The organism is Bacillus sp. N13C7 (genome assembly GCF_026790065.1).
GTDB lineage: Bacteria > Bacillota > Bacilli > Bacillales > Bacillaceae > Bacillus.
Genome location: NZ_JALAMO010000013.1, coordinates 1 through 57,219, shown reverse-complemented (window position 1 = coordinate 57,219; position 57,219 = coordinate 1). Strand labels below are relative to the sequence as shown.

Here is a 57,219-nt window from a genome sequence, read left to right as displayed (position 1 = left end):
TTTCTTATCAGCAATTCTGAGCATTGTCAGCACGATGACCGAACAATACAAAGTAACGCAGCTGGCCAACCTGCTCAGAAATATCGCCATCGGGGCACTGGCCGTCTTTCTTACCATCTTTCTCGGCGTTATTTCTGTTCAGGGAGCCTCAGCTGCAGTGACAGACGGCATTACGCTCAGGACGGCTAAATTTATAACCGGTAACTTTATTCCTGTGCTTGGCCGAATGTTTACTGATGCGACAGACACAGTGATCAGCGCTTCCTTATTGCTGAAAAATACCGTAGGGATTCTCGGTGTTGCTATTTTAATCTGTATTGCGGCATTTCCGGCAATCAAGGTGCTTTCCCTCGCTTTTATTTACAAGCTGGCAGCCGCTATTCTTCAGCCGCTTGGAGGCGGCCCTGTCATTACCTGCCTCGACGTCATCAGCAAAAGCGTCATTTATATATTTGCAGCTCTCGCCATTGTGTCTCTCATGTTTTTTTTAAGCCTTACTGTCATTATCACAGCCGGAAACCTCACGATGATGATGAAATAAAGGAGGCTGACGGATGAGTTTTCTAACTGAATGGCTTACCACCATCGTGTTGTTTATCCTATTTGCAATTGTCATTGATATGCTGCTGCCAAGCTCCAGCATGCAAAAGTACGCAAAAATGGTAGTCAGCCTGCTCTTAATTGTCGTCATGCTCACGCCGATTTTTAAGCTTTTTAACACAGACCCTGCAGTCATCTTTGAATACCTCACAAAAAACGGGCAGTCAGAGTCTGCCGACATAAAAAATCAAATCAATTCAAAAAAAATAGAAATACAAGCTTCCCAGCGCGCATATATTTTAGAAGAAATGGCTGTCCAACTAAAAAAGAAAGCGGAGGAGAGATTCAGTCATGATGAATACAAAGTAGGGCGCATCAAACTCACGGCAGGAGAAAAGGTAGATTCAGAAGAGGATATTAAAACAATCAGCGTGTATATGGCCCCGTCTTCTGAAAAAACGGTCCAAACGGTCGCGCCGGTCCACATTGATACAGATCATGCATACGTAACGAAAGAAGCAGCCGAACAAAAAGAAGCCAAACAGATCCAAACGCAGCTTGCGGACATTTGGGAAATCGGAAGTGAGAAAATTACGGTTCATATGGAAGGCGGGGAGAGTGTCGGCAATGAATAAAAACGGATTATGGAATGTATTGAAAAAGCAGTTTCTTCCGGGGCAAACGAAGGACGGTGAAAAGCCGAAGCTGACCAAATATCATTACTTTCTGTTCGTTTTTGTTCTCGGAGTTTCCTTTATGCTTGTCAGCCAGCTGTTTTCTTCTCCTGAGAAAACAGAAAACGCCAAACCGATAACGGCGGTATCCTCACAAGATACCAAAGACAGCAAAGAGAAAACAGCTGAAGTGTTTAAAGCCTCAAAATCTGATGAACCTAAGAACTCGATCGATGATTATGAAAAAGAATACGAGAACCAGTTGAAAGAAATTCTTGAAACAATCATAGGTGTGGACGATGTCTCTGTTGTCGTAAATGTTGATGCGACGTCGCTGAAAGTATACGAAAAAAACAAATCAAACAAAAATACAACCACTGAAGAAACAGATAAAGAAGGCGGAACTAGAAGCGTTACAGATCAGACATCCGAAGAAGAAATCGTCATGATCAAAAACGGCGATAAAGAAACACCGGTCGTCGTCCAAACGAAAAAGCCTGATATACGCGGTGTACTCGTTGTTGCTCAAGGAGTGGACAACGTTCAAATAAAACAAACCATTATTGAAGCGGTGACACGGGTCCTGGATGTTCCAAGCCACCGGGTTGCGGTTGCCCCTAAAAAAATAAAGGAGGATTCATAAATGCTCAAAAAACAAACTGTTTGGCTATTAACAATGCTCAGTCTTGTCGTGGTGTTAAGCGTCTACTATATCATGTCTCCGGAAAGCAAAAATGCCGTGCAAATGCAAAGTGAAAAAAGCGCGTCTGACAGCGGAGAGGTAGCAACTGAAAAAGCGCCTGCCAAGGAAGACACGAAGGAAAAAAACGGTACAGAAACTGAAAAAGAAGATGGAACAAAGGGCACGAAAGATTCATCAGCAGACAAGGAAACATCCGCTGAAGCCAGTGAAAAAGGGACTGTTGTCACAGAAACAGCCGATGATGATCTGTTCACGACGTACCGTCTTGATTTAGAAGATGCCAGAAGCAAAGAAAGAGAAGAGCTGAATGCCATTGTGTCAAGCGATGATGCAACAGCAAAAGAGAAAAGCGAAGCATACGATAAAATGACGGCTCTCAGTGAAGTGGAAGGGACAGAAAAACAGCTGGAAACGCTTATTAAAACACAAGGTTACGAAGATGCGCTCGTTAATGCTGAAGGAGATAAAATCAATATTACAGTCAAATCAGACAAACACTCCAAATCGAAGGCCACAGCGATCATAGACCTTGTGGCAAAAGAAATCAAAACAATGAAAGACGTCGCTGTCACATTTGAACCATCCAAATAAAGAAAGAGGAAAACACGCCCGCTTAAACAGCGGGCTTTTTGCGTTGCAATCATATTAGAGTTGAATTCAAAAGTCCGCTCCTGTAAGATAAACATAGTATGTACTTTTAGTAGTAACCTATAAAAAAGAAATTTCATACATAGGAGTGCGATTGAATGTTAAATATGAAAGAAATCCACGAGCTGATTAAAGCAATTGACGAGTCTACAATTGACGAATTCGTATATGAAAATGAAGGTGTATCCTTAAAACTGAAAAAACATGAAGCAGGCACTGTTCAAGTCATGCAGCAGGCGCCGGCAGCATCTGTACAGGCTCAGGCTCCGCAGGCAGTTCAGCCGCAAGCGCAGCAAGCAGCTCCCGCACCTGCCCAAGAAGCACCGAAGCAAGATGAAAATCTGCATAAAATTACTTCACCAATGGTAGGAACGTTTTATGCATCTTCATCACCGGAAGCTGGCCCTTATGTAACGGCTGGTTCAAAAGTAAATGAAAATACAGTTGTCTGCATTGTAGAAGCGATGAAGCTATTCAACGAGATCGAAGCAGAAGTAAAAGGCGAAATCGTTGAAGTATTAGTAGAAAACGGCCAGCTGGTCGAATACGGACAACCTCTATTTCTTGTGAAAGCAGAGTAAGGAGACTTAACATGATTAAAAAGCTATTGATCGCCAACAGAGGAGAAATTGCTGTCAGAATCATCAGAGCCTGTAAGGAGCTCGGAATTGAGACTGTCGCTGTTTATTCAGAAGCCGATAAAGATGCCCTTCATGTTCAAATGGCCGATGAAGCTTTTTGTATCGGACCGAAAGCATCAAAAGACAGCTACTTAAATGTTACAAATATTGTGAGTGTTGCGAAGCTGACAGGCACGGACGCTATTCATCCGGGATATGGGTTCTTAGCTGAAAATGCTGATTTCGCGGAATTATGTGAAGAAGTCAACGTCACTTTTGTCGGCCCGAGTGCTGACGCCATTTCAAAAATGGGAACAAAAGACGTTGCGCGGGAAACGATGAAACAGGCAGGCGTCCCGATCGTACCGGGATCACAAGGAATTATAGAAAATGTGGAAGAAGCGGTTTCGCTTGCTAATGAAATTGGGTATCCTGTAATTATAAAAGCCACCGCAGGCGGAGGCGGAAAAGGGATCAGGGTTGCCCGCACCGAAGAGGAACTGATCAAAGGCATTAAGATTACACAGCAGGAAGCTGCAACAGCATTTGGAAATCCAGGTGTTTACATCGAAAAATACATAGAAGATTTTCGTCATGTTGAGATCCAAGTGCTTGCCGATAACTACGGAAATACGATCCATTTGGGTGAACGCGACTGCTCGATTCAAAGACGCCTGCAAAAGCTTTTGGAAGAAACGCCGTCTCCGGCGCTTGATTCAGAAATCAGGGAGCAGATGGGAGATGCAGCGGTTAAGGCTGCAAAAGCAGTCGGCTATACAGGCGCGGGAACTGTTGAATTTATTTACGACTACAAAGAACAGCGCTACTATTTCATGGAAATGAACACGAGAATCCAGGTAGAACATCCAGTAACAGAAATGGTAACAGGAACTGACCTGATTAAGGAACAGATCAAAGTTGCATCAGGAATGGAACTCAGCCTCAAACAAGAGGATGTCGAATTCCAAGGCTGGGCTATCGAATGCCGAATCAACGCAGAAAATCCAAGTAAAAATTTTATGCCGTCACCTGGTGAAATTAAAATGTACCTGCCTCCCGGCGGCCTTGGTGTCCGTGTCGATTCTGCTGCGTACCCGGGCTATGCCATCCCTCCGTACTATGACAGTATGATTGCAAAAGTAATCACATACGGAAAAACGAGAGATGAAGCCATTGCCCGCATGAAGCGCGCATTGAGCGAATTCGTGATCGAAGGCATTGAGACAACAATCCCGTTCCACTTAAAACTGCTTGAACACGAAACATTTGTAAGCGGAGAGTTTAATACAAAATTTTTAGAAACATATGATGTAATGGGCTCATAATTTTTACGGAGGTGAATTGAATGAAAGACAACAGCTTGCTTAAAATGGATCAAGAAGATACGCATTTAGGTAAGGTTGAGATTGCACCGGAAGTCATTGAGGTCATTGCCGGCATAGCAGCTTCAGAAGTTGACGGGGTTGCCGAAATGCGCGGAAACTTTGCGACAGGTGTCGTTGAGCGCTTCGGTAAAGTGAATCATGGCAAAGGTGTCAAAGTAGATCTGGCGGATGACGGAATTACAATCGATGTATACTGTGTCGTTACATTCGGTGTTTCAATTCCGAAAGTTGCAGCGTCTGTTCAGGAAAACATTCGTCAAACCTTATTAAATATGACGTCTCTTTCGATTAATGAGATCAATATTCACATCGTCGGCATTCAATTTGACACAAAAGCCCAGGAAGTCCAAATCGACGAAGAAATGTAAATGGCTTAACAAAAAACCAAGGGGAGGGCGGCCCTTTGGTTTTTTTACACGTTACCCTTTATTTCAAAGCATGAAGAAAACCGGCTCAAGGCAGCCGAGTTTCTTCATGAACGTGAAATCCGAATAATCATATTAAGGTGTGTGAAAATATTCGGCAATAGGGTAAAAAACCTTGATTTCAATATGCGGATACGAAAAAAATATGTTATGATCTCTTTGTGGCTTAACGACAAGCGGATAAAGAGGATCAAAGGAGAAAGAAAATGAAAAGAAGAACAGCAAGAGAAAAAGCTTTGCAGGCACTATTTCAAATTGATGTCAGCGATATTGCAGTGAATGAAGCCATAGAACATGCATTGGATGAAGAAAAAACAGATCCTTTCTTTGAACAGCTTGTGCACGGGGTATTGGAACACCAAGTTCAGCTGGATGAAATGATCTCCAAGCATCTGGTGAATTGGAAGCTCGATCGGATTGCCAATGTTGACCGCGCGATTTTGCGTCTGGCAGCATACGAAATGGCATATGCCGAAGACATTCCGGTGAATGTCTCTATGAACGAAGCGATTGAGCTGGCAAAACGGTTTGGTGATGACAAAGCGACAAAGTTTGTAAACGGGGTTCTTTCTAACATTAAATCAGATATTGAACAATCATAGGAGGAAAGAAAATGACTGCAACAATCATCGACGGAAAAGAAACGGCTAGAGAAAAACGCGAACAATTGGCAAAAGAGGTAGAAGAGCTTAAAAAGCAAGGCGTCACTCCTGGACTGGCGGTTATTTTGATTGGAGATGATCCTGCTTCTCACTCTTACGTGCGAGGAAAGAAAAAAGCGGCTGAAACAATGGGAATGAATTTCAAGCTCGATCAATTTGACAGCAGCCTTACCGAAGCTGAACTGCTTTCCATTATCGATCAATACAATCAAGATCCTGAGTTTCACGGCATTCTCGTTCAGCTTCCGCTTCCAGACCATATTTCTGAAAAAGCGGTAATCGAACGTATCTCTCCTGATAAAGATGTAGACGGTTTTCACCCGTTAAACGTAGGGAAAATGCTTCTTGGCGAAGATACGTTTCTTCCTTGTACGCCTCACGGAATTGTTGAGCTTTTGAAGAAAACGAATATTGACCTTTCCGGTAAAGAAGTTGTTGTAGTCGGCCGAAGCAATATTGTCGGCAAACCTGTCGGCCAGCTTTTATTAAATGAAAACGCGACGGTTACCTACTGTCATTCAAGAACAGAAAACATTACAGAACATACGAAAAAAGCGGACATCCTGGTGGTGGCAGTCGGCAGAGCCAATTTCATCAATGCAGACCAGATCAAAGAGGGTGCTGTTGTCATTGACGTCGGCGTTAACCGTCTGGAAAGCGGAAAGCTTTGCGGTGATGTTGAATTTGAAGGGGCAAAGGAAAAGGCATCCTTCATCACGCCGGTTCCGGGCGGAGTAGGTCCAATGACCATCACGATGCTTGCGCATAATACTGTTAAATCTGCGAAACGTACGTTATCATAGATAATTGGAGATATTCACAGGCGGGACGTTGGCCTGCTGTGAATATGAGCACGATACCCGCTTCTTCAGGCTCCTAAAGCCAGGGCGGGTTTTCTTTAGTTATGGTGCAGGAATGCTTATGAGAGGAGTTTGAGACATGGGTGAAACAGCGTATGTTACCGTCTCAGCGCTAACAAAGTATATAAAACGAAAATTCGATGTAGATCCTCACCTTGAAAATATTTGGATTAAAGGCGAATTATCGAATGTAAAAATACACACAAGAGGCCACATTTATTTCACATTGAAGGACGAAAACGCCAGAATGCAGTCGGTGATGTTCGCGAGACAGAGCGAGCGTCTGCCTTTTAAACCTGAAAACGGGATGAAGGTGCTCGTCAGAGGCGGAATTTCCGTATACGAACCGAGCGGAAACTACCAATTATATGCCAAAGAAATGCAGCCTGACGGGGTCGGAGCGCTTTATTTAGCGTACGAAGAGCTAAAAAAGAAGCTTGCCGGAGAAGGTTTATTTGACGATCGCTACAAAAAACAAATCCCCGCATTTCCAGCCACAATCGGGGTTGTGACATCTCCAACGGGTGCTGCTGTCAGAGACGTCATTACAACTCTAAAAAGAAGATATCCCCTTGTAAAAGTCATTGTTCTTCCAGCGCTCGTACAGGGCGAAAATGCGAGCAGATCCATCGTTACGCGCATTGAAGAGGCAAATGAAAAAGAGATTTGCGACGTATTAATTGTCGGAAGAGGCGGCGGCTCGATTGAAGAACTATGGGCATTTAATGAAGAAATTGTAGCACGCGCCATCTTTGCTTCTCACATACCGATTATATCGGCAGTCGGGCACGAAACGGACTTTACGATCAGTGATTTTGTCGCTGATGTCAGAGCCGCGACGCCGACAGGAGCAGCTGAGATTGCCGTACCGCATACCACTGATTTAATTGAACGGACAAAAACAGCGGAAGTCAGAATGACAAGAGCGATGCAGCAGCATCTAAGCCAGAAAAAAGAACGGATTCAAACACTGCAATCCTCGTATGCCTTTCGTTTTCCAAAGCGTTTGTATGCTCAAAAAGAGCAGCAGTTTGACCTTGCCTATCAGCAGTTTCAAGCGCAGCTTACCGCTCTTTTAGATCGAAAAAGCAGGCAGCTTGAGCGTGAAACATACAGATTAGAGGCGCTGCATCCTCATGAACAGCTGAAGCAAGCAAGAAAACGATACGAGGAACAAACAAATCAGCTGACAAAAAATATGAATATCCAAATGAAGCATCTGCATTCCCAATTTCAAACTGTTCTTGGCAAGCTGAATGCGTTAAGTCCTCTTCAAGTGATGGAAAGAGGATACAGCTTGGCATATAAAGAGGACGAACTCATTAAAAGTGTCAGTCAGATAGAAGAGAAGGACCAGGTTGAGGTCAAGCTGAAGGATGGCGTGCTGACCTGTGAAGTATTAGAAAAGAGAGGGGAAGAAAAATGACAGACGTGAAAAAAAATGAAAACATGACATTTGAAGAAGCGATGAAAGGGCTAGAGAGCATTGTATCAAAGCTTGAAGAGGGCGATGTGCCTTTAGAGCAAGCGATTAACTATTTCCAAGAAGGCATGGCTCTTTCAAAAATGTGTCACGAAAAGCTGCAAAAAGTTGAAAAACAAATGGACTTCATTTTAAAAGAAGACGGCGAACTGGCACCTTTCAGTGTTCAGGAGGAAGACGAAGGTGACAAATAAATTAACGAGCTTTCTGGCGGAGCGGAAAAAAACGATTGAAAAACAGCTTTCTGTCTATACAGAAATGCTAGATATGCCTGACTCATTAAAGAAATCTATGCTGTATTCCCTTGAGGCTGGCGGAAAGCGACTGCGGCCCCTCATTGTACTGGCAGTTTTAAACGCATATGGGAAAAATGAAAAGGACGGCATTCCAGTCGGCTGTGCTGTCGAAATGATTCACACGTATTCGTTAATTCATGATGACCTTCCTTGTATGGATGATGACGATTTGCGCCGCGGGAAGCCGACAAACCATAAAGTATTCGGTGAAGCAACAGCGGTATTAGCAGGTGACGGGCTACTTACGGAAAGCTTTAAGCTGATTACATCCCACGTATCGGACGAGGTGTCAGCAGAAAAGCGCCTTCGTCTTGTGAATGAACTGATTTCAGCGGCAGGCACTGAAGGCATGGTCGGGGGACAAGTAGCTGACATGGAAGCGGAAAACCGCCAAGTCACGCTGGAGGAGCTCGAATCCATTCATGAACGGAAAACTGCAAAGCTTCTCGGCTTTTGCGTAATCGCCGGTGCCATTTTGGCGGATGCGCCTGAGGAAGATATTGAAACGCTGCGTTCCTTCAGCAGCCACATTGGAATCGGCTTTCAAATCAGAGACGATATTTTAGATTTAGAAGGCAGTGAAGAGAAAATCGGCAAACGGGTCGGCTCAGATACAACAAACGACAAATCGACTTACCCGTCACTTCTTTCACTGGATGGGGCTAAACATAAATTGGATGTTCATATCAATGAAGCGAAGCGTTTAATCAGCGGACTGTCTCTTCAAAAAGACCTTTTATATGAACTTTGTGATTTAATTGCGGCAAGAGATCACTAAAACGATCCTAATTTGAAGCGGCTGCACGAGATATGGTAAAATGTAAGCAGTTTATATGAAAAATGAAAAGGAAAAGCGCGTTTGTCTTTTTTTATGCCTGAGAACCGGCCATTGTCCAGCTCGGCATTCGGAAGACATGTATCATTGCAGAAATTCATGCTGAAAGTGAGTTGATCCGCTTTGGATCTTTTATCAATACAGGACCCGTCGTTTTTAAAAAACATGTCCATTGATGAATTAGAGAAATTAAGTGATGAAATCCGTCAATTTTTAATTACAACCTTATCCGCTTCTGGCGGCCACATCGGCCCAAACTTAGGTGTCGTAGAGCTTACTGTTGCGCTGCATAAGGAATTTAACAGCCCGAAGGACAAGTTTTTGTGGGATGTAGGCCACCAGTCGTATGTCCACAAGCTGTTGACAGGGCGCGGAAAAGAATTTGCGACGCTTCGCCAGTATAAAGGGCTTTGCGGATTCCCAAAGCGGAGTGAAAGCGAACATGATGTGTGGGAAACCGGGCACAGCTCAACTTCTCTGTCAGGCGCGATGGGGATGGCAGCTGCGCGTGATATTAAAGGAACGGATGAATTTATTATTCCGATCATTGGTGACGGAGCGTTGACCGGCGGAATGGCGCTTGAAGCGCTGAACCACATTGGCGACGAGAAAAAAGACATGATTGTCATCCTCAATGATAATGAGATGAGTATTGCACCAAATGTCGGCGCCATTCATTCTATGCTCGGACGGCTGCGCACTGCCGGGAAATACCAGTGGGTAAAAGATGAGCTCGAATACTTGTTTAAAAAGATTCCGGCAGTCGGTGGCAAACTTGCTGCCACAGCGGAACGAGTCAAAGACAGCCTGAAATACATGCTTGTTTCGGGAATGTTTTTTGAAGAGCTTGGTTTTACGTATTTAGGCCCGGTGGACGGACATTCTTATCATGAGCTGATTGAGAATCTTCAATACGCCAAAAAAACGAAAGGCCCGGTTCTCCTGCATGTCATCACGAAAAAAGGGAAGGGATACAAACCGGCTGAGACCGATACGGTCGGAACATGGCACGGTACCGGACCATATAAAATTAATACCGGTGACTTTGTAAAACCAAAAGCAGCAGCTCCTTCATGGAGCGGCCTAGTCAGCGGAACTGTGCAGCGCATGGCGCGCGAGGACGGACGCATTGTAGCCATTACACCGGCTATGCCTGTTGGATCCAAGCTTGAAGGCTTTGCGAAGGAATTCCCTGACCGCATGTTCGATGTAGGAATCGCAGAACAGCATGCCGCAACAATGGCGGCAGCTATGGCAATGCAGGGGATGAAGCCGTTTTTGGCGATTTATTCAACCTTCCTGCAAAGGGCATATGACCAAGTTGTTCATGACATTTGCCGCCAAAACGCCAATGTATTTATTGGCATTGACCGTGCAGGGCTTGTCGGCGCTGACGGAGAGACACATCAAGGCGTGTTTGATATTGCGTTTATGCGCCATATCCCAAATATCGTCTTAATGATGCCGAAAGATGAAAATGAAGGACAGCATATGGTTCATACAGCACTCAGCTATGACGAAGGCCCGATTGCGATGCGTTTTCCGCGCGGAAACGGACTCGGTGTAAAAATGGATGAACAGTTGAAAACGATTCCGATCGGCACGTGGGAGGTGCTGCGTCCGGGAAATGACGCTGTCATCTTAACATTTGGAACAACTATCGAAATGGCGCTTGAAGCAGCTGAAGAGCTGCAAAAAGAAGGCCTTTCCGTGCGTGTTGTGAATGCGCGCTATATCAAGCCGATCGATGAAAAGATGATGAAGGATATCCTAAAAGAAGGCTTGCCGATTTTAACGATTGAAGAAGCGGTCTTAGAAGGCGGATTCGGAAGTTCGATTTTAGAGTTCGCTCATGATCAAGGTGAATATCTTACACCAATTGACAGAATGGGAATCCCGGATCGGTTTATTGAACACGGAAGCGTAACTGCGCTTCTTGAAGAAATTGGACTAACTAAACAGCAGGTGGCAAACCGTATTCGATTACTGATGCCGCCGAAGACACATAAAGGAATTGGATCATGACCTCAAAGAAAGAACGATTAGATGTATTACTAGTGGAAAGAGGGCTGGCGGAAACGCGGGAAAAAGCCAAGAGAGCCATTATGGCGGGGATTGTCTATTCAAACGAAAACCGAATGGACAAGCCTGGAGAAAAAATTGACCGCGATCTTCCGTTAACCGTCAAAGGAAACCCGCTGAAATATGTGAGCAGGGGCGGCTTAAAGCTTGAAAAAGCGCTGAAAGAGTTTCCCGTCTCTGTTCAGGATAAAATTATGATTGATATTGGCTCCTCCACCGGAGGTTTCACGGACTGCGCTCTGCAAAACGGAGCTAAACAGTCATACGCGGTGGATGTAGGCTACAATCAGCTTGCTTGGAAGCTTAGGCAGGATGAGCGGGTCGTTGTGATGGAACGGACGAACTTTCGTTACGCAACACCGGCGGACTTTACAAAGGGCATGCCGGAGTTTGCCACAATTGATGTGTCCTTTATTTCACTTCGGCTCATCCTGCCTGTCCTCAAAACATTGCTTGTACCTGGCAGTGACTGCATAGCTCTTGTTAAGCCGCAGTTTGAAGCGGGACGGGAATCCGTCGGCAAAAAAGGGATTGTCAGAGATCCTAAAGTGCATGCTGATGTGCTCAAGCGAATGATCAGCTTTTCTGCAGCTGAAGGCTATATCTGCAAAGGCCTGTCATTTTCTCCAATCACGGGAGGGGACGGAAATATTGAATTTCTCCTTCATTTGCATTGGGCTGGAGAGGGGCAGGTAGGGCAGGAGCTGCCGGAAGAAGAGATCAATCGTATTGTGGAAGAGGCGCATAAGACGTTAAAAGAAAAAAAAGCAGATGTACCGGAATAATAGGGCGCTATTATTCCTTTTTTCTGCATTCATGTACAATTTGCAGAGAATCATATAACATAAAAGAACAGATAAGCTGGAAATAGAGGTGCTTACATGAACAAAGGCCAGAGGCATATTAAAATCAGAGAGATCATTACAAGCAATGAAATCGAAACGCAGGATGAATTGGTCGACATGCTGAAGCAGGATGGATACAAAGTGACTCAAGCCACGGTTTCACGGGATATTAAAGAACTTCACCTTGTAAAAGTGCCTACGAATAACGGTTCTTACAAATACAGCCTTCCGGCAGACCAGCGTTTCAATCCGCTATCCAAGCTGAAGCGGGCGCTGATGGACGCTTTTGTAAAAGTAGACTCAGCAAGCCATATGATTGTGCTGAAAACGATGCCGGGCAACGCTCAGGCAATCGGGGCGCTGATGGACAATTTGGACTGGGATGAAATTATGGGGACCATTTGCGGAGATGACACGATCTTAATTATTTGCCGGACTCCTGAAGATACAGACGGCGTAAAAAACAGGCTGCTTGAGCTGCTGTAAATAGAAATCTAACAAAGATAAGAGGTGTAATGCTGTTTGTTAGCTGAACTATCGATTAAAAACTTTGCCATTATTGAGGAACTGACGGTTTCTTTTGAACGCGGGCTCACGGTTTTAACAGGAGAAACCGGAGCCGGCAAATCCATCATCATAGATGCCATTTCTCTTTTAGTCGGGGGCCGCGGCTCATCTGAATTTGTCAGGTATGGAGAGGCCAAAGCCGAACTTGAGGGGCTGTTTCTGTTAGAGAGCGGGCATCCCGTTTTTGACGTGTGCGCTGAACAGGGAATCGACGTTTCAGACGAAATGATCGTGATGAGAAGGGATATCAGCACGAGCGGGAAAAGCGTTTGCCGGGTTAATGGCAAGCTTGTCACGATTGCCTCGCTAAGAGAGATCGGCAGGCTTTTATTAGATATTCACGGGCAGCACGATAACCAGCTGTTAATGGAGGACGAAAATCATCTCCAGCTTTTGGACAAGTTTGCCGGAGCAGAAGTGGAAAGCGCGCTCCAGGCGTATCAGGAAGGGTACCAGCGATATATGAAGCTGCTTAAAAAACTAAAACAGCTTTCCGAAAGCGAGCAGGAAATGGCCCACCGCCTTGATCTCATTCAATTTCAGCTCGAAGAAATCGAATCGGCAAAGCTTGAGCTTAATGAAGATGAACAGCTCCAAGAAGAACGCCAGCAAATTTCAAATTTTGAGAAGATATATGAATCGCTGCAAAATGCATATAACGCACTTCGCAGTGAGCAGGGCGGACTGGACTGGGTCGGAATGGCATCAGCGCAGCTTGAAGATATATCTGACATTAACGAACCGTTGAAAAAACTGTCTGAAAGTGTTTCGAACTCCTACTATCTGCTGGAGGACGCTACATTTCAGATGAGAAATATGCTGGATGAGCTAGAATATGATCCAGAACGCCTGAACTATATTGAGACGCGCCTTAATGAAATCAAACAGCTGAAACGAAAATATGGTGCAACTGTTGAAGACATTTTGGAATACGCTTCTAAAATTGAAGAAGAGATAGACCAAATTGAAAACAGGGACAGCCATCTTCAAAGCTTGAAGAAGGAACTTGACTCTGTCGGCAAGGATGTTGCAGTGGAAGCGGCAAATGTTTCACAAATCCGGAAAGCATGGGCGAAAAAGCTGGCCGATGAAATTCATCGGGAATTAAAAAGCCTATACATGGAAAAATCAACTTTTGATACGGAATTTAAGGTCAGAACAGCGTCACGCAATGAGGAGGCGCCAATTGTAAACGGTCAGCCTGTTCAGCTGTCTGAACAAGGGATTGATCTGGTGAAGTTTTTAATTTCAACCAACACTGGCGAGCCGCTTAAATCCCTGTCAAAAGTCGCTTCCGGAGGAGAGCTGTCCCGGGTGATGCTTGCAATAAAAAGCATTTTCTCCTCTCAGCAGGATGTAACATCGATTATTTTCGATGAGGTTGATACGGGTGTAAGCGGCAGAGTTGCGCAGGCAATTGCTGAGAAAATTCATAAAGTCTCAATAGGATCACAAGTGCTGTGTATTACACACCTGCCTCAGGTGGCTGCTATGGCCGATACGCATCTTTATATTGCGAAGGAATTAAAAGACGGCAGAACGACGACACGTGTCAAGCCGCTGTCCAAGCAGGAAAAGGTAGTGGAAATCGGGCGCATGATTGCTGGAGTCGAGGTAACGGACTTAACGAAACGCCATGCGAAGGAACTTTTAAAACAAGCGGATCAAGTCAAAACAACTGGGTAAGCTGCGTGAGAAGCGCAGCTTATTTTTTTCGCACACATCCATTCGTTCATCAGTATATCCAATGTTTTTCTTTATATGACAGTTATAAATAAGGCGACAGAAGGCAAAATTAATGATGTAGCAGCAAGACATAAAGAAGGTGTGGGATAGGAGCGAGGAGAGTGAAGTAGTGAATGCCCGATAACATCAGAAAAGCAGTAGGTTTAATTCTCCTTGTTTCGTTATTAAGTGTAGGTTTATGCAAACCGCTAAAAGAGTATTTACTGATTCCAACGCAAATGAGAGTATTTGAAACCCAAACACAAGCGATTGAAACGAGTTTATCGGTAAACGCTCATGCACAAGAATCATCGGAAGCGTTTACAGTAAAGAAAGACCCGCATGAAATCAAGGTGACAGGCAAAAAATCGGGCGAGTCAGAGTTAGTATACGATCTTGCCGGATTTCCAATCAAAAAAACAAAAGTGCAAGTTCTTCCTGATTTAAAAGTCATACCCGGCGGACAATCAATCGGTGTTAAACTTCATTCCGTAGGTGTTCTTGTCGTCGGATTTCATCAAATCAACACAAGTGAAGGCAAAAAATCTCCGGGAGAAACGGCTGGCATTGAAGCGGGTGACATCATTATTGAGATGAATGGACAGAAAATTGAAAAAATGAATGATGTAGCCCCATTTATCCAGAAGGCCGGTAAAACCGGAGAATCTTTGGATTTGCTGATTAAACGTGATAAGCAAAAAATCAAAACAAAGCTTATTCCCGAAAAGGATGAAGCAGAAGGCAAGTACAGAATCGGATTATATATCAGAGATTCGGCTGCCGGCATCGGCACCATGACTTTTTTTGACCCGAAAACAAAAAAATACGGAGCACTTGGCCACGTGATTTCCGATATGGACACAAAGAAACCAATTGTAGTGGAGAACGGAGAAATCGTTAAATCCACTGTAACATCAATTGAAAAAGGGACAGGCGGAAATCCGGGAGAAAAACTGGCGCGATTTTCCTCAGAACGCAAAACGATCGGGGATATTAACAGAAACAGCCCATTTGGGATATTCGGAACATTGCATCAGCCCATTCAAAACAATATTTCAGATGAAGCGCTGCCGGTTGCATTTTCTGATGAAGTCAAAAAAGGGCCGGCTGAAATTTTAACGGTTATTGATGATGACAAGGTAGAAAAATTTGATATTGAAATCGTCAGCACGACGCCGCAAAAATTTCCGGCGACAAAAGGAATGGTCTTAAAAATAACTGATCCGAGGCTGTTGAAAGAAACAGGAGGCATCGTACAGGGGATGAGCGGAAGCCCGATCATTCAAAATGGAAAAGTGATCGGCGCTGTCACTCATGTGTTTGTAAATGACCCGACAAGCGGCTACGGTGTTCATATTGAATGGATGCTGTCCGAAGCGGGAATTGATATTTACGGAAAAGAAAAAGCAAGCTGACTGCCGGAGTTTCCGGCAGTTTTTTTATTTTGATCCCTCTTCACTTCTCAGAATACATACGGTAAAATATACAAAAGAAGATTTTTCGACAAATTCACGTTTCCTTATTTGTCAAATTTCATTTTTAGTCGAAAAACGGAGAAAAACATAGAATAACAAAGATATGCCACTAATATTGGTGATTATGATTTTTTTAGAGGGTATATAGCGGTTTTGTCGAATGTAAACATGTAGCAAGGGTGAATCCTGTTAACTACATTTGGGGAGGAAGAAACGTGGAGAAAATTAAAGTTTGTGTTGCTGACGATAATCGAGAGCTGGTAAGCCTGTTGAGTGAATATATAGAAGGACAGGAAGACATGGAAGTGATCGGTGTTGCTTATAACGGACAGGAGTGCCTGTCGTTGTTTAAAGAAAAAGATCCCGATGTCCTCGTATTGGATATTATTATGCCGCATTTAGACGGACTAGCGGTTTTAGAGCGGCTGAGGGAATCAGATCTGAAAAAACAACCGAATGTGATTATGCTGACAGCCTTTGGACAGGAAGATGTCACGAAAAAGGCCGTCGATTTAGGCGCGTCCTACTTTATTCTCAAACCGTTTGATATGGAAAACCTTGTCGGCCATATCCGCCAGGTCAGCGGAAATGCCAGCAGCGTGACGCATCGTGCACCATCATCGCAAAGCAGCATTATACGCAGCAGCCAGCCTGAACCAAAAAAGAAAAATCTCGACGCGAGCATCACAAGCATTATCCATGAAATCGGCGTCCCGGCACATATAAAAGGCTATCTCTATTTGCGCGAAGCAATCTCAATGGTATACAATGACATCGAATTGCTAGGCAGCATTACAAAAGTCCTCTATCCGGACATCGCCAAAAAATTCAACACAACCGCAAGCCGTGTAGAAAGAGCGATCCGCCATGCAATTGAAGTGGCATGGAGCAGAGGAAACATTGATTCCATTTCCTCGTTGTTCGGCTATACCGTCAGCATGACAAAAGCTAAACCTACCAACAGCGAATTCATTGCAATGGTTGCGGATAAGCTTAGATTAGAACATAAGGCTTCTTAAACATGTGCATATTATGTGATGATTAAATCAAACGTCTTTTATTTATTGGTTCACACTGATAAATAGGAGGCGTTTTTTTGGCGACATTTGTTATCATAGGTGATGGATATGAAAATTTATTTTCCGCAAGGAGTGAGGTATGTGTTTGAAAAATATGGTCTGCTGATTGCCTTATTTATTCTTGCGCTTTGCGTCAATTCGAACATCATCACAGATTCACGCTTACTAGGCACCCTGATTGACTTTATCTCATTTATGGTCATGGTTTCATGTGTTCTCGCTGCTTGGAGAATCAAAACCAAACAATCAGAATCAAATTGAAACCTTTCCCCTGCAAAATCGTAAGTAAGGTGTATTTTATTCAAAGGAGACGTACGAATGAGCAAGAAAAAAGCAAGAAAGCGTGACGGACTTTTGTTAGATTTGCTTTCTGAAGTGGCAGGCCATTTGCTGTTCCTGCCGTTTAGGGTTTTGCACAAACTGATTGACTAGAGAAAAAGATCCCTTATATAAGGGATCTTTTTTTATAATAAACTTCGGTAGTCTTTGCACATTAATCTTTATAAGGCACCCAGCCAGGCGTGTTCACAATGGCTTGCCATAGCGGTTCAGGCAAGTGATATTTTTCTTTATCTGTCCCTTTGATCACTGTTTCGATTTGTTTTTCCCGGCCTTCTTTTACTTTCACAGTCCAGTCAGGGTCAACTAAAATTTCGCGTCCCATAGCGACTAGCGGAATACCGTTTTCGATGACGGCCAGCGCGTCATCTGCAGAATGAATGGAACCGACGGCGATCAGCGGCACTTTGTTTCCGACTCGTTCATTCAACAAGTCCATACGTGTGCGAGTCGGGTCTGCACCGCGGCGCGCTTTTGAATTCACATCCATCAGTGAGATATGAAGATAGTCCAATTCTTTATCCCCTAAAGCATCAACAAGCGTAAAGGTTTCAGTCATGGTCAATCCTGGTGTCTCAGGTTCTTCCGGAGACAGACGGTAGCCGACTAAGAACGCACCCTTCGCATGTTCTGAAGCGGCTTTTTTCACTTCATCGACAATAGCGAGCGGGAAGGATAATCGTTTTTCATCGCTTCCTCCCCAGCGGTCTGTGCGCTGATTGGTTTTCGGAGAATAAAACTGCTGAATCAAGTAGCCGTTTGCACCGTGAATTTCGACACCGTCAAAGCCGGCTTCAATGGCGCGTCTTGTTGCTTCTCCAAATGCCTTCACGATGTTTTCCACTTCTTCATTTGTTAATGCGCGGGCAATTTGTTTGCCGTTATCAAACACGTCACTTGGTCCTACAACATCTTGTTGAGGAACGAGCTCAGACGGGCATTCAATTCCGCCGTGATGAATTTGCACAACGGCTTTAGCGCCTTGTGCCTGAATGGCTTGTGCTAATTTTTTCAAACCTGGAATGTTGGAGTCTTCATGGATGGCCGGCTGCCCGGGAAATGCCTTTCCGTCCGGAGTGACATTTGCGCAGGCTGTAATCACCATTCCCATTTCTTTTGAACGGGGGATGATGTAATCAAGCTCTGCATCAGATATCGTGCCGTCATCGTTAGAAGCGTAATGAGTCATTGGTGCTACTGCGATCCGGTTGTCAATTGTAACGCCGCTTTTAAACGTAAATGGTTCAAACAGCGGTTTATACTTTGGGTTCATTTGATCATCTTCTTTCGTTTGGATTCGGACATATTCTAGCCTATATGTAAAAATTAATGCAATTGATCTGCTTTACCGGCTGAATATCTTGAGTACAGAGTGATGTTTTCTCCGCTCTTTTTCGGGAGCTTTGTAGCCGCCGCTGATTTGATGGCCGATAGAGCAAGTGATGACCGTTGCAGCGAGCAGCAGGACGAACTTTTTCATGGCTGTAACTTCTTTCTGTAAAGGAAATATTCTTTAAAAGGTTACGCCTGTCTGATCCAGCCGTCAAACCATTTGCTCACCTCGTTCCTCATATTTTTCAAAATGAATAAAAAGTTGCTTCTTTCCGTTAATTTTTTCTAATATGCGTCTCATTTAGAGCCATCCTCATAGACAAATATGATTGTTTTCTTACTAACAACAGGAAATGATCAGGTCGGATAGCCCTTTTGAAAATCATGGAACTTCATCGCCTGTATACACAGCGTCTTTACAAATCCGCTATTCTGGTCAAAGATAAAAGCCAAACATCAGGAAGAGGTGATCATGTGAAACAAACGGTTCTTTTGCTGTGTACTGTGCTCCTTCTCTCAGGGTGCAGTATTGCGAGTGCGGATGACTCAGCTCCAAGGTTTACCGAAGAGGGAAAATACATTGGCTCGGCTGATCCGCATACAATCGCGGTTTCTCTAAATGGAGAAGAAGCCATGATACAAGTTCCGAAGGATAAACGTGATGAATGTGAATCGCTGCCAGATCACACAGATGTCCAGGTGAAATATATAAAAAAGGATAATGGAACCTTACAGCTGGAAGACATTCAGCTGCAGAAGAATTCGTGATAAAAGACCGGAGGGAGAAAGTTGAGAAAGTTATGGAGGAGCTTGGCGCTATGCGGATTGGCTTTGACGCTCGCGCCTTGCGCTCAGGCGGCAGAGCCGATAGAAGGGAAAACAGTATACATTGATGCCGGACACGGCGGTGAAGACAGCGGAGCAGTCGGGAATGGGCTCTTTGAAAAGGATATTAATTTGGCAGTTTCCAAGCAAGTGACGGACAAGCTCAAAGCGGAGGGGGCCCATCCTGTTGCATCCAGATCAGACGATCATTTTCTGACCTTGGAGGACAGAGTCGCAAAGGCAAGTGCCAATCACGCCGATCTTTTTGTCAGCATTCATGTAAATTCCGGGGTTGCTTCAGCTTCAGGAACAGAAACGTATTTTCAGTCTGATTATGAAGGGGAAAACAGCCGGCGTCTGGCAGCTGATATTCAGTCAAAGCTCGTCTCATCCTTACAGACGAGAGACAGAGGCGTGAAAGAATCAGACTTTTACGTCATTACATATTCACAAATGCCGAGTGTGCTGGCGGAGCTTGGATTTATTACAAACAGCTCTGATGCGGACAAGCTTGGAAGCGAACAATACCAGCAAAAGGCCGCGGATGCGATTGTCGACGGCATTGATTTTTATTATGATCAGTGATTGCTTCAGCCTTAATCCTAGAGTGAAAACGCCAAAATCAGTATAATGGAGAAAACATTAGGGCTTGAGGTGGAACGATGACAAAGATTTTTGCCCATCGGGGGGCATCGGGTCAATATCCCGAAAATACCATGCTTGCATTTGAAAAAGGAATTGAAGCCGGAGCGGACGGAATAGAGCTTGATGTACAGCTGACAAAAGACGGACGCATTGTTGTGATCCATGATGAAAGACTTGACCGGACGACATCGCTCAAAGGATTCGTGAAGGATACAGCGTACGATGTGATCATGACTGCGAATGCTGCTGCTGGCCACGATCAAACGTACAGCGATATCAAAGTGCCGCTGCTTGAAGACGTGCTCTCGTGGGCAGTAAAAAAGAATTTTCTCATCAACATTGAATTAAAAAACAGCGTGATCCGTTATGAAGGAATGGAAGAAAAAGTGCTGGAGGCAGTGAAACGATTCAATATAGAGGAAAGAGTCATCCTGTCCACGTTTAATCATGAAAGCCTGGCGCTATGCGCCCGGCTTGCTCCCCATATCGAACGGGCGGCATTGACTTCAGATGTGCTATATCAGGCTGATCGGTATATCGCATCAATTCCGGCTTCTGGCTATCACCCGAAGCTAAACAGCCCGGGGACCACGGATGAAGTACTGAAGAGAATGAGGAACAATTCGATTAAGGTAAGGCCTTATACGGTCAATCGGCCGGAGGATATGAAGCGCCTCATTGAAGCGGGGGCAGACGGAATGTTTACCGATTTTCCTGCAGAGGCTATGGCCACGTTAAAAAATGAATAGTTGTTTTTAGAAGGAGGCTGTTGAAAGCAGCCTTCTTTTTTCATTCATTCATGCCCGTTTCAGAGCATACATTCATAGAAGACAACTAGAAATTGTAAGCGCTGTCTATCTTCTGAATGAGGTGAAACCATGAGGAAAACAGTCATTGTAAGTGCCGCAAGAACTCCATTTGGCAAATTCGGCGGGGCATTGAAAGAGGTTAAGGCTGCTGAGCTTGGGGGCATTGCGATGAAAGAGGCGTTACGTCGGGCTGGAGTCTCTGGAGACGAGGCGGAAGGAACTGTCATGGGCATGGTTGTCCAAGCCGGCTCAGGGCAGATCCCTTCCCGACAAGCTGCCCGGCTCGCTGGAATGCCTTGGAGTGTGCCATCTGAAACACTGAATAAAGTCTGTGCATCCGGACTTCGAGCTGTCACCTTATGTGATCAAATGATCCGGGCGCAAGATGCAGACCTCCTTGTTGCCGGGGGAATGGAAAGCATGAGCAATATTCCGTATGCCATTCCCGCCGGGCGCTGGGGAGCACGAATGGGAGACGGGGAGCTTAGGGATTTAATGGTTTATGACGGGTTAACGTGCGCGTTTGACGCGGTGCATATGGCTGTTCACGGAAATACAGCAGCCAAAGAATATGGAATCTCTCGCGGGGAGCAGGATGAATGGGCGCTAAGAAGCCATGCGCGGGCAGCTCAGGCAGAAGATGAAGGAAAGTTTCAGGATGAAATAGTTCCCGTCAGCTGGATAGGACGAAAAGGAAAAACAAACATTGTTGACAAAGATGAAGCGATTCGCCGTGACACAAGTCTGGATCAGCTTGCAAAACTTTCACCGATTTATACAAGTGACGGTTCCATCACAGCCGGCAATGCGCCTGGGGTCAATGACGGAGCCGGTGCGTTCGTGCTGATGTCTGAGGACAAAGCTGCTGCGCTTGGCAAACAGCCTTTGGCTACAATTCTTGGTTTTTCAACGATGGGAATGAAAGCGCACGAGCTAGCGGCAGCACCGGGGTTTGCAATCAACAAACTGTTGAAAAAGAACGCTTTAACCGTCCAGGATATTGATTTGTTTGAAATAAATGAAGCGTTTGCTTCTGTGGTTTTGACATGCGAAAAAATTGTCGGTTTCGATCTTGAAAAAGTAAATGTAAACGGCGGTGCGATTGCACTCGGCCACCCGATCGGAGCAAGCGGGGCGAGAATTCTCATGACACTTGTTTACGAATTAAAGCGACGGGGAGGGGGACTGGGTGTTGCCGCCATTTGCAGCGGTGCAGCTCAGGGTGACGCCGTCTTAGTGGAGGTTCATTAAAACAGACGAAAAAGGGGATTTGAATGGAAATGAAACAAATCATGGTAGCTGGCGCAGGACAGATGGGCAGCGGAATTGCTCAAACAGCTGCTGGCGCAGGCTTTTATGTGAGGATGTATGATGTGAACCCGGAGGCTGCGGAGGCGGGATTGAGGCGGTTGAAGAAACGGCTGACCCGTGATGCTGAGAAAGGAAGCAAGACCGAGGCGGAAGTGAAGAGTGTGATCAGCCGCATTTCGATTTCTCAAACGCTGGAGGAGGCAAAGCATGCGGACATTGTGATTGAGGCTATCGCAGAAAACATGACGGCGAAAACCGAGATGTTTAACAAACTTGATCACATTTGCCCGTCTCATACGATTTTGGCCAGCAATACGTCGTCTTTGCCTATTACAGAAATCGCTGCGGTGACAAACCGGCCTGACCGAGTCATTGGCATGCATTTTATGAATCCTGTTCCTGTGATGAAGCTGGTTGAAGTGATTCGCGGCTTGGCTACGTCAGAAGAAACGGCCTTAGAGGTTAAGGGATTAGCGGAAAAGATGGGAAAAACGCCAGTCGAAGTCAATGATTTTCCGGGGTTTGTTTCCAACCGTGTGCTTCTTCCGATGATTAATGAAGCCATCTATTGCGTGTATGAGGGGGTGGCGAAGCCGGAAGCGATAGACGAGGTGATGAAGCTGGGCATGAACCATCCGATGGGCCCGCTAACATTGGCAGATTTTATTGGACTGGATACATGTTTATCGATTATGGAAGTTCTTCATTCCGGCCTTGGCGATTCCAAATATCGTCCGTGCCCGCTGCTTCGCAAATACGTCAAAGCGGGCTGGCTTGGCAAAAAGACCGGACGCGGCTTTTATCAATATGAAGGGAAGACTTCCTGAAGTCAATTCCATCCGGGGGTGGCCTAGTTGCATGTAACCCAAGAGCAAGTCATGATGCGAAAAATGGTGCGTGATTTTGCCAGAAAAGAAATTGCTCCCGCTGCAAAAATCATGGAGGAAACGGACGAATTTCCTCTTCAGCTGATCAAAAAAATGGGTAAGCACGGCTTAATGGGAATACCGGTGCCGGAACGATACGGCGGTGCTGGTGCGGATGCAGTTTCTTATATTTTGGCGATTCATGAGATTTCAAAAATCAGTGCGGCTGTCGGTGTCATTCTTTCCGTTCATACCTCAGTCGGCACAAATCCGATTCTGTACTTCGGCAACGAAGAACAGAAAATGAAATATATACCGAAGCTCGCTTCAGGAGACCATTTGGGTGCATTTGCGCTGACTGAGCCTCATTCAGGGTCGGATGCCGGAAGTCTCCGTACAACAGCAATCAAAAAGAACGGCAAATACGTATTAAACGGGTCGAAGATATTCATTACAAATGGCGGAGCCGCCGATATCTATATCACGTTTGCTTTAACAGCTCCAGATCAAGGCAGGCACGGGATTTCAGCTTTTATCGTTGAAAAAAACACACCCGGTTTTGCTGTTGGAAAAAAAGAAAAAAAGCTGGGGCTCTATGGCTCCAATACAACGGAGCTGATTTTTGACAATGCAGAAGTGCCTGAAGAAAATTTGCTTGGCAAAGAGGGTGATGGCTTCAACATTGCCATGGCGAATTTAAATGTCGGCCGCATCGGCATTGCGGCACAGGCGCTCGGTATTGCAGAGGCGGCTCTTGAGCATGCCGTTGCTTATGCGAAGCAGCGGATGCAATTTGGAAGGCCTATCGCAGCGAATCAAGGCATATCGTTTAAGCTGGCTGACATGGCGACTAGGGCAGAAGCAGCAAGGCATCTTGTGTATCACGCAGCAGATCTTCATAACCGCGGCTTAGCTTGTGGAAAAGAAGCGTCTATGGCTAAACAATTTGCTTCTGATTCTGCGGTAAGGGCGGCATTAGACGCCGTCCAGATTTATGGGGGATACGGCTATATGAAGGATTATCCGGTCGAGCGGCTGCTTCGTGATGCAAAGGTGACGCAAATCTATGAAGGGACGAACGAGATTCAAAGATTGATTATTTCCAAGCATTTGCTTGGCGCAATTTGATAGACAAAAACGCAAAAACGGAGGTTGAGGATATGGAGGAGAAACAGCATTATTCTCCGGGTTTGGACGGTGTCATCGCGGCAGAAACCCATATTTCTTATCTTGACACGCAGTACAGCCAGATTTTAATAAGAGGCTATGACTTAATTGATCTTTCTAAAACAAAAAGCTACTTGGAGCTTGTCCATTTATTGCTGGAGGGCCGGCTGCCGGTAGAAAGTGAAACGAAAACGCTGGAAAGAAACATAAACAGCGCATCAAATCTGCCAACTGATATTCTCCGTCTGCTAGAACTGCTCCCTAAGCATACACATCCGATGGATGGCCTGCGGACCGGACTGTCTGCACTTGCCGGTTATGATCCGCAAATTGATGATCGGTCTCCTTCTGCAAACAAGGAGCGCGCCTATGAGCTTCTGGGAAAAATGCCTGCGCTTACTGCTGCCAGCTACAGGATCATCAATAAGAAAGAGCCGATTCTTCCGCTTCAAACCCTATCGTACAGTGCGAATTTTCTCTACATGATGACAGGAAAAATCCCGTCCTCACTGGAAGCACGGATTTTTGACCGGTCCCTCGTCCTGTACAGTGAGCATGAGATGCCGAATTCAACCTTTGCGGCCAGGGTCATCGCTTCTACACATTCAGATCTTTATGGCGCTCTGACAGGAGCTGTCGCCTCCCTGAAAGGGAATCTTCATGGAGGAGCAAACGAAGCTGTGATGTATATGCTTTTGGAGGCGAAAACAACATCCGATTTTGAGCAGCTTCTGCAAACAAAACTGAATAGAAAAGAAAAAATTATGGGATTCGGCCACCGTGTCTATATGAAAAAAATGGACCCCAGAGCGCTTATGATGAAAGAGGCGCTGCAGCAATTATGCGATAAAGCCGGTGACCATCGTTTATACGAGATGTGTGAAGCAGGCGAGCGGCTGATGGAGAAGGAAAAAGGCCTTTATCCGAATTTAGATTACTATGCTGCCCCGGTGTATTGGATGCTTGGCATACCGATTCCATTGTATACGCCCGTCTTTTTCAGCGCGAGAACGGCCGGTTTATGCGCCCATGTCATTGAACAGCATGCCAATAACCGTCTCTTCCGCCCTCGTGTCAGCTATATGGGCCCGCGTCACAGGTCCGAATCATAAACCATGAAAGGAACTGGTAGCATGCTGAAAATGGATCATGTCATTGAAGAGATCACAGACTATGTGCTTGAGAAAGAGATTACAAGCTCTGAGGCCTATACAACAGCGGGGCATGTGTTGCTGGATACGCTGGGCTGCGGGATTTTGGCGCTCCGGTATCCCGAATGCACAAAGCTGCTTGGCCCGATTGTGCCCGGAACGATTGTGCCGAATGGAAGCAAAGTACCGGGAACGTCATATGTTCTCGATCCGGTGAGAGCGGCGTTTAATATCGGGTGCATGATCCGCTGGCTCGATTACAACGACACGTGGCTGGCTGCAGAGTGGGGGCATCCGTCTGATAATCTGGGAGGAATCCTTGCCACTGCTGATTATGTATCGAGAGTGAGGCTGTCTGAAGGAAAAGAGCCTTTAACGGTACGTGACGTACTTGAAATGATGATCAAAGCACACGAGATTCAAGGTGTGCTGGCGTTAGAAAACAGCTTAAACCGAGTGGGCCTTGATCATGTGCTGTTTGTAAAAGTTGCGACAACCGCTGTTGCAGCCAAACTTTTGGGCGGCGGGAGAGAAGAAATCAAAAATGCGCTTACGAATGCATGGATTGACAATGCAGCCTTGAGGACATACCGGCATTCACCGAATACAGGCTCTCGCAAATCATGGGCGGCAGGAGATGCAACGAGCAGAGGTGTTCATTTGGCGCTGATGGCGTTAAAAGGGGAAATGGGTTATCCGACAGCGTTGAGCGCTCCGGGATGGGGCTTCCAAGACGTTCTATTCAATAAGAAAGAGATCAAACTTGCGCGTCCGCTTGATGCTTATGTCATGGAAAATGTGTTATTTAAAGTGTCTTACCCTGCGGAATTTCACGCCCAGACAGCAGCGGAGTGCGCTGTCATTCTTCACCCGCAGGTAAAGGGCCGGATTGATGAGATTGACCGTGTTGTCATCAGAACGCATGAGTCCGCTATCCGAATCATTGATAAAACAGGCCCGCTCCACAATCCGGCAGACCGCGATCACTGCCTCCAATACATTACAGCCATCGGTTTGCTGTTTGGTGATATCACTGCACAGCATTATGAGGCTGAAACAGCGAGTGATCCGAGAATAGATAAACTTCGTGATAAAATGGAAGTGACTGAAAATAAAACGTATACCGAGGATTATTTGAAACCCGACAAGCGTTCCATTTCAAATGCTGTTCAGGTTTATTTTAAAGACGGAACGAGCACGGAAATGGTGGAATGTGAATTTCCGCTCGGCCATCGTTTTCGAAGAGACGAGGCAGTGCCGAAACTGCTTGAGAAGTTTTCTGCCAATCTTAAAACCCATTATGGTGATAAACAGCACAAACATATTTATGAGCGCTGTACCAGCTATGAGACATTACAAACGATGCGCGTAAATGAATTCGTAGATATGTTCTGTTTGTAAAAAGGAGGACTTGGTCATGTCGTGGATCGTTAATAAGCAATCGCCGCAAGAAGAGCTTGCCGGGCGTTTTCGCGAGCTGATGTCAGCGCCGGACATCCTGCAAATTCCCGGCGCCCATGACGGGATGGCCGCCCTGCTTGCGAAAGAAGCTGGTTTTTCTGCTATTTATTTGTCGGGTGCTGCATACACAGCCAGCAGGGGGCTGCCTGATTTAGGGATTGTTACATCGGCAGAGATGGCTGAACGGGCCAAAGATCTTGTGCGTGCAGCTGATCTGCCTCTGCTTGTGGATATCGATACGGGATTTGGCGGTGTGTTAAATGCCGCCCGAACCGCTCGTGAGATGCTTGAAGCCAGGGTAGCTGCCGTTCAAATAGAAGACCAGGAGCTTCCGAAAAAATGCGGGCATTTAAATGGCAAACAGCTTGTACCGATCAAGGAAATGGCGCAAAAAATAAAAGCAATCAAACAAGCGGCGCCCACCCTTATCGTTGTTGCCCGCACTGATGCCAGAGCGCAGGAAGGGCTTGATGCCGCAATCAAACGGGCAGCGGCTTACATTGAGGCTGGAGCGGACGCAATATTCCCGGAAGCGCTTCAGGAGGAGGACGAATTCCGCCAGTTTGCTGAGCGTATTTCCGTTCCGCTCCTTGCGAATATGACTGAATTTGGGAAAACGCCGTATTATCGTGCTGATGAATTCAAAAATATGGGGTTTCACATGGTGATATATCCTGTTACATCGCTTCGAGCGGCGGCAAAAGCTTATGAGCGGATGTTTGGTTTGATAAGGGAGCGCGGCTCACAAAAAGAAGGGCTTCATCATATGCAGACACGGAAAGAACTGTACGAAACGATTTCTTATTATGACTATGAAGCGCTAGACCAAACGATTGCCAAAACCGTTTTGCCTGACGAATAGTTTCGATCAAAAAAGCCGGAGTGATCTCCGGCTTTTTTGCAGCTGTCATTTTCTGAATCGCGGGCTGACTTGATTGCGTTTTCTGTCTCTGTAAAAAATGAACCCGGCCAGCACATAAAGGCCGAACGCAAAAAAAATGAATCCTGACAAACCTTGGAGCCAAAGAGCTGAAAATGGCTTAATCGTATGGCCGAAAAGCGTATCCCTCATCAGTTTTATGCCTAAAGCGGAAATGGCGCCGGGGATGACTAATATCAAAAGCGCAAGAAGTCGGCTCATCCTCAGAAAACCCCTTTATCTTTTCATTTCCTTTATTGTCCAGCGGAAAAAATATTTTGTCAAGAGAAGAAAACGTGGTAACATAGGGTTGTGCAAATTATTGCAACGGAATAAATAGGTGTGCAAATTTTTTCATACAAAGGGGTATCGGGATGCAAAAGGTACTGATTGTAGGTGCCGGCAAAAGGGGAACGGCGTTATTACATATTCTGATCAAAACAGCCGTCATAGAGATTATTGCCGTTGTTGACAAAGACCCCGAGGCGCCGGGATTGAGAGAAGCAGAACAGTATGGAATTGCCGTTTCATCTGATTGGAAACCTTACATACAACAAAAACCGGATATTGTCATTCATACTACGGGCAATCAAGCCGTATTTGACGAGCTCCTTCGGGAAAAGCATGAAAAGACCATTGTCATGCCGGGAAAAATGGCGTACATCGTTTTTCAGCTGATGGAAGAAAAGCAGCAGCTGATTCAAATGCTGAAAGAGCAAACATACAAACACGACAGAATTTTTAATTCCACCCATGACGGAATGATTTTCATTGATATCAATGAAGAAATCATTCTCTTTAACCATATGGCCGAAAAAATGGTCGGGAAAAAACGTGAGGAAGTCATCGGGCGGCCGATAAAAGAAGTTATTCCGAGCACAAAGATGCCGCGGATTTTAAAAACGAGGGAGCCTGAATACAACCAAAAGCAGCTTTTGGGCGAGACTCAAATCGTGACTACCAGACTGCCGATTATTGATGAAGGCGGACGTTTGCTCGGGGCGCTTTGTGTGTTTAAAGATATCACTGATGCGGTCGAGCTTGCGGAGGAAGTGACGAATCTCAAACAGGTGCGTACGATGCTGGAGGCGATTATTCAATCCTCAGATGAGGCGATTTCTGTCGTTGATGAAAACGGGATAGGCCTTTTGATTAATAAAGCATATACAAAAATGACGGGGCTTTCTGAAAAAGAAGTCATCGGAAAGCCTGCAAACACCGATATTTCTGAAGGCGAAAGCATGCACTTAAAAGTGCTTGAAACAAGGCGCCCTGTCCGCGGTGTCAGAATGAAGGTCGGCCCGAATGAAAAAGAGGTCATCGTCAATGTAGCGCCGGTCATTGTAGACGGGATTTTGAAAGGCAGCGTCGGTGTGATTCACGACGTGTCCGAAATTAAAATGCTGACAGCGGAGCTTAATCGGGCCAGACAAATCATTCGTACGCTTGAAGCGAAATACACCTTCGACGACATTATCGGCAAAAGCGAGCAAATGCTGGTTGCGCTTGAGCAGGCGAAGATCGGGGCAAAAACGCCGGCAACCATTTTGCTGCGCGGGGAATCAGGAACAGGAAAAGAACTGTTCGCCCACGCCATCCATAATGAAAGCGACCGGAAGTACAATAAATTTATTCGCGTGAATTGCGCAGCCCTTTCTGAAAACCTGCTCGAATCGGAATTGTTCGGCTATGAGGATGGTGCGTTTTCAGGAGCGAAGCGCGGCGGTAAAAAGGGCCTGTTCGAAGAAGCCAATAACGGCAGTATTTTCTTAGATGAAATCGGTGAGCTGACACAAAACATGCAGGCGAAATTGCTCCGCGTTCTTCAAGAGAAGGAAATCGTCAGAGTGGGGGGCACAAAAGCAATCCCTGTCAACGTCAGAGTGATTGCTGCAACAAATGTAAATATCGAAAAAGCAATGGCGGATGGAACGTTCCGCGAAGATCTGTATTACCGGATTAACCGCTACCCCATCTCCATCCCGCCTTTGCGGCAGCGGCTGGAGGACATTGAGGCACTCAGCGTCCGGCTTATCCAAAAGATCAACCGGGATTACGGCAGGAATGTAAAAGGGCTTACACAGCAAGCCTTGCGTGCCTTATCTGCTTACCATTGGCCTGGGAATGTCCGCGAGCTGGAAAATGTTCTTGGACGAGCCATGATCTTTTTGAATCCGCATATGGAATGGATTGAAAAAGATCACCTGCCTGTATTCGAACTAGAACAAAAAGAAAATGACACAGACCAAGGGACAGGTTTTGATTTTCCTGATATTGAAGGCGAAAAGCTATCAGTCGCAGTAGAAAAATTTGAAGCGCATTTGATCCAGCAAACGCTCGAAAAGCATCATTATAACCGGACAAAAACAGCGAAAGCCCTCGGTGTCAGCATACGGAATTTATATTACAAAATGGATAAATACGGCCTTGCAAATGAAGGCATGCAATAATTTGCAGAATAAACGCAAACATCTGCACGAATTTTTCAATATATCCGGTATAACAGCACGATAAGGAGCTGGCACGGAACTTGCATAATAAAAGGCGGAGTCGAAACAAGAAAGGTGGTAGCAGATGAAGCTGAAAGATTTGATCGGCAAAGCATCGATGTACAAAAACAAGACCATTGCAGTTGCCCATGCTGAGGATGAGGAAGTGATCCGGGCAGTAAAGCTGGCAGCCGAGCACCTATCCGCCCGATTTTTGTTAACGGGCGACAGCAAAAAACTGAACGATCTGACATCATCTACGCTAGGGCATCAAGTGGAAATCGTTCATGCCGATACGCCTGAGGAATCGGCAAAATTAGCAGTTCGTGCTGTCCATCACAAAACAGCGGATGTTTTAATGAAAGGCAATGTGCCGACTTCTGTTTTGCTTAAAGCGGTATTGAACAGGCAGGAGGGGCTTCGGTCTTCCAGTGTCCTTTCCCACGTAGCTGTGTTTGATATACCTGATTTTGACAGGTTGATGTTTGTGACAGATTCGGCAATGAATATTGCCCCTTCGCTGGAAGAGCTTCGGCAGATCTTGCAAAATGCCGTTCATGTGGCTCGTGCAGTAGGGAACAATATGCCAAAAGCAGCTGCTCTGGCAGCAGTTGAAACGGTAAACCCGAAAATGGAAGCAACAGTGAACGCAGCTGCTCTTGCTCAAATGTATAAAAGAGGCCAAATCAAAGGCTGCATTGTTGATGGACCGCTTGCTTTGGATAACGCTGTATCGCAAATTGCCGCGGCTCAGAAAAAGATTTCGGGAGACGTAGCGGGCAGCGCTGATATCCTTCTCGTCCCAACAATTGAAGCCGGCAATATTTTATATAAATCACTGATTTATTTTGCGAAAGCCAGTGTGGCGGCTGTGATTACGGGAGCCAAAGCGCCGATTGCCTTAACAAGCAGAGCGGATTCCGCTGAAAATAAACTGTATTCCATTGCGCTGGCAATATGCGCATCTGAAGAATACACACACTAGGAGGAACGAACATGGAACTTTTTAAATATATGGAGAAATACGATTACGAACAATTGGTATTCTGCCAAGATGAACAATCTGGCTTAAAAGCGATCATCGCGATTCATGATACAACACTCGGTCCGGCGCTTGGCGGAACGAGAATGTGGACATATGAGAATGAAGAAGCGGCGATAGAAGACGCGCTCAGACTGGCAAGAGGCATGACCTATAAAAACGCGGCGGCAGGCTTAAACCTGGGCGGCGGAAAAACAGTGATTATCGGCGATCCGCGCAAGGACAAAAATGAGGAAATGTTCCGAGCATTCGGCCGCTATATTCAAGGGCTGAACGGCAGATACATCACAGCTGAAGATGTGGGCACAACGGTTGAAGATATGGATATCATTCATGATGAAACAGACTTCGTCACAGGGATTTCCCCTGCTTTCGGATCTTCCGGAAATCCATCTCCAGTCACAGCATACGGGGTGTACAGAGGAATGAAGGCAGCCGCTAAAGCAGCTTTCGGAACTGACTCTCTTGAAGGGAAAACCATCGCTGTGCAGGGGGTAGGGAACGTAGCCTATAACCTATGCCGCCACCTTCATGAAGAAGGAGCAAATTTAATCGTAACGGATATCAACAAACAATCAGTAGCGCGCGCAGTTGAAGATTTCGGCGCCCGTGCGGTTGATCCGGAAGAGATTTATTCTCAAGACTGCGATATTTATGCGCCGTGTGCTCTTGGGGCAACAATTAACGATGACACCATTAAACAGCTAAAGGCAAAAGTCATTGCGGGTGCGGCTAACAACCAGTTAAAAGAAACACGCCATGGTGACCAAATTCACGAAATGGGCATTGTTTATGCACCGGATTATGTCATTAACGCGGGCGGCGTCATCAATGTGGCAGATGAGCTATATGGCTATAACGCAGAACGCGCGTTAAAGAAAGTTGAAGGCATTTATGGCAATATTGAGCGTGTGCTTGAGATTTCTCAACGTGACGGCATTCCGACGTATTTAGCGGCTGACCGCTTAGCAGAGGAACGGATTGAACGCATGCGTCGTTCAAGAAGCCAGTTTTTGCAAAACGGGCACAGTGTATTAAGCAGACGTTAAGAAATTGATCTGGAGGTTATGAAAGTGCTACATGATGAAAAACGCATTCTCACAATTAACCCAGGCTCAACTTCAACGAAAATCGGTGTTTTTCATAACGAACGAAGCATTTTTGAAAAAACATTGAGACACAACATAGAAGAGCTGCAGCGATTTGACCATATTATTGATCAGTATGAATTTCGAAAAAACCATATTCTCGAGACGCTTCATGAACAGGGCATCAATATCTCAAAGTTTGATGCAGTCTGCGCCAGAGGCGGTCTTCTCAGACCGATTGAAGGCGGAACTTATGAAGTGAATGATGACATGATTGAAGACTTGAAAAGCGGATATGCCGGCCAGCATGCTTCCAATCTTGGCGGCATTATCGCACGAGAAATCGCTGACGGCCTTAATATCCCGTCGTATATCGTCGATCCTGTTGTCGTAGATGAAATGTCAGTGCTCGCAAAAATTTCAGGCATGCCAGAGATTGAACGGAAAAGCATTTTCCATGCGTTAAACCAAAAAGCTGTCGCCCGTAAGGCGGCAGCCTCTCTCGGCAAACGATATGAGAACATGAAAATGATTATTACCCATATGGGCGGCGGTATTACTATAGGCGTCCATGACCGCGGGCGAGTGGTGGATGTTAACAACGGCCTTCACGGAGAGGGGCCATTCAGCCCTGAACGGGCAGGAACAGTTCCTGCGGGAGATCTTGTCGATTTATGCTTTTCAGGTGAGTATACGAAAGAAGAAATCATGAAAAAACTTGTGGGAACAGGCGGGCTTTCCGGATATCTCGGTACGAATGACGCAGTCAAAGTGGAACAAATGATCCAGGGGGGCGACGAAAAAGCCCGCTTGATTTACGATGCCATGGCGTATCAGGTAGCAAAGGAAATCGGGGCAGCCAGCGCGGTATTAAAAGGTGAAGTGGAAGCGATTGTACTGACAGGAGGCCTCGCTTACGGCAAAAGCTTTGTTTCCAGTATCAGATCATACATAGATTGGATTTCTGACGTTTTAGTCTATCCGGGAGAAAATGAACTGCAGTCTCTGGCCCAAGGGGCGCTGAGGGTATTGCTGGGCGAAGAACCATCCAAACAATATCGTATTGAATAGACAGACAGGAGTGAGTCACCATGGCAACTGAGTATGACATAGTCATTCTGGGCGGCGGTACCGGCGGTTATGTTGCGGCGATCAGAGCCGCTCAGCTTGGATTAAAAACAGCCGTTGTGGAAAAGGAAAGACTCGGGGGAACATGTCTTCATAAAGGCTGTATCCCGAGTAAGGCGCTGCTTAGAAGTGCCGAGGTATATCGGACAGCTTGTGATGCCGATCAATTCGGAGTGGAAACGGAAGGCGTGTCCCTCAACTTTGAAAAAGTGCAGCAGCGTAAGCAAGCCGTTGTTGATAAGCTTGCAGCTGGTGTGAATCATTTAATGAAAAAAGGAAAAATTGACGTGTATAACGGATATGGCCGTATCCTTGGACCGTCAATCTTCTCTCCGCTGCCGGGAACGATTTCTGTTGAGCGGGGAAATGGTGAAGAAAATGACATGCTGATCCCGAAACAAGTCATCATTGCAACAGGGTCAAGACCGAGAATGCTTCCGGGATTGGAAGCTGACGGCAAGTCTGTATTGACTTCGGATGAGGCTCTCCAAATGGAGGAGCTGCCAAAATCGATCATCATCGTGGGCGGAGGCGTGATCGGTATTGAATGGGCGTCTATGCTTCATGATTTTGGCGTGAAGGTAACAGTTATCGAATATGCCGAACGTATATTGCCGACCGAAGATCAAGACATTTCAAAAGAAATGGAAAGTCTTCTTAAGAAAAAAGGCATTCAGTTCGTCACAGGGGCAAAAGTGCTGCCTGACACAATGACAAAGACGTCAGACGAAGTCAGCATACAAGCAGAAAAAGACGGAGAAACCGCCACCTACTCTGCCGAAAAAATGCTTGTTTCCATCGGCAGACAGGCAAATATTGAAGGCATCGGCTTAGAAAACACCGATATTGTTTCCGAAAAAGGCGTCATTTCAGTCAATGAAAACTGCCAAACGAAGGAATCTCATATTTATGCAATCGGAGACGTGATCGGGGGCCTTCAGTTAGCTCATGTTGCATCACATGAAGGAATCATTGCCGTTGAGCATATTGCAGGTCTCAATCCGCATCCGCTTGAGCCAACGCTTGTACCAAAGTGCATCTACTCCAGCCCGGAAGCTGCCAGTGTCGGCTTAACAGAAGAAGAGGCAAAGGCGAAGGGGCACAATGTCAAAATCGGCAAGTTTCCATTTATGGCGATCGGAAAAGCGCTTGTTTACGGTGAAAGCGACGGTTTTGTCAAAATCGTGGCGGATCGAGATACGGATGATATTCTCGGTGTTCATATGATCGGCCCGCATGTCACCGACATGATTTCTGAAGCGGGTCTTGCCAAAGTGCTGGACGCAACGCCGTGGGAGGTCGGGCAAACGATTCACCCGCATCCGACGCTTTCTGAAGCAATTGGAGAAGCAGCGCTTGCCGCAGATGGCAAAGCCATTCATTTTTAAAAGCATAAAGGAGGGGCTTGAATGAGTACAAACCGACATCAAGCACTAGGGCTGACTGATCAGGAAGCCGTTGATATGTATAGAACCATGCTGTTAGCAAGAAAAATCGATGAAAGAATGTGGCTGTTAAACCGCTCTGGCAAAATTCCATTTGTAATCTCTTGTCAAGGACAGGAAGCAGCACAGGTAGGAGCGGCTTTTGCCCTTGACCGTGAAATGGATTATGTATTGCCGTACTACAGAGATATGGGTGTCGTGCTCGCGTTTGGCATGACAGCAAAGGACTTAATGATGTCCGGGTTTGCCAAAGCGGCAGATCCGAACTCAGGAGGCCGCCAGATGCCGGGGCATTTCGGACAAAAGAAAAACCGCATTGTAACGGGATCATCTCCGGTTACAACACAGGTGCCGCACGCAGTCGGCATTGCGCTGGCAGGACGTATGGAGAAAAAGGATATCGCAGCCTTTGTTACATTTGGTGAAGGCTCTTCAAACCAAGGCGATTTCCATGAAGGGGCAAACTTTGCCGCTGTCCATAAGCTGCCTGTGATTTTCATGTGTGAAAACAACAAATACGCAATCTCAGTGCCTTACGATAAGCAAGTCGCATGTGAGAACATTTCCGACCGTGCCGTAGGCTATGGGATGCCTGGCGTAACTGTGAATGGAAATGATCCGCTGGAAGTTTATCAAGCGGTTAAAGAAGCACGCGAACGGGCGCGCAGAGGAGAAGGCCCGACATTAATTGAAACAATTTCTTACCGCCTTACACCGCATTCCAGTGATGACGACGACAGCAGCTACAGGGGCCGTGAAGAAGTAGAGGAAGCGAAAAAAAGTGATCCTCTGCTTACTTATCAAGCTTACTTAAAGGAAACAGGCCTGCTGTCCGATGAGACAGAACAAACCATGCTGGATGAAATAATGGCAATTGTAAATGAAGCGACAGATGAAGCGGAGAACGCCCCTTATGCAGCTCCTGAGTCAGCGCTTGATTATGTGTATGCGAAGTAGGGAGGAAGAACAAATGTCAGTAATGTCATATATTGATGCAATCAATTTGGCGATGAAAGAAGAAATGGAACGAGATTCCCGCGTCTTTGTCCTCGGGGAAGATGTAGGAAGAAAAGGCGGTGTGTTTAAAGCGACAGCCGGCCTCTACGAGCAATTTGGAGAAGAACGTGTTATGGATACGCCGCTTGCTGAATCAGCAATCGCCGGAGTCGGTATCGGAGCAGCTATGTACGGGATGAGACCAATTGCTGAAATGCAGTTTGCTGATTTCATTATGCCGGCGGTTAACCAAATCATTTCTGAAGCAGCTAAAATCCGCTACCGCAGCAACAATGACTGGAGCTGCCCGATTGTCGTCAGAGCGCCATACGGCGGAGGCGTGCACGGAGCCCTTTATCATTCTCAATCAGTCGAAGCGATTTTCGCCAATCAGCCAGGACTGAAAATTGTGATGCCTTCAACGCCATATGACGCGAAAGGTCTCTTAAAAGCTGCAGTTCGTGATGAAGATCCGGTGCTGTTTTTTGAGCACAAGCGCGCGTACCGCCTGATAAAAGGAGAGGTTCCTGCAGATGATTATGTCCTGCCAATCGGCAAGGCTGATGTCAAACGGGAAGGCGACGATATCACAGTGATCACATATGGCCTGTGTGTCCACTTCGCGTTACAGGCTGCAGAACGTCTTGAAAAAGATGGCATCTCAGTACATGTGGTGGATTTAAGAACGGTTTACCCGCTAGATCAAGAAGCGATCATCGAAGCCGCTTCCAAAACCGGGAAGGTTCTTTTGGTCACTGAAGATACAAAAGAAGGCAGTATCATGAGTGAGGTGGCCGCGATTATATCCGAACATTGTCTCTTCGACTTAGACGCGCCGATCAAACGGCTTGCAGGTCCTGATATTCCGGCTATGCCTTACGCGCCGACAATGGAAAAATACTTTATGGTCAACCCTGATAAAGTGGAAGCGGCGATGAGAGAATTAGCGGAGTTTTAAAGACGTAAGGAGGATACAATCATGGCAATTGAACAAATGACGATGCCGCAGCTTGGAGAAAGCGTGACGGAGGGGACGATCAGCAAATGGCTTGTCGCCCCCGGTGATAAAGTGAACAAATACGATCCGATAGCTGAAGTCATGACAGATAAGGTGAATGCAGAGGTTCCATCTTCTTTTACCGGTACGATAACAGAGCTTGTGGGTGAAGAAGGCCAGACCCTGCAAGTCGGAGAAGTAATTTGCAAAATTGAAACAGAAGGCGCCAATCCGGCGGAACAAAAACAAGAACAGCCAGCAGCATCAGAAGCCGCTGAGAACCCTGCTGCAAAAAGTGCCGGAGCAGCCGATCAGCCCAATAAAAAGCGCTACTCGCCAGCTGTTCTCCGTTTGGCCGGAGAGCACGGCATTGACCTCGATCAAGTGACAGGAACTGGTGCCGGCGGCCGCATTACGCGAAAAGATATTCAGCGCATCATTGAGACAGGCGGCGTGCAAGAACGGGATGAGAAGCCGAAAACAGCAGCTCCTGCACCTGAGTCTGCACCAAAACCGGAGCCTAAAGAAGACATCTCATATCCTGCATCTGCAACCGGAGACAAAGAAATTCCTGTTACAGGTGTAAGAAAAGCAATTGCTTCCAATATGAAACGCAGCAAAACAGAAATTCCGCATGCTTGGACGATGATGGAAGTCGACGTCACAAATATGGTGGCATATCGCAACAGTATTAAAGATTCCTTCAAGAAGACAGAAGGATTTAATTTAACGTTCTTCGCCTTTTTCGTAAAAGCGGTCGCTCAGGCGTTAAAAGAATTCCCGCAAATGAATAGCATGTGGGCGGGCGACAAAATTATTCAGAAAAAGGATATCAATATTTCAATCGCGGTTGCCACAGAGGATTCTTTGTTTGTTCCAGTGATTAAAAACGCTGATGAAAAAACAATTAAAGGCATTGCGAAAGAAATTACCGGCCTTGCCAAAAAAGTAAGAGACGGAAAACTCTCAGCAGATGACATGCAGGGAGGCACGTTTACCGTCAACAACACAGGTTCGTTCGGATCTGTTCAGTCGATGGGGATCATCAACTACCCTCAGGCTGCGATTCTTCAAGTAGAATCCATCGTCAAACGCCCGGTTGTCATGGATAATGGCATGATTGCTGTCAGAGACATGGTCAATCTGTGCCTGTCCTTGGATCACAGAGTGCTTGACGGCCTTGTGTGCGGACGTTTCTTGGGACGAGTGAAACAAATTTTAGAGTCGATTGATGAGAAAACATCTGTTTACTAAACAAGCAAAAAGAGCATTTTTTGAAACATAACTTCAAAAAATGCTCTTTTTTATGCAGCACTATTATTCAGCGATTCGGATTTTCATTTCAACCCGGTATTCTTCTTGTTTTTTCGGTGAGTAATGAATCGGTATGATTAACTCGTAAACATCACTGGCAACTGTTAATTGGCGGTCTTCGATATACTTCATAAGCTTCTGTAAGTTGAGAAAATAATGCTCAGGTGAAAAATTATACGCGATACATACATATCTGCCTTTGGGGATCGTGGTGATTTCCATATCCGGCGTAATGGCGGATATTTGTTTATTCGTCAATACAGGGGTAAAGATATGACGGTATACCATTTCATCAATGCTGGTGTATGGCTGAAACGAGAAAGCAGCGCCGTAGCTATTGTTCGTAAATCCATCTGCTGATTCGATAAATTTTTTTAATTTGCTGTAGGAGGCGTTGAGCACGTTTTCAGGCCCGATTCCCTCTGCCTCTGTCTGAATGATTCGCGTTTCTTCTTCATCTAAAATAAACACCTCGCCGAGCGCAGGATATTCCATCTGCCGTTTCATCCGCTTTTTCACCAACGAAATGGTTTGCTCCAATGCTGATAAAAAGTCTAATTTCTCCCTGATTTGCCTCTCCTGTTCTGTATAAAAAGCAAACAGTTCTTCCATCTCTAAGTCCTGTGCCTTTTTCATCTCTACTAAAGGTGTGCCGATATATTTCAATGATTTGATCAAATCCAGATGAATGAGCTGAGAATCTGTATAATAGCGGTAGCTGGTATCCGAGTCAACGTAGGCGGGTTTAAATAAATCAATTTTATCATAATAACGGAGCGCTTTAATCGACACGTTTGCAAGCTTTGAAACTTCTCCAATTGAGTAATACGATTCCTTCATGCCATCACTCCTTCTACCACCAGTATAAAGAAGAAGCGCATTCTTTGCAGTATACAAAGAATACGCTTTTGATCACGTGCTGGCATTAAGGTGTCCCGGCGCTTTCCAAGCTATGGTCAGTGCAATGCCTACGGCTAAAGCCGCCGTTGCAAAGTAGAAAGGGTAGTTTACATCGATATCGAACAGCATTCCGCCGATAATAGGCCCAAATACATTGCCGATACTTGTAAACAATGAATTCATACCGCCAGCAAACCCTTGTTCATTTCCTGCAATTTTTGAAAGGTAAGTTGTTACCGCCGGCCGCATGAGATCAAAACCGACAAATACGGTGACTGTAACCAGCAAAATCGTAAAATAAGAATTTACGACTGTCATCAAGAATACAAGAATCGTCGAGAGAATTAAACTATACCGAATTAGATGAATCTCGCCAAACCATCTTGTAAAACGGTCGAATAAGACGACTTGTGTAATAGCGCCAACAATCGCTCCTCCTGTAATCATAATGGCAATGTCGCTGGCCGTAAATCCGTATTTATGGTCAACGAATAACGCAAATAAAGATTCAAATGACGCCAAACCAAAAGATGAAATCAGGATAATCAGAAAAGCAATGAAATACATAGGCGCAAAAATCCGTTTGAAGCCTGACTTCTGCCCTTTTATGTCCTGATTCTCAGGATTCCGTTCCGGCTCGCGCAGCGTGAGCATTGATAAAATGGCTGCTAACAACGCAAAGGCTGCCGCAAAGAAAAAAGGCAGACGGGAATGGATTTCTGCTAAAAATCCCCCGAGGCCGGGACCGATAATAAAGCCTGTTGAAATAGCAGCTGACATATAACCGAGCGCTTTTGGTCTAGTTTTAATGGTTGTGATATCTGCGATAAAAGCCGTCACCCCGGGCATAATGAAGGCAGCGCTGATACCGCCAAGCATACGGGATATAAATAACATCTCCACTGTTTTTCCAATGCCGAATAAAAACTCCGAAACACTGAAAAACAACAGACCGATCACGATCATGATTTTACGTCCGAAGCGGTCAACCCACCGCCCGCCGATTGGTGAGACAATAAGCTGAGTAACAGCGAAGCAGGCAACCATATAGCCAACCGCAGTACCAGATAAATGCAGTTCATTCATAATGGTAGGCGTAACCGGAATCACAAGCCCGATCCCCAAAAAAGCAATAAATAAATTGGTTAATAATATTGTTAAGGTGATATTTTGTTTCTCCATCATGACTGCCCCTTTTTTGAAGTGTATCTCTTATACTGTAAGGTCTCCTCTTAGGGGAGAGTCAACGGATTTACAACATCTTTCAGACACTGTTCGATCCTTATTGTTATTCATGACACGGGACAAGCATATCAATGTGCTGAGGCAGCACTTGAATGACCGTGGGTGTATGGGTATAGACTTCTCCATCTGTATCAGCCTTTTTAACCGTGTCAGTTTCGATTTCGATACGGGAGGCCTGAATATAGGACAGCTCTCCGGAAAACCGATCAATTGTGCCCTGTTCCATGCTCATCAGCTCCCGCAATGCGGTGAGGTTGGTGTTGCGGCAAATGAGGATATCGAGTAAGCCGTCTTCTATACTGGCATCCGGCAGGGGAATTCGGTTCGTTCCAATGTATTGTCCGTTCATGACAAGCAGCATAACCGCTTCTTCTTTAATTTCTTTTCCATCAATTTTTAATCTCATTGGAAACGTTTCAGCAGATGACACGGTTCGCAATGCACTTGTAAAATAGCTGACTTTTCCCAATAATGCTTTTGATGTTTCATTGATTTGATTTGACGTTTCTGTAATCAGGCCAATCCCCCAGAAATTTAAAAAATAACGCTTATTCATCTGACATACATCTACGCTTGTTTTTTTTCCAGACACAAGGGCTTCCGCCGCTTTTGCGAGATTTTGGGGGATGCCCAGCACCCTTGAAAAGTCATTGCACGTGCCGCCGGGCAAAATTCCGACAGCGGGCTTTCTTTCTAAAGCGCTGATGCCGTTAATGCATTGATGGACTGTGCCGTCGCCGCCGAGAATAAACACGGTGTCGACAGAATCATCAATGGATTGGCAAAAGTGATACGCATCATCCTTTTTCTTTGTCTGTTTAATGATCACCTCATCTAAGGATTGTGATAAAACCGGCACAACAGCCCCTAAAGCTTTTTCTATATTTTTGCTGCCGGCATTTCCGTTATGAATCAGTAACGCTTTCCGTTGGCTCATACAAAACTGCTCCTTTATTTTACATCTGGTTATATAATCCCCTTTTTCTGTAAGCAGTAAACAGAGAGCAAAAAAAGTGTACAGCCAAGCAATGTCATTTGCCGATATGGACGTTTCCTTGCTATCATAAGAACAGATGATGAAAAAGGAGAGGTCTTCATTGAATATGGACTTTAATTTATTTATGAATGATATTGTCCGCCAAGCGAGACAGGAAATTACAGCTGCCGGATACACTGAGCTGAAAACAGCTGAAGAGGTGGATGAGGCACTCACGAAAAAAGGAACGACGCTTGTCATGGTAAACTCTGTTTGCGGATGCGCCGGGGGAATTGCAAGACCGGCCGCATACCATTCCGTTCACTATGATAAAAGGCCTGATCAGCTCGTTACCGTCTTTGCCGGACAGGATAAAGAAGCGACAGCGCGAGCACGTGATTATTTTGAAGGATATCCGCCATCTTCTCCGTCCTTTGCGATTTTGAAAGACGGAAAAATTATGAAAATGGTGGAACGCCATGAAATTGAAGGCCATGAGCCGATGGCAGTTGTGGCAAAGCTGCAGGAAGCCTTTGAAGAATATTGTGAAGAAGTATAAGACAAACACCCCGGGTGCCTAGACGGCCCCGGTTTTTTTGTGCATAAAAATCGAATAAATATTAAAAAATATTCAATGCAGTTGAACAATGAATCTATTTTCATCTAGTAATATCAAAAAGAGATTGCTGGGAAAATAAGCTTAAAGATAATTTTTAAAAATAGTATTGCATAAAAATAAGAAACTGTTTAAAATACAAATTAACGAATAAATATTCAAATAAACCAAAAGTAATGAATACGGGGGAAATGGATCATGAAAAAATGGCTCTTATTACTTGTAGCTGCCTGCATCACCTTTGCATTGACTGCGTGCGGCTCAAGCAATTCAGGTTCAGAAAGCGGAAAGAAAAAATTAATTATGGGTACTTCGGCGGATTACAAACCGTTTGAATATAAAGAAGGCGATAATATTGTCGGCTTTGATGTAGATTTGGCAAAAGCGCTTGCGAAGAAGACTGGCTACGACATTGAAGTGCAGGATATGGACTTCAACAGCTTAATTACAGCGCTGAAATCAAAACAGGTGGATATGGTTCTGTCAGGAATGACACCGACGCCTGAGCGTAAAAAACAAGTTGATTTTTCCGATGTGTACTACACAGCGAACCATATGATAGTCAGCAAAAAAGACAGCGGCATTACATCTCTGAAAGACCTGAAAGGGAAAACAGTCGGCGTTCAGCTTGGTTCTATTCAGGAAGAGAAGGGGAAAGAGCTTTCTCCGGAATATGGTTTTAAAACAGAAGACCGCAACAGAATTTCTGATTTGGTTCAGGAAATCAAATCTGACCGCTTTGATGCCGCGATTATCGAAGACATGGTAGCAGAGGGGTATTTCAAATCGAATGACGACCTGCAAGGCTTTGTCATTCCTGATGCGAAAGCAGAGGAAGCCGGTTCAGCGATTGCTTTCAGAAAGGACAGTGAACTGACAGACAAATTCAATAAAGCCCTCAAGGAAATGGAAGATAACGGAGAGCTCGAGAAATTGAAGAAGAAATGGTTCACTGGCGAGAAGTAAAAAAAAGCGGCTCAACTTTTTCGTTGAGCCTTTTATTGAATAGGAAATCTTTTTTCCTGTAAGAAAAGGAGACAAAGACGATGAATTTGGACTTTTCAGCAACGATCCCCCAAATTCCTTTTATATTAGAAGGCTTGGCAATTACTTTGAAAATTGTCATCGTATCAGCCATTATCGGACTTATATTCGGTATTGTGCTAAGCTTATGCAAGATCAGCACGTTCCGCCCGCTGATCTGGATTGCTGATTTTTATACATCAGTGTTCCGCGGTACGCCTTTAGTGCTGCAGCTTATGATTGTCTATTTCGGGCTGCCTCAGCTGCTCGGGTTTCAAATTGACCAGTTTTGGGCGGCGGTTGTTGCCTTGTCATTGAACTCCGCAGCTTATGTATCGGAAATTATCAGAGCTGGAATCAACGCCATTGATAAAGGGCAAAAAGAGGCTGCTGTCGCACTGGGTGTCCCGTACGGTAAAATGATGAAGGATCTGCTTTTGCCGCAGGCCTTCAAAAATATATCACCTGCAATTGTGAATGAGTTAATTACGCTGACAAAAGAATCGGCGATCGTCACTGTCATCGGGCTTGGTGATGTCATGAGACGCGCATATCAAGCTGGCGCTGCCACTTACAATTACCTTGAACCGCTCATTATCGCCGGATTGATTTATTATGTGCTTGTCCTGATTTTAACGTTTATCGGCAAGGCTGTAGAAAGGAAGCTGAAATCCAATGATTAAGGTTGAAAAGCTGTCAAAATCATTTGGGAAACACGAAGTATTAAAAAACATTTCAACAACGATCGCCGAAGGTGAGGTTGTTGCCGTGATCGGTCCTTCAGGCTCAGGCAAATCAACGTTCCTACGCTGTTTAAACCTGTTGGAAAAGCCTAACGGCGGAACCATTACAATAAAAGACACAGAGATTACGAAGCCGAAAACCAACACATTAAAGGTCCGGGAAAACATCGGGATGGTTTTTCAGCATTTTCATCTCTTTCCGCACAAAACGGTTCTCGAAAATATCATGTATGCGCCTGTCAATGTCAAAAAAGAATCAAAACAGGCTGCACAGGAAAAAGCGGAAGAGCTCCTGCGTAAAGTCGGCTTGTTTGAAAAGAGTAATGACTATCCAAACCGCTTATCAGGCGGACAAAAACAGCGTGTCGCCATCGCGCGGGCTCTTGCGATGAATCCGGAAATCATGCTGTTTGACGAACCGACCTCTGCACTTGATCCAGAGATGGTGAAAGAAGTGCTCCAGGTGATGAAAGAACTGGTCGAAACCGGTATGACCATGGTGATCGTTACGCATGAAATGGGCTTTGCCAAAGAAGTGGCAGACCGCGTGCTGTTTATGGACCAAGGAATGATTGTCGAGGACGGCAATCCGAAAGAATTTTTTCTTTCGCCGAAATCCAAAAGAGCACAGGACTTTTTAGAGAAAATATTATAGAATATAAAAAAAGAAGAAGGCTAAAGCTTCTTCTTTTTTATTGAAGAAACAAATAGAAATGGAGTCCGACATGTTTAAAATTGGTTACCGCACAATAAAGACCGCGCTTGGAACAGCTTTGGCTATTTATATAAGCCAGCTTTTGCATTTGCAAAACTTCGCATCAGCAGGAATCATCACCATTTTGTGCATTCAAATCACACAAAAACGGTCGCTTCAGGCATCGTGGGCCCGCTTTGCGGCATGCTGCCTGGCAATTGTTTTTTCTTATCTTTTTTTCGAGCTCATTGGATATCACCCATTTGTTATCGGAGCACTTCTCTTGATATTCATCCCGTTAACAGTCCTGTTAAAAATTAACGAGGGCATTGTCACCAGTTCCGTTATTATCCTTCATTTGTACATGTCCGGCGGCATTACGCTTGCTTTCATTTGGAATGAAGTTCAGCTGATCACGGTTGGTATCGGTGTCGCTCTTTTGATGAACTTGTATATGCCGAGCCTTGACCGGAAACTGATTGCCTATCGCAAAAAGATAGAGGATAACTTTGCTGTCATTTTTGCAGAAATAGAGCGGTATTTGTTAACTGGTGAGCAAGATTGGACTGGAAAAGAAATCCCGGAAACGCACCGGCTCATCACGGAGGCTAAAAACCTGGCATACCGAGATGTCCAAAACCATATTCTGCGCTATGAAAATCTGCATTATCATTATTTTAAAATGAGAGAAAAGCAATTTGAAATTATCGAACGCCTTCTCCCTAAAGTGACTTCTATCTCCATTACAGTAGATCAGGGAAAAATGATCGCTGAATTTATTCACGATTTGCGGGAAGCGATACACCCGGGAAATACGGCGCACAAATTTCTGAAAAGACTTGCTGATATGAGAAAAGAATTTGAGGAGATGCCGCTTCCGGCGACAAGAGAGGAATTTGAAGCGAGAGCCGCTCTCTTCCATCTTCTCGGCGAAATGGAACAATATTTAGTGATTAAAAGTTATTTTAAAGGGATAAAATCGCAAAAATCACTCGGCTGATTCGCATGAGCCCTTCCTTCATTGGTCAACCTAATGAAAAAGGAGGAGCTTATGCGTTTTTTCTTATGTTCGATTTTTATGATGATGATTTCACCGATTTGGCCGCTTGGCGAAAACCCGCTGCCAGGCGACCCGTATGTCATTGTCAACAAGAAAACAAACGAACTGGCTGTCATCCTCGACAACAAAGTAGAAGGCGTTTACAGCGTGGCGACCGGAAAAACCGGTGATCTGACGCCTGAAGGGGAATTTACGGTAATGGTAAAAGCGGCGAATCCGTACTATAGAAAGAAAAATATTGAAGGGGGATCTCCTGACAACCCGCTTGGGGCAAGATGGATCGGGTTTGATGCAAAAGGAACAGACGGACGGATTTATGGAATCCATGGGACAAACCGGGAAGAATCAATAGGGAAATTTGTGTCTAACGGCTGTATACGTATGCATAACGATGAGGTTGTTCATCTGTTTCAAACGATTCCGGTGGGTACGAGAGTGCTGATTACACGCGACTCCCGCTCTTTTGAAGAGATTGCTATCGAGCATAAAGCTCTGATAAAAAAGCAGGATGTTCCCAATCCATAAGGCTGCCTGCTTTTTTATCGTTAGAAAAACATGACGATTCCTGAAAGTACAGTTGAAAGAATAAAAACTCCCAAAATCAGGATTAAAACGCTTTTCATCAGTTTTTGAGACATGATTTCACTCCTTAGGCAATCTGTCTATATTTTAGCGTGTTTTGAATGGGCGGACAAGTGATATCTATTGGCGGAAGGCAGGGATGAAAATGAACAGGCTTGACCATATTGGGATAGCTGTTTTTTCGATAGAAGAAGCGAGGAGCTTTTACGAGGATATATTAGGGCTTACGTTTCTCTATCAAGAAACAGTTGAAGAGCAAAAGGTGAATGTTGCTTTTTTTCAAACGGGAAGCGTCAAGCTGGAGCTGATAGAGCCGTTGACAACTGACAGCCCCGTCCGTTTATTTTTAGAGAAGAAAGGGCAGGGACTGCATCATGTTGCGTTTTTGTGCACCGGCTTATCTGAACAGCTGCAAGCATTGTCTGACCGGCAAGTTCAATTGATTGACAGGTATCCGAGACAGGGAGCAAACGGGAAAAAGATCGCCTTTCTTTCGCCGCGGGAAACAAACGGCGTTCTTGTAGAGCTGTGCGAGCCGAAAGGAGGCCAAACCGATGAACATGAATGAGCATATTGATCATTTATACATGAGACGCAGGCAGGCGGAACAAGGCGGAGGACATGAAAAGCTGGCCCAGCAGCGGCAAAAGGGAAAACTGACCGCTCGGGAAAGAATCAAGTTTCTTCTTGATCAGGACAGCTTTATCGAGCTGCATCCCTTCATGGAAAGTCAAGTGTTAACAAGAGAACAGCGTATGTTAGGGGATGGGGTCGTGACAGGGTATGGCACAATACAAGGCCGCTCTGTATATGTGTTTGCCCAAGACTTCACAGTATTCGGCGGGGCGCTAGGCGAAACCCATGCCAAAAAAATCTGCGCTCTGATGGATCTGGCAGCAAAAAACAAGGCGCCGATTATCGGGCTGAATGACTCAGGTGGTGCGAGAATTCAAGAGGGTGTGGTATCATTAGATGGATACGGTCACATATTTTACCGAAACGTCTTATATTCCGGAGTCATTCCGCAAATATCGGTTATTTTAGGGCCGTGTGCTGGAGGCGCTGTATATTCTCCGGCACTCACAGATTTTATATTTATGGCTGAACAGACCGGCCGGATGTTCATTACCGGTCCGAAGGTGATTGAAAAAGTGACAGGCGAACAGGTTGATGCGGAGAGCTTAGGTGGAGCGGGGATACATAATGCCGTCAGCGGAAATGCCCACTTTTCCGGACATACGGAGAAGGAGGTTCTGACAGGAGTGAAAAAACTGCTGTCTTATTTGCCGCAAAATGGCCAGACAATAGCGCCGCAGCCAGGGAAAGAGGGCTCCCAACCGTTATTAAACCGTCTCGTGCCTGCTGACACGACAAAGCCGTATGATGTTCGGACGGTGATTAAGGAGCTTGCTGATCCGCAGTCTTTTTTTGAGGTTCAGCCGTATTTTGCGAGAAACATTGTCATTGGGTTTGCAAGGCTGGGTCAAAAAACGATCGGCATCGTTGCGAGCCAGCCAAAGCATCTGGCGGGAAGCCTGACGATTGACGCCGCTGATAAAGCAGCAAGGTTCATTCGTTTTTGCGATGCTTTTGATATACCGCTGTTAACTGTCGAGGATGTTCCAGGATTTCTGCCCGGAGTTCAGCAGGAGCATAACGGAATTATCAGGCACGGAGCAAAGCTATTGTTTGCCTATGCGGAAGCGACCGTCCCAAAAGTCACGCTCATTATCAGAAAAGCCTACGGCGGTGCCTATGTCGCTATGAACAGCAAAGCGATCGGAGCGGACCTTGTGTTTGCATGGCCAAATGCTGAAATCGCAGTGATGGGTTCAGAAGGCGCGGCATCGATTTTGTATGAAAAAGAAATAAAAGCTTCAGCCGACCCGCAAAAGACAAAACGCGAAAAAACAGCTGAATACAAAAAGCAAAACGCCGGCCCATACAAAGCGGCGGCCTGCGGAATGGTTGATGACATCATTTTGCCGGAAGAATCAAGGAAAAGGCTGATCCAAGCTTTTTACATGCTTGCGCATAAGACAGAAGAGAGACCGAAAAAAAAGCACGGTAACATACCGCTTTAACATGGAGGGACTTACACATGGTGAATGAAAAACGCCTGCTGGAAGAATTTTTAGAGCTTGTTCAAATTGACTCAGAAACAAAACACGAAGCAGAAATCTGCAAAGTGCTGATACAAAAATTTTCTGATTTAGGTGTAGACGTTAAAGAAGACGATACAATGGATATCACCGGCCACGGTGCCGGAAACCTGATCTGCACATTAAAAGGGACAAAACAAGCGGATACGATCTATTTTACATCCCATATGGATACAGTCGTACCCGGAAACGGCGTAAAACCGGTTGTAGAGAATGGTTATGTCAAAACAGACGGCACGACGATTTTAGGCGCTGATGATAAAGCGGGACTGGCTGCAATGTTTGAAGCGATTAAAGTGCTGAAAGAAGAAAACATTGAGCACGGCACGATTGAATTCATCATTACAGTAGGCGAGGAATCAGGCCTGATCGGAGCAAAGGCGCTTGACCGTTCTATGATCACGGCATCCTACGGCTATGCCCTTGACTCAGATGGAAAAGTCGGAAATATCATTGTGGCCGCGCCGACACAAGCAAAGGTAAGAGCGGCAATTTACGGGAAAACCGCGCATGCCGGCGTTGAACCTGAAAAAGGCATTTCAGCGATTACAATCGCAAGCAAAGCCATTTCAAAAATGCCATTGGGCCGTATCGATGAAGAAACAACAGCAAACATCGGCCGGTTTGAAGGCGGCACACAGACAAACATTGTGTGCGACGAAGTCCATATTCTTGCTGAAGCACGCTCATTAGTTCCTGAGAAAATGGAAGCTCAGGTTCAAAAAATGAAAGCTGCTTTTGAAGAGGCCGCAGCTGATATGGGCGGACGCGCAGAAGTCGAAATTGAAGTCATGTATCCTGGATTCAAATATCAAGACGGCGACCAAGTTGTTGAAATCGCGAAAAAAGCCGCAGCTAAAATCGGACGCCCGAGCGAGCTGCAAACGAGCGGCGGCGGAAGCGATGCGAACGTTATTGCAGGTCATGGCATCCCGACGGTTAACCTTGCTGTCGGTTATGAGCAAATTCATACAAAAAATGAAAAAATGCCGGTTGAAGAACTCGTCAAAACGGCAGAAATGGTTGTTGCCATTATTGAAGAGGCGGCAAAATAAAAAAAGAAAACCCGAGCGGGCCAGCCCCGACTCGGGTTTTTTTGCATTCAGCGCCATTGCCTGAGCGGCCAAAATAACACGTCCTGCTTTTTAGCGTAATGAAGCAAGGGGTCTGACTCTGGCAGTGTAATGCCGTGAGCATCAGCCACCGTATTGACGGAAAACTCGGCTTCTGCATGTTGCAGCAGCCACGGATGATGTTGAATGTCTTCGTAATAGAGCTTATTGCGATAAGTGGTGTAGAGCCTGTATCGTTCCGTCAGCCAGTAATCGAGCGAATCCTTTTCTGCTGTAAAAGGAGCTGAAATGGGCCGGTATGCGGCGTGGAATGCTGCTTCTTTGTCATCTTTCCGCTTGCTGGCATAGTTAATGCCATCACCGTTTTTTTCGGCTTTCATATCCGCGTAAAAATAAGGCAGATGAAAGAATGTGCGAGCGCCAAGGACCGCCAGCCGATGATCGGCATCTAAGCTAAAAAAATAAATGCCGGGCTTGCCTTTATACGTGACATAAGTGCGGAGGTTAAGCTCAGGAAATGCACGCGCACCGGGAATGGCAGGAAGATAACGCGCCCTCAGGTTCGTGAGCATAAAGGGAAGCATGCTGATCCAAGCTTGCCCGTTATATGTATCTAATTCTAAAACCGGCGGTACCAAAGCGCGAAGGATAGAAACATCAACAGGCCAGTGGGCAAATAAGACATCATTCCAGGTTTGTCTCATGATCCAAATTCCTTCTGGCACAGAAATAATTTTTTGCTCAGCCCGATCTGTCACGTTTATGCTCCTTTCATTTAGATGTGAGTAAAGGTATTCCCGATTTGTTACTTTTTAAACGATATGGCTGTTTTTTAGGATGACCATTTTCGCGTCAGCCATGACAGTGGTAAGATACAAAAAACAACCCCGGCTTTTTGCTCGGGGTTGTTTCATTATTTGACCGGCTCAGTAAGACCGGCTGTCTTTTTACTTTTATGATGCGTCATCTGAAGGACAATGTTTTGCACTGTCAGGAACAGTCCGCTTGTGAACCAGTACAGCGGAAGGGCTGCGGGGACATTAAGCGAGAAAATCGTCATCATCACAGGGAAGATGAACACCATCAATTTTGCGGATTGCTGCGCCGCCGGATTTTGCGGGACAGCGGAATATTTGGCGCTCAGTTTTTGAGCGACATAGGCTTGTACAAAGTACATAACTCCCGCACTAAGAGACACGAGAATGTCAGATTGTCCTAAACTGAACCATAAAAACGAGTGTGACGCAATTTCAGGTGTAGAGCGAATCGCGTAATAAAACCCGATCAAAATCGGAAACTGAATCAGCATGGGGAGACATCCCATGGCAAGCGGATTGATATTATGCTCCTGATACAGCTTCATCATTTCCATTTGCAGTTCTTTTTGCTTTTCCGGGTCCTTCGTCTTTTTCAATTTGGCCTGAATGCTGTCAACCTGAGGTTTAATAACGGCCATTTTCTCTTGGAACATACGCTGTTTTTTGAATTGATTGACAAACAAAGGCAGTACAACCACACGTACAATAAGGGTGACGAGAATAATAGATAGTCCGTATTCTCCGTGAAACAGTCCGGCAACACCCTTAAGCAGGGCGGAAAACGGTTCGATTAAATAATCGTGGAAAAAGCCGACGTTGCTGAGCCCTCCCACCTGATTAGTCGCCGCAAATGCTGCATTGCCCGTGCATAATATGACCAAAAAGATCCCTAAAGCCAATAGTTTTTGATAAGTTTTTAACAATTTGTTCTCCTCCTTTTTATAAATAGGGTTTATAAAAGAAGGGAACGGGCGTCTTCATCATCATTCACAGGCGAATTCATTCGGAAGACTTTACGTATCCAAGTTGTAATGCGATGATATATAATAATAAGAAAGTCTGTTCGGTTAATGTGAAAGACCGTTTGATGTTCATCTGTTCGTTTTGATTTCCATTGCTCCCCCGCACGGCACTCTCGCAAGAGAAATGCAATCCCGATTGCCGTCAGGGCTGGAAGAATAATTGTGAAAAAATCGACTAAGAATAAAACGTCATTTATCGATTCCACAAACATTGTAATCACATCCATTCAATACTTTCATTTTACTATATGTACAAGCCGTTGTCTAATGAACGAAAAGGAGATTTATGTATGTCGGGAAAGGGCCGAATTATTTTCCATATTGATATGAATAGCTTTTACGCATCGGTGGAAATGGCATATGATCCGGCCCTTCGGGGGAAGCCGGTCGCAGTTGCCGGAAACGTAAAGGAGCGAAAGGGCATCGTGGTGACATGCAGCTACGAGGCTAGAGCGCGCGGCGTCAAAACAACGATGCCGGTTTGGGAAGCGAAGCGCAATTGTCCTGAGCTCATCGTTCTTCCGCCGAATTTTGACCGCTATAGAAGCTCTTCAAGAGCGATGTTTAACATCCTCCGTGAATATACTGACCTGGTGGAGCCTGTCTCCATCGACGAAGGCTATATGGACATGACCGATACACCATACAGCAGCCGCGCTCTGGAGACGGCAAAGGAAATCCAAAGCAGGCTGCAAAAAGAGCTGCTGCTTCCGTCAAGCATAGGGATCGCGCCGAATAAATTTCTCGCTAAGATGGCGTCTGATATGAAAAAACCGCTCGGCATCACGATTTTAAGAAAGAGACAGGTGCCTGACATCCTTTGGCCGCTTCCTGTTGGAGAGATGCACGGGGTAGGCAAAAAGACAGCGGAAAAGCTAAAGGGACTCGGCATTCATACGATTGGAGAGTTAGCTGCAGCTGATGAGCACTCACTGAAACGTTTACTTGGCATCAACGGGCCGCGCCTTAAAAATAAAGCAAATGGCATTCACCATGCGCCAGTTGATCCGGAACGCATTTACGAATTTAAAAGTGTCGGCAACTCATCGACACTTTCACATGATTCCAGTGATGAAGAAGAGCTGTTAGGCGTTTTCAGAAAGCTTGCCGCTTCCGTGAGCGACCGCTTACAGCGCAAGGAAGTCATGGCTTCGAAGCTTTTTATTATGATTAGATATGCAGATTGGAAAACCATCACGAGAAGCATCACGCTGAAAAATCCGATCGATCAAAAAAATGAAATTATGAAAGAAGCAGAGCACCTCTTTTTTAAACATTGGAATAAAAATCCTGTCAGGCTGCTTGGCATTACCGGAACGGATTTAGTAGAGAAAGAGCAGGCCTATAAGCAGCTCGATTTGTTCAGTTTTAATGAAGATGCAAAGGAGGAGCCCATTCAGCAGATGATGGAAAAGCTGAATGAAAAGTACGGCACCAAGCTGATCAGAAAAGGGGCAAGGATAAAAAAAGAAGAGAGCAAAACGAAGGGAACAAGCTTTAACAAAGATTTTTTTCAGGATGAAAAGAAAAGCTGAATAACTTGAAAAAAGGGGGAGAAGTATGGTAATTTCTTTATTATAAATATCATTTTATTTTAATTTAAATTTTAAAATGATTAAACGTTTGCAGAAGGGACGTTAGAATATGTCAAAACAACAAATCGGAGTTATCGGTCTTGCGGTCATGGGTAAAAATCTGGCTTTAAATATCGAAAGCCGTGGATTTTCAGTTTCTGTTTACAACAGATCAAGCAGTAAAACTGAGGAGTTTTTGCAGGAGGCAAAAGGCAAAAATGTTGTTGGTACATACAGCATTGAAGAGTTTGTCCAATCCTTGGAAAAACCGCGCAAAATCTTATTAATGGTTAAAGCGGGAACTGCAACAGATGCGACAATTCAATCTCTTCTTCCTCATCTAGAAAAGGATGATATTTTAATTGACGGCGGTAATACATACTATAAAGACACACAGCGCCGTAACAAAGAGCTTGCTGAAAGCGGCATTCATTTTATCGGAACAGGCGTTTCCGGCGGAGAAGAAGGAGCGCTTAAAGGGCCTTCAATTATGCCTGGCGGACAAAAAGAAGCACATGAGCTAGTAAAGCCGATTCTTGAAGCGATTTCTGCAAAAGTTGACGGAGAGCCTTGTACGACATATATCGGTCCAGACGGTGCCGGCCATTACGTAAAAATGGTGCACAATGGTATTGAATACGGAGATATGCAGCTGATCTCTGAATCTTACTTCATTCTGAAACAGGTGCTGGGCCTTTCAGCTGATGAGCTTCACGAAGTTTTCGCTGAATGGAATAAAGGCGAGCTTGACAGCTACCTGATTGAGATTACAGCTGACATCTTTACGAAAAAAGACGAAGAGACAGGCAAACCGCTTGTTGATGTGATTCTTGATAAAGCAGGCCAAAAAGGAACAGGAAAATGGACAAGCCAAAGCGCACTAGACTTAGGGGTTCCGCTTCCGATTATTACTGAGTCTGTATTCGCGCGCTTTATTTCAGCTATGAAGGAAGAGCGTGTGAAAGCAAGCGGCCTTCTATCAGGACCAGAAGTGAAGCCTGTTACGGAAAATAAAGAAGAGCTGATTGAAGCAGTCAGAAAAGCGCTGTTCATGAGTAAAATCTGTTCTTACGCGCAAGGATTTGCCCAAATGAAAGCTGCTTCTGAAGAATATAACTGGGATCTGAAATATGGCGAAATCGCTATGATCTTCCGCGGCGGCTGCATCATTCGCGCGGCATTCCTTCAGAAGATCAAAGAAGCTTACGATCGTGAACCTGAGCTTGATAACCTGCTTCTTGACAGCTACTTCAAGAATATTGTAGAAAGCTACCAAGGAGCGCTTCGCCAAGTGATTTCACTTGCAGTTGCCCAAGGTGTGCCGGTGCCATCATTCTCTAGTGCATTAGCATACTATGATAGCTACCGTACAGCTGTACTGCCTGCAAACCTTATCCAAGCACAGCGTGACTACTTTGGCGCCCATACTTATGAGCGTACTGATAAAGAAGGTATTTTCCATACTGAATGGATGAAGTAATCAGTAAAAACCCCCGAAGCTCTAGAGCTTCGGGGGTTTTATTATTATAGAAGGCCTGAGTGATTTGGCAGTCAAATGTCGTTGACAGCTGAAAAAAGCCGAAAATGCTTACAAGCATTTTCGGCTTTTTTCTTATTAGATATTCCACCAATGCAAGCCGTCTTTCGCCAAAAGATCATCTGATTCTTTCGGTCCCATTGAGCCTGATTCGTAGTTAGGAGATAAGGTTTTGTTAGCTGCCCATGTTTCAGAAATGGAATCGACAAAGCTCCAGGAAAGGGCAACTTCATCCCAATGTGCAAAGTTTGTTGCATCGCCAAGAAGACAGTCATGAATTAATTTTTCATACGCTTCAGGGGTATTCAACTCGTCATTGCAGTTGCTGCAGTAATCGAGTTTGATAGGCTGTGCGTGTGCCGCTCCGCCAAGCTTTTTAGCGTTTAAGTAAAGCGTAATGCCTTCGTCAGGCTGAATATGGATGACGAGTAAGTTCGGATTCATGTTGTTTTCATTGCCGTAGTACAGATTCATCGGAATGTCTTTAAATTGAACGACGATTTTGGTGGACTTTTCTTTCATTCTTTTTCCGGTGCGGATATAGAATGGCACACCAGCCCATCTGAAGTTGTCGATCAAGAGTTTGCCTGCAACAAAGGTTTCTGTATTGGAATCAGGAGCGACATTATCTTCATCTGTATAAGCAGGAACCGGTACACCGTCAATTTCACCGGCTTGATATTGTCCGCGAACAAAGTACTCATCGACTTCTTCTTTTGCAATAGGACGAAGCGCTCTCAGCACCTTCACTTTTTCGCTTCGGATTTCTTCTGTGTTCAATTTGATCGGCGGCTCCATTGCAAGAAGGGCAACCATCTGCATAATATGGTTTTGCACCATGTCGCGAAGAGCGCCTGATTTTTCGTAATATCTTGCGCGGTCTTCAACGCCTAGTGACTCGCTAGATGTGATTTGAATATTTGAAATGTAGCGGTTTGTCCAAAGCGGTTCAAAAAACGCATTGGCAAATCGAATGACTTCAATGTTCTGAACCATTTGTTTTCCTAAATAATGGTCGATTCGGTAAATTTGATCTTCCGTAAATGCTTCGCGAATTTCTTTGTTCAGTGCCTGTGCGCTTGGCAGATCATGGCCAAACGGCTTTTCAATGACAAGGCGGGACCAGCCTGTTGTTGCTGTAACACCTTCTGATTTTAATGTTTTTGCAATTGTCCCGAAGAATTCAGGAGCCATTGCCAGGTAGAACATTCTGTTGTTCGGAATTTGATATGTATCTTCCAGCTGGTTAAGCAATACGTTTAGCTCTTGATAAGAGCCAGGATTTGTCACGTCGAACGGGTGATAGTAAAAATGAGACGTGAAATCATCTATATGTTTATCTGCAGATGAGGAAACAGATGTTTTAACGGTTTGGCGAAGATCCTCATTAGACCAAGGTCTTCTTCCAACTCCTACAACTGCAAACTCTTCTCCGATTTGTCCGTTTTGATATAAACGGTGAATAGACGGATACAGTTTTCGTTTTGCTAAATCTCCCGTTGCACCGAATATGACAATTACTGCTTTTGGTTGTTGGTTTGTTTTCACTAAAAGTACCTCACTTTATTCGAAGCTTTATTTTAGTACACCCCGTATATTTCCTTCATTTTAAATCTAAAATTCAACGAAAGCAAACATTTAAGCCCTTTTTTTGCAGAATGCCGTAAAAATGTTTTTAGAACGAAAGGATTGTTCCTTATAGAGGCAAGATTCACATTTTGCGCTTGATCCTGTATTCTTGTAGGTATCTGGTTCTAGTAGGAGGAAGGAAATGTGGAATTACTTTTTTTAGGGACGGGAGCCGGCATTCCCGCCAAGGCGAGAAACGTAACGTCGGTCGCATTAAAATTGCTTGAAGAAAGGCGTTCGATATGGCTGTTTGACTGCGGGGAAGCCACACAGCATCAAATTTTACATACAACGATTAAACCTCGTAAAATAGAAAAAATCTTCATTACCCATATGCACGGCGATCATGTATACGGGCTTCCGGGGCTTCTGGGGAGCCGTTCCTTTCAAGGCGGAGAGGACGAGCTGACAGTGTACGGGCCTAAAGGGATTAAGGCGTTTATTGAAACAAGCCTAGCCGTTACGAAAACCCATTTGACATATCCGCTTGTGATCCAGGAAATCGAAGAAGGAATCGTGTTTGAAGACGAGCAGTTTATTGTCACAGCAGTATCCGTTATTCATGGAGTGGAAGCCTTCGGATACCGCGTGCAGGAAAAAGACGTGCCTGGTTCCTTAAAGGCGGATTTACTAAAGGATATGAACATCCCGCCTGGGCCTGTGTACCAAAAAATCAAAAAAGGTGAAACGGTAACGCTTGAAGACGGGCGCATCATCAATGGAATTGATTTTTTAGAGGCTCCTAAAAAGGGAAGGGCTGTGGTGTTTTCTGGAGATACGAGAGTAAGTGATAAGTTAAAAGAGCTTGCACGGGATTGTGATGTGCTTGTTCATGAAGCAACCTTTGCAAAGGAAGACAGGAAACTTGCTTATGATTATTTTCACAGTACCACGGAACAAGCGGCCGTTACAGCGAAAGAAGCCGGGGCGAAGCAGCTGATTTTAACCCATATCAGCGCCAGATATCAGGGAGATGCCTCTTTGGAGCTGCAAAAGGAAGCGGCAGACGTTTTCCCAAACAGCGTGGCGGCGTATGATTTTTTAGAGATAAATGTTCCGCGGGTCAGAGGCCAAGAGCTCTGATTTGACAATCTGTGATTACGTTGTATAATAAAACGTAATCATTACGCTTTATAAGGAGATGTTTATAATGAGAGTCAATGTTACTTTAGCCTGCACTGAAACGGGAGACCGAAACTACATCACAACAAAAAATAAACGCACCAATCCAGACCGTTTAGAACTGAAAAAATATTCACCGCGTTTAAAGAAATATACCCTGCATCGAGAAACGAAATAACAAAAAAGACCGGGCGTCTGATATTATCCCCTCTAAG

60 protein-coding genes (1 of these 60 only partly in view) are annotated in these 57,219 nt (G+C 45.2%); 49 read left to right on the top strand and 11 right to left on the bottom strand.

Going from position 1 to position 57,219, the window contains the following annotated elements:
* The 19 genes from spoIIIAE to MOB98_RS14630 all read left to right on the top strand — a co-directional run.
* Positions 1 to 541 carry the 3' portion of a stage III sporulation protein AE gene (gene spoIIIAE, locus MOB98_RS14720; protein WP_268367150.1) on the top strand. Its footprint begins 659 nt before the window's first position, so 541 of the gene's 1,200 nt are visible here — the last part of the coding sequence; its start codon lies beyond the left edge, outside the window; its stop codon occupies positions 539 to 541.
* 13 nt (positions 542 to 554) lie between these two features.
* The gene (gene spoIIIAF, locus MOB98_RS14715) at positions 555 to 1,175 is read left to right on the top strand and encodes a stage III sporulation protein AF (RefSeq protein ID WP_268367149.1); all 621 of its coding nucleotides are present in this window, start codon (positions 555 to 557) and stop codon (positions 1,173 to 1,175) included.
* On the top strand, positions 1,168 to 1,857 hold the full coding sequence (spoIIIAG, locus tag MOB98_RS14710; protein ID WP_268360558.1) for a stage III sporulation protein AG: 690 nt from the start codon (positions 1,168 to 1,170) through the stop codon (positions 1,855 to 1,857). Before spoIIIAF ends, spoIIIAG begins: the two co-directional genes overlap by 8 nt.
* A complete protein-coding gene (spoIIIAH, locus tag MOB98_RS14705; RefSeq protein ID WP_268360560.1) occupies positions 1,858 to 2,508 on the top strand; it encodes a stage III sporulation ratchet engulfment protein SpoIIIAH in 651 nt (216 codons plus the stop codon).
* Between the two features lie 155 nt (positions 2,509 to 2,663).
* Positions 2,664 to 3,146, top strand: a complete 483-nt coding sequence (gene accB / locus MOB98_RS14700; protein ID WP_268360562.1) for an acetyl-CoA carboxylase biotin carboxyl carrier protein — start codon at positions 2,664 to 2,666, stop codon at positions 3,144 to 3,146.
* A gap of 11 nt (positions 3,147 to 3,157) precedes the next feature.
* A complete protein-coding gene (gene accC / locus MOB98_RS14695; RefSeq protein ID WP_268360564.1) occupies positions 3,158 to 4,510 on the top strand; it encodes an acetyl-CoA carboxylase biotin carboxylase subunit in 1,353 nt (450 codons plus the stop codon).
* Positions 4,511 to 4,530: 20 nt separating this feature from the next.
* Entirely contained in the window at positions 4,531 to 4,938 is a 408-nt protein-coding gene (yqhY, locus tag MOB98_RS14690) for a fatty acid biosynthesis protein YqhY (RefSeq protein WP_003236896.1), read from the top strand.
* Positions 4,939 to 5,201: 263 nt separating this feature from the next.
* Entirely contained in the window at positions 5,202 to 5,597 is a 396-nt protein-coding gene (gene nusB, locus MOB98_RS14685) for a transcription antitermination factor NusB (protein ID WP_003226401.1), read from the top strand.
* 11 nt (positions 5,598 to 5,608) lie between these two features.
* The gene (gene folD / locus MOB98_RS14680; RefSeq protein ID WP_222143138.1) at positions 5,609 to 6,460 is read left to right on the top strand and encodes a bifunctional methylenetetrahydrofolate dehydrogenase/methenyltetrahydrofolate cyclohydrolase FolD; all 852 of its coding nucleotides are present in this window, start codon (positions 5,609 to 5,611) and stop codon (positions 6,458 to 6,460) included.
* Positions 6,461 to 6,596: 136 nt separating this feature from the next.
* Positions 6,597 to 7,943 carry an exodeoxyribonuclease VII large subunit gene (gene xseA / locus MOB98_RS14675; RefSeq protein ID WP_268360566.1) on the top strand — a complete coding sequence of 449 codons (1,347 nt, stop codon included), beginning with the start codon at positions 6,597 to 6,599 and terminating at the stop codon, positions 7,941 to 7,943.
* A complete protein-coding gene (locus MOB98_RS14670) occupies positions 7,940 to 8,194 on the top strand; it encodes an exodeoxyribonuclease VII small subunit (protein WP_003226409.1) in 255 nt (84 codons plus the stop codon). The genes xseA and MOB98_RS14670 overlap by 4 nt, the downstream gene beginning before the upstream one ends.
* Positions 8,184 to 9,074: a polyprenyl synthetase family protein gene (locus MOB98_RS14665; RefSeq protein ID WP_268360568.1), complete on the top strand. Its 891-nt coding sequence runs from the start codon at positions 8,184 to 8,186 to the stop codon at positions 9,072 to 9,074. Before MOB98_RS14670 ends, MOB98_RS14665 begins: the two co-directional genes overlap by 11 nt.
* A gap of 180 nt (positions 9,075 to 9,254) precedes the next feature.
* Positions 9,255 to 11,156 carry a 1-deoxy-D-xylulose-5-phosphate synthase gene (gene dxs / locus MOB98_RS14660; protein ID WP_268360570.1) on the top strand — a complete coding sequence of 634 codons (1,902 nt, stop codon included), beginning with the start codon at positions 9,255 to 9,257 and terminating at the stop codon, positions 11,154 to 11,156.
* Positions 11,153 to 11,998 (top strand): TlyA family RNA methyltransferase, encoded by an 846-nt coding sequence (locus tag MOB98_RS14655; protein WP_268360572.1) that lies wholly within the window; start codon positions 11,153 to 11,155, stop codon positions 11,996 to 11,998. Before dxs ends, MOB98_RS14655 begins: the two co-directional genes overlap by 4 nt.
* A 96-nt stretch (positions 11,999 to 12,094) precedes the next feature.
* Positions 12,095 to 12,544 (top strand): arginine repressor ArgR, encoded by a 450-nt coding sequence (argR, locus tag MOB98_RS14650; RefSeq protein WP_003236889.1) that lies wholly within the window; start codon positions 12,095 to 12,097, stop codon positions 12,542 to 12,544.
* A 36-nt stretch (positions 12,545 to 12,580) separates the two neighbouring features.
* Entirely contained in the window at positions 12,581 to 14,311 is a 1,731-nt protein-coding gene (gene recN / locus MOB98_RS14645; RefSeq protein ID WP_268360573.1) for a DNA repair protein RecN, read from the top strand.
* A 173-nt stretch (positions 14,312 to 14,484) separates the two neighbouring features.
* The gene (gene spoIVB, locus MOB98_RS14640; protein WP_268360575.1) at positions 14,485 to 15,765 is read left to right on the top strand and encodes a SpoIVB peptidase; all 1,281 of its coding nucleotides are present in this window, start codon (positions 14,485 to 14,487) and stop codon (positions 15,763 to 15,765) included.
* A gap of 275 nt (positions 15,766 to 16,040) precedes the next feature.
* Complete coding sequence (gene spo0A, locus MOB98_RS14635) at positions 16,041 to 16,844, top strand: sporulation transcription factor Spo0A (RefSeq protein WP_003226427.1); 804 nt, start codon at positions 16,041 to 16,043, stop codon at positions 16,842 to 16,844.
* Positions 16,845 to 16,985: 141 nt separating this feature from the next.
* Positions 16,986 to 17,165 carry a hypothetical protein gene (locus MOB98_RS14630; protein WP_268360576.1) on the top strand — a complete coding sequence of 60 codons (180 nt, stop codon included), beginning with the start codon at positions 16,986 to 16,988 and terminating at the stop codon, positions 17,163 to 17,165.
* A gap of 232 nt (positions 17,166 to 17,397) precedes the next feature.
* On the opposite strand, the gene MOB98_RS14625 is transcribed toward MOB98_RS14630, so the two are convergent.
* Together MOB98_RS14625 and MOB98_RS14620 are read right to left on the bottom strand one after the other, a co-directional pair.
* Positions 17,398 to 18,516, bottom strand: a complete 1,119-nt coding sequence (locus tag MOB98_RS14625; protein ID WP_268360578.1) for an NADH-dependent flavin oxidoreductase — start codon at positions 18,514 to 18,516, stop codon at positions 17,398 to 17,400.
* A gap of 72 nt (positions 18,517 to 18,588) precedes the next feature.
* Positions 18,589 to 18,723: a hypothetical protein gene (locus MOB98_RS14620; protein WP_268360579.1), complete on the bottom strand. Its 135-nt coding sequence runs from the start codon at positions 18,721 to 18,723 to the stop codon at positions 18,589 to 18,591.
* Between the two features lie 326 nt (positions 18,724 to 19,049).
* On the opposite strand from MOB98_RS14620, the gene MOB98_RS14615 reads away from it, so the two are divergent.
* The 9 genes from MOB98_RS14615 (at position 19,050) to prpB (ending at position 27,672) form a co-directional block, all read left to right on the top strand.
* Positions 19,050 to 19,343 (top strand): hypothetical protein, encoded by a 294-nt coding sequence (locus MOB98_RS14615; protein WP_268360581.1) that lies wholly within the window; start codon positions 19,050 to 19,052, stop codon positions 19,341 to 19,343.
* 21 nt (positions 19,344 to 19,364) lie between these two features.
* Complete coding sequence (locus MOB98_RS14610) at positions 19,365 to 19,985, top strand: N-acetylmuramoyl-L-alanine amidase (protein ID WP_268360582.1); 621 nt, start codon at positions 19,365 to 19,367, stop codon at positions 19,983 to 19,985.
* 77 nt (positions 19,986 to 20,062) lie between these two features.
* Positions 20,063 to 20,794: a glycerophosphodiester phosphodiesterase gene (locus MOB98_RS14605; RefSeq protein ID WP_268360584.1), complete on the top strand. Its 732-nt coding sequence runs from the start codon at positions 20,063 to 20,065 to the stop codon at positions 20,792 to 20,794.
* 129 nt (positions 20,795 to 20,923) lie between these two features.
* Positions 20,924 to 22,105 (top strand): acetyl-CoA C-acetyltransferase, encoded by a 1,182-nt coding sequence (locus tag MOB98_RS14600; protein ID WP_268360585.1) that lies wholly within the window; start codon positions 20,924 to 20,926, stop codon positions 22,103 to 22,105.
* A gap of 23 nt (positions 22,106 to 22,128) precedes the next feature.
* Entirely contained in the window at positions 22,129 to 22,992 is an 864-nt protein-coding gene (locus MOB98_RS14595) for a 3-hydroxybutyryl-CoA dehydrogenase (RefSeq protein WP_268360586.1), read from the top strand.
* A gap of 27 nt (positions 22,993 to 23,019) precedes the next feature.
* Positions 23,020 to 24,159 (top strand): acyl-CoA dehydrogenase, encoded by a 1,140-nt coding sequence (locus MOB98_RS14590; RefSeq protein WP_268360587.1) that lies wholly within the window; start codon positions 23,020 to 23,022, stop codon positions 24,157 to 24,159.
* 32 nt (positions 24,160 to 24,191) lie between these two features.
* On the top strand, positions 24,192 to 25,310 hold the full coding sequence (gene mmgD / locus MOB98_RS14585; protein WP_268360588.1) for a citrate synthase: 1,119 nt from the start codon (positions 24,192 to 24,194) through the stop codon (positions 25,308 to 25,310).
* Between the two features lie 21 nt (positions 25,311 to 25,331).
* Positions 25,332 to 26,750 carry a bifunctional 2-methylcitrate dehydratase/aconitate hydratase gene (locus MOB98_RS14580; RefSeq protein ID WP_268360589.1) on the top strand — a complete coding sequence of 473 codons (1,419 nt, stop codon included), beginning with the start codon at positions 25,332 to 25,334 and terminating at the stop codon, positions 26,748 to 26,750.
* A 16-nt stretch (positions 26,751 to 26,766) separates the two neighbouring features.
* A complete protein-coding gene (gene prpB / locus MOB98_RS14575) occupies positions 26,767 to 27,672 on the top strand; it encodes a methylisocitrate lyase (protein ID WP_268360591.1) in 906 nt (301 codons plus the stop codon).
* Positions 27,673 to 27,717: 45 nt separating this feature from the next.
* Here the strand turns inward: prpB and MOB98_RS14570 are convergent, their stop codons facing one another.
* Positions 27,718 to 27,951, bottom strand: coding sequence for a DUF2627 domain-containing protein (locus MOB98_RS14570; RefSeq protein WP_268360592.1), 234 nt, complete (start codon positions 27,949 to 27,951; stop codon positions 27,718 to 27,720).
* 152 nt (positions 27,952 to 28,103) lie between these two features.
* On the opposite strand from MOB98_RS14570, the gene MOB98_RS14565 reads away from it, so the two are divergent.
* The 8 genes from MOB98_RS14565 (at position 28,104) to bfmBB (ending at position 38,168) form a co-directional block, all read left to right on the top strand.
* A complete protein-coding gene (locus tag MOB98_RS14565) occupies positions 28,104 to 30,179 on the top strand; it encodes a sigma 54-interacting transcriptional regulator (RefSeq protein WP_268360593.1) in 2,076 nt (691 codons plus the stop codon).
* 124 nt (positions 30,180 to 30,303) lie between these two features.
* A complete protein-coding gene (gene yqiS, locus MOB98_RS14560) occupies positions 30,304 to 31,203 on the top strand; it encodes a phosphate butyryltransferase (RefSeq protein ID WP_268360594.1) in 900 nt (299 codons plus the stop codon).
* Positions 31,204 to 31,214: 11 nt separating this feature from the next.
* The gene (gene bcd, locus MOB98_RS14555) at positions 31,215 to 32,309 is read left to right on the top strand and encodes a branched-chain amino acid dehydrogenase (RefSeq protein WP_268360596.1); all 1,095 of its coding nucleotides are present in this window, start codon (positions 31,215 to 31,217) and stop codon (positions 32,307 to 32,309) included.
* Between the two features lie 18 nt (positions 32,310 to 32,327).
* Complete coding sequence (gene buk, locus MOB98_RS14550) at positions 32,328 to 33,419, top strand: butyrate kinase (RefSeq protein WP_268360597.1); 1,092 nt, start codon at positions 32,328 to 32,330, stop codon at positions 33,417 to 33,419.
* A gap of 20 nt (positions 33,420 to 33,439) precedes the next feature.
* The gene (lpdA, locus tag MOB98_RS14545) at positions 33,440 to 34,864 is read left to right on the top strand and encodes a dihydrolipoyl dehydrogenase (protein ID WP_268360598.1); all 1,425 of its coding nucleotides are present in this window, start codon (positions 33,440 to 33,442) and stop codon (positions 34,862 to 34,864) included.
* Between the two features lie 21 nt (positions 34,865 to 34,885).
* Complete coding sequence (gene bfmBAA, locus MOB98_RS14540) at positions 34,886 to 35,878, top strand: 3-methyl-2-oxobutanoate dehydrogenase subunit alpha (RefSeq protein ID WP_019714902.1); 993 nt, start codon at positions 34,886 to 34,888, stop codon at positions 35,876 to 35,878.
* A 13-nt stretch (positions 35,879 to 35,891) separates the two neighbouring features.
* On the top strand, positions 35,892 to 36,875 hold the full coding sequence (gene bfmBAB, locus MOB98_RS14535; protein ID WP_268367148.1) for a 3-methyl-2-oxobutanoate dehydrogenase subunit beta: 984 nt from the start codon (positions 35,892 to 35,894) through the stop codon (positions 36,873 to 36,875).
* A gap of 21 nt (positions 36,876 to 36,896) precedes the next feature.
* On the top strand, positions 36,897 to 38,168 hold the full coding sequence (gene bfmBB / locus MOB98_RS14530) for a branched-chain alpha-keto dehydrogenase complex dihydrolipoyllysine-residue (2-methylpropanoyl)transferase (protein ID WP_268367147.1): 1,272 nt from the start codon (positions 36,897 to 36,899) through the stop codon (positions 38,166 to 38,168).
* A gap of 63 nt (positions 38,169 to 38,231) precedes the next feature.
* Here bfmBB and bmrR read toward each other — a convergent pair whose 3' ends face one another.
* From bmrR to MOB98_RS14515, 3 genes are all read right to left on the bottom strand, one after another.
* Positions 38,232 to 39,068, bottom strand: coding sequence for a multidrug efflux transcriptional regulator BmrR (gene bmrR, locus MOB98_RS14525; protein WP_268362918.1), 837 nt, complete (start codon positions 39,066 to 39,068; stop codon positions 38,232 to 38,234).
* Positions 39,069 to 39,140: 72 nt separating this feature from the next.
* A complete protein-coding gene (gene bmr, locus MOB98_RS14520; RefSeq protein WP_268362917.1) occupies positions 39,141 to 40,310 on the bottom strand; it encodes a multidrug efflux MFS transporter Bmr in 1,170 nt (389 codons plus the stop codon).
* 106 nt (positions 40,311 to 40,416) lie between these two features.
* A complete protein-coding gene (locus MOB98_RS14515) occupies positions 40,417 to 41,310 on the bottom strand; it encodes a YegS/Rv2252/BmrU family lipid kinase (protein WP_268362916.1) in 894 nt (297 codons plus the stop codon).
* Between the two features lie 160 nt (positions 41,311 to 41,470).
* Here MOB98_RS14515 and brxB point away from each other — a divergent pair, with 160 nt between their 5' ends.
* From brxB to MOB98_RS14485, 6 genes are all read left to right on the top strand, one after another.
* A complete protein-coding gene (gene brxB, locus MOB98_RS14510; protein ID WP_003226477.1) occupies positions 41,471 to 41,908 on the top strand; it encodes a bacilliredoxin BrxB in 438 nt (145 codons plus the stop codon).
* 255 nt (positions 41,909 to 42,163) lie between these two features.
* Entirely contained in the window at positions 42,164 to 42,931 is a 768-nt protein-coding gene (gene artP / locus MOB98_RS14505; RefSeq protein WP_268367146.1) for an arginine ABC transporter substrate-binding protein ArtP, read from the top strand.
* An 80-nt stretch (positions 42,932 to 43,011) separates the two neighbouring features.
* Positions 43,012 to 43,671 (top strand): arginine ABC transporter permease ArtQ, encoded by a 660-nt coding sequence (gene artQ, locus MOB98_RS14500; RefSeq protein ID WP_268362914.1) that lies wholly within the window; start codon positions 43,012 to 43,014, stop codon positions 43,669 to 43,671.
* On the top strand, positions 43,664 to 44,386 hold the full coding sequence (artR, locus tag MOB98_RS14495; RefSeq protein WP_268367145.1) for an arginine ABC transporter ATP-binding protein ArtR: 723 nt from the start codon (positions 43,664 to 43,666) through the stop codon (positions 44,384 to 44,386). Before artQ ends, artR begins: the two co-directional genes overlap by 8 nt.
* A gap of 70 nt (positions 44,387 to 44,456) precedes the next feature.
* The gene (locus MOB98_RS14490) at positions 44,457 to 45,425 is read left to right on the top strand and encodes an FUSC family protein (RefSeq protein WP_268367144.1); all 969 of its coding nucleotides are present in this window, start codon (positions 44,457 to 44,459) and stop codon (positions 45,423 to 45,425) included.
* 51 nt (positions 45,426 to 45,476) lie between these two features.
* Positions 45,477 to 46,010 (top strand): L,D-transpeptidase, encoded by a 534-nt coding sequence (locus MOB98_RS14485; protein WP_268367143.1) that lies wholly within the window; start codon positions 45,477 to 45,479, stop codon positions 46,008 to 46,010.
* A gap of 20 nt (positions 46,011 to 46,030) precedes the next feature.
* Here MOB98_RS14485 and prli42 read toward each other — a convergent pair whose 3' ends face one another.
* Positions 46,031 to 46,123, bottom strand: coding sequence for a stressosome-associated protein Prli42 (prli42, locus tag MOB98_RS14480; protein ID WP_151458008.1), 93 nt, complete (start codon positions 46,121 to 46,123; stop codon positions 46,031 to 46,033).
* A gap of 89 nt (positions 46,124 to 46,212) precedes the next feature.
* Between prli42 and mce the strand changes: the two genes are divergently transcribed.
* Genes mce through MOB98_RS14465 form a run of 3 tightly spaced genes read left to right on the top strand, consistent with a single transcriptional unit; the run spans position 46,213 to position 49,284 of the window.
* Positions 46,213 to 46,635, top strand: coding sequence for a methylmalonyl-CoA epimerase (mce, locus tag MOB98_RS14475; protein ID WP_268367142.1), 423 nt, complete (start codon positions 46,213 to 46,215; stop codon positions 46,633 to 46,635).
* Entirely contained in the window at positions 46,628 to 48,151 is a 1,524-nt protein-coding gene (locus MOB98_RS14470) for an acyl-CoA carboxylase subunit beta (RefSeq protein ID WP_268367159.1), read from the top strand. The genes mce and MOB98_RS14470 overlap by 8 nt, the downstream gene beginning before the upstream one ends.
* 17 nt (positions 48,152 to 48,168) lie before the next feature.
* The gene (locus MOB98_RS14465) at positions 48,169 to 49,284 is read left to right on the top strand and encodes a tripeptidase T (protein ID WP_268367141.1); all 1,116 of its coding nucleotides are present in this window, start codon (positions 48,169 to 48,171) and stop codon (positions 49,282 to 49,284) included.
* A 47-nt stretch (positions 49,285 to 49,331) separates the two neighbouring features.
* Here the strand turns inward: MOB98_RS14465 and MOB98_RS14460 are convergent, their stop codons facing one another.
* The 3 genes from MOB98_RS14460 to mifM all read right to left on the bottom strand — a co-directional run bounded on the left by MOB98_RS14460 (position 49,332) and on the right by mifM (position 51,360).
* Positions 49,332 to 50,060, bottom strand: a complete 729-nt coding sequence (locus tag MOB98_RS14460) for a DUF2071 domain-containing protein (RefSeq protein ID WP_268367140.1) — start codon at positions 50,058 to 50,060, stop codon at positions 49,332 to 49,334.
* Between the two features lie 155 nt (positions 50,061 to 50,215).
* Complete coding sequence (locus tag MOB98_RS14455) at positions 50,216 to 51,043, bottom strand: membrane protein insertase YidC (protein WP_268367139.1); 828 nt, start codon at positions 51,041 to 51,043, stop codon at positions 50,216 to 50,218.
* 29 nt (positions 51,044 to 51,072) lie between these two features.
* Positions 51,073 to 51,360 carry a membrane protein insertion/folding monitor MifM gene (gene mifM, locus MOB98_RS14450; protein ID WP_268367158.1) on the bottom strand — a complete coding sequence of 96 codons (288 nt, stop codon included), beginning with the start codon at positions 51,358 to 51,360 and terminating at the stop codon, positions 51,073 to 51,075.
* Positions 51,361 to 51,432: 72 nt separating this feature from the next.
* Here mifM and MOB98_RS14445 point away from each other — a divergent pair, with 72 nt between their 5' ends.
* Positions 51,433 to 52,677: a DNA polymerase IV gene (locus MOB98_RS14445; protein ID WP_268367138.1), complete on the top strand. Its 1,245-nt coding sequence runs from the start codon at positions 51,433 to 51,435 to the stop codon at positions 52,675 to 52,677.
* 109 nt (positions 52,678 to 52,786) lie between these two features.
* Entirely contained in the window at positions 52,787 to 54,196 is a 1,410-nt protein-coding gene (gene gndA / locus MOB98_RS14440) for an NADP-dependent phosphogluconate dehydrogenase (protein ID WP_268367137.1), read from the top strand.
* Positions 54,197 to 54,331: 135 nt separating this feature from the next.
* On the opposite strand, the gene zwf is transcribed toward gndA, so the two are convergent.
* On the bottom strand, positions 54,332 to 55,801 hold the full coding sequence (zwf, locus tag MOB98_RS14435; protein ID WP_268367136.1) for a glucose-6-phosphate dehydrogenase: 1,470 nt from the start codon (positions 55,799 to 55,801) through the stop codon (positions 54,332 to 54,334).
* A 225-nt stretch (positions 55,802 to 56,026) separates the two neighbouring features.
* Here zwf and rnz point away from each other — a divergent pair, with 225 nt between their 5' ends.
* Together rnz and rpmG are read left to right on the top strand one after the other, a co-directional pair.
* A complete protein-coding gene (gene rnz / locus MOB98_RS14430) occupies positions 56,027 to 56,965 on the top strand; it encodes a ribonuclease Z (protein WP_268367135.1) in 939 nt (312 codons plus the stop codon).
* A gap of 67 nt (positions 56,966 to 57,032) precedes the next feature.
* Positions 57,033 to 57,182: a 50S ribosomal protein L33 gene (rpmG, locus tag MOB98_RS14425; RefSeq protein ID WP_003226511.1), complete on the top strand. Its 150-nt coding sequence runs from the start codon at positions 57,033 to 57,035 to the stop codon at positions 57,180 to 57,182.
* Positions 57,183 to 57,219 lie beyond the last annotated feature (37 nt).

What these genes read in the sequence shown, in the direction of transcription:
- MOB98_RS14595 (WP_268360586.1), top strand. Translation starts at nt 22,129, where the DNA reads ATGGAAATGAAACAAATCATGGTAGCTGGCGCAGGACAGATGGGCAGC.
- MOB98_RS14605 (WP_268360584.1), top strand. Translation starts at nt 20,063, where the DNA reads ATGACAAAGATTTTTGCCCATCGGGGGGCATCGGGTCAATATCCCGAA.
- MOB98_RS14470 (WP_268367159.1), top strand. Translation starts at nt 46,628, where the DNA reads ATGAATGAGCATATTGATCATTTATACATGAGACGCAGGCAGGCGGAA.
- spoIIIAH (WP_268360560.1), top strand. Translation starts at nt 1,858, where the DNA reads ATGCTCAAAAAACAAACTGTTTGGCTATTAACAATGCTCAGTCTTGTC.
- accB (WP_268360562.1), top strand. Translation starts at nt 2,664, where the DNA reads ATGTTAAATATGAAAGAAATCCACGAGCTGATTAAAGCAATTGACGAG.
- yqhY (WP_003236896.1), top strand. Translation starts at nt 4,531, where the DNA reads ATGAAAGACAACAGCTTGCTTAAAATGGATCAAGAAGATACGCATTTA.
- bmr (WP_268362917.1), bottom strand. Translation starts at nt 40,310, where the DNA reads ATGGAGAAACAAAATATCACCTTAACAATATTATTAACCAATTTATTT.
- bmrR (WP_268362918.1), bottom strand. Translation starts at nt 39,068, where the DNA reads ATGAAGGAATCGTATTACTCAATTGGAGAAGTTTCAAAGCTTGCAAAC.
- bcd (WP_268360596.1), top strand. Translation starts at nt 31,215, where the DNA reads ATGGAACTTTTTAAATATATGGAGAAATACGATTACGAACAATTGGTA.
- MOB98_RS14465 (WP_268367141.1), top strand. Translation starts at nt 48,169, where the DNA reads ATGGTGAATGAAAAACGCCTGCTGGAAGAATTTTTAGAGCTTGTTCAA.
- MOB98_RS14490 (WP_268367144.1), top strand. Translation starts at nt 44,457, where the DNA reads ATGTTTAAAATTGGTTACCGCACAATAAAGACCGCGCTTGGAACAGCT.
- MOB98_RS14485 (WP_268367143.1), top strand. Translation starts at nt 45,477, where the DNA reads ATGCGTTTTTTCTTATGTTCGATTTTTATGATGATGATTTCACCGATT.
- artP (WP_268367146.1), top strand. Translation starts at nt 42,164, where the DNA reads ATGAAAAAATGGCTCTTATTACTTGTAGCTGCCTGCATCACCTTTGCA.
- bfmBAA (WP_019714902.1), top strand. Translation starts at nt 34,886, where the DNA reads ATGAGTACAAACCGACATCAAGCACTAGGGCTGACTGATCAGGAAGCC.
- MOB98_RS14670 (WP_003226409.1), top strand. Translation starts at nt 7,940, where the DNA reads ATGACAGACGTGAAAAAAAATGAAAACATGACATTTGAAGAAGCGATG.
- rpmG (WP_003226511.1), top strand. Translation starts at nt 57,033, where the DNA reads ATGAGAGTCAATGTTACTTTAGCCTGCACTGAAACGGGAGACCGAAAC.
- spoIIIAF (WP_268367149.1), top strand. Translation starts at nt 555, where the DNA reads ATGAGTTTTCTAACTGAATGGCTTACCACCATCGTGTTGTTTATCCTA.
- mmgD (WP_268360588.1), top strand. Translation starts at nt 24,192, where the DNA reads ATGGAGGAGAAACAGCATTATTCTCCGGGTTTGGACGGTGTCATCGCG.
- bfmBAB (WP_268367148.1), top strand. Translation starts at nt 35,892, where the DNA reads ATGTCAGTAATGTCATATATTGATGCAATCAATTTGGCGATGAAAGAA.
- MOB98_RS14570 (WP_268360592.1), bottom strand. Translation starts at nt 27,951, where the DNA reads ATGAGCCGACTTCTTGCGCTTTTGATATTAGTCATCCCCGGCGCCATT.
- nusB (WP_003226401.1), top strand. Translation starts at nt 5,202, where the DNA reads ATGAAAAGAAGAACAGCAAGAGAAAAAGCTTTGCAGGCACTATTTCAA.
- spoIIIAG (WP_268360558.1), top strand. Translation starts at nt 1,168, where the DNA reads ATGAATAAAAACGGATTATGGAATGTATTGAAAAAGCAGTTTCTTCCG.
- MOB98_RS14655 (WP_268360572.1), top strand. Translation starts at nt 11,153, where the DNA reads ATGACCTCAAAGAAAGAACGATTAGATGTATTACTAGTGGAAAGAGGG.
- artR (WP_268367145.1), top strand. Translation starts at nt 43,664, where the DNA reads ATGATTAAGGTTGAAAAGCTGTCAAAATCATTTGGGAAACACGAAGTA.
- gndA (WP_268367137.1), top strand. Translation starts at nt 52,787, where the DNA reads ATGTCAAAACAACAAATCGGAGTTATCGGTCTTGCGGTCATGGGTAAA.
- MOB98_RS14620 (WP_268360579.1), bottom strand. Translation starts at nt 18,723, where the DNA reads ATGAAAAAGTTCGTCCTGCTGCTCGCTGCAACGGTCATCACTTGCTCT.
- xseA (WP_268360566.1), top strand. Translation starts at nt 6,597, where the DNA reads ATGGGTGAAACAGCGTATGTTACCGTCTCAGCGCTAACAAAGTATATA.
- accC (WP_268360564.1), top strand. Translation starts at nt 3,158, where the DNA reads ATGATTAAAAAGCTATTGATCGCCAACAGAGGAGAAATTGCTGTCAGA.
- MOB98_RS14580 (WP_268360589.1), top strand. Translation starts at nt 25,332, where the DNA reads ATGCTGAAAATGGATCATGTCATTGAAGAGATCACAGACTATGTGCTT.
- lpdA (WP_268360598.1), top strand. Translation starts at nt 33,440, where the DNA reads ATGGCAACTGAGTATGACATAGTCATTCTGGGCGGCGGTACCGGCGGT.
- spoIVB (WP_268360575.1), top strand. Translation starts at nt 14,485, where the DNA reads ATGCCCGATAACATCAGAAAAGCAGTAGGTTTAATTCTCCTTGTTTCG.
- MOB98_RS14445 (WP_268367138.1), top strand. Translation starts at nt 51,433, where the DNA reads ATGTCGGGAAAGGGCCGAATTATTTTCCATATTGATATGAATAGCTTT.
- MOB98_RS14600 (WP_268360585.1), top strand. Translation starts at nt 20,924, where the DNA reads ATGAGGAAAACAGTCATTGTAAGTGCCGCAAGAACTCCATTTGGCAAA.
- argR (WP_003236889.1), top strand. Translation starts at nt 12,095, where the DNA reads ATGAACAAAGGCCAGAGGCATATTAAAATCAGAGAGATCATTACAAGC.
- prpB (WP_268360591.1), top strand. Translation starts at nt 26,767, where the DNA reads ATGTCGTGGATCGTTAATAAGCAATCGCCGCAAGAAGAGCTTGCCGGG.
- prli42 (WP_151458008.1), bottom strand. Translation starts at nt 46,123, where the DNA reads ATGTCTCAAAAACTGATGAAAAGCGTTTTAATCCTGATTTTGGGAGTT.
- folD (WP_222143138.1), top strand. Translation starts at nt 5,609, where the DNA reads ATGACTGCAACAATCATCGACGGAAAAGAAACGGCTAGAGAAAAACGC.
- mce (WP_268367142.1), top strand. Translation starts at nt 46,213, where the DNA reads ATGAACAGGCTTGACCATATTGGGATAGCTGTTTTTTCGATAGAAGAA.
- buk (WP_268360597.1), top strand. Translation starts at nt 32,328, where the DNA reads ATGAAAGTGCTACATGATGAAAAACGCATTCTCACAATTAACCCAGGC.
- bfmBB (WP_268367147.1), top strand. Translation starts at nt 36,897, where the DNA reads ATGGCAATTGAACAAATGACGATGCCGCAGCTTGGAGAAAGCGTGACG.
- MOB98_RS14625 (WP_268360578.1), bottom strand. Translation starts at nt 18,516, where the DNA reads ATGAACCCAAAGTATAAACCGCTGTTTGAACCATTTACGTTTAAAAGC.
- artQ (WP_268362914.1), top strand. Translation starts at nt 43,012, where the DNA reads ATGAATTTGGACTTTTCAGCAACGATCCCCCAAATTCCTTTTATATTA.
- MOB98_RS14515 (WP_268362916.1), bottom strand. Translation starts at nt 41,310, where the DNA reads ATGAGCCAACGGAAAGCGTTACTGATTCATAACGGAAATGCCGGCAGC.
- yqiS (WP_268360594.1), top strand. Translation starts at nt 30,304, where the DNA reads ATGAAGCTGAAAGATTTGATCGGCAAAGCATCGATGTACAAAAACAAG.
- MOB98_RS14565 (WP_268360593.1), top strand. Translation starts at nt 28,104, where the DNA reads ATGCAAAAGGTACTGATTGTAGGTGCCGGCAAAAGGGGAACGGCGTTA.